The organism is Acuticoccus kandeliae, assembly GCF_003073115.1.
Genome location: NZ_QBBV01000003.1, coordinates 57672 through 115342, shown reverse-complemented (window position 1 = coordinate 115342; position 57671 = coordinate 57672). Strand labels below are relative to the sequence as shown.

Annotated in this window: 38 protein-coding genes and 1 pseudogene (2 of these 39 cut by a window edge); 10 read left to right on the top strand and 29 right to left on the bottom strand. The window is 67.0% G+C overall.

From position 1 onward, the window contains the following. From DBV35_RS19760 to DBV35_RS19725, 8 genes are all read right to left on the bottom strand, one after another. On the bottom strand, window positions 1-861 hold the 5' portion of the coding sequence (locus tag DBV35_RS19760; protein ID WP_108662107.1) for an amino acid ABC transporter substrate-binding protein. The gene continues 351 nt to the left of window position 1, outside the view; 861 of the gene's 1212 nt are visible here — the first part of the coding sequence; the start codon lies at window positions 859-861; its stop codon lies off the left edge, out of view. A gap of 71 nt (window positions 862-932) precedes the next feature. Next, on the bottom strand, window positions 933-1853 hold the full coding sequence (locus DBV35_RS19755) for a LysR family transcriptional regulator (protein ID WP_108662106.1): 921 nt from the start codon (window positions 1851-1853) through the stop codon (window positions 933-935). 77 nt (window positions 1854-1930) lie between these two features. Beyond that, window positions 1931-3409 carry a mannitol dehydrogenase family protein gene (locus tag DBV35_RS19750; protein WP_108662760.1) on the bottom strand — a complete coding sequence of 493 codons (1479 nt, stop codon included), beginning with the start codon at window positions 3407-3409 and terminating at the stop codon, window positions 1931-1933. Then, window positions 3406-4179 carry an L-iditol 2-dehydrogenase gene (locus DBV35_RS19745; protein WP_108662105.1) on the bottom strand — a complete coding sequence of 258 codons (774 nt, stop codon included), beginning with the start codon at window positions 4177-4179 and terminating at the stop codon, window positions 3406-3408. Before DBV35_RS19745 ends, DBV35_RS19750 begins: the two co-directional genes overlap by 4 nt. A 1-nt stretch (window position 4180) precedes the next feature. Next, window positions 4181-5179: an ABC transporter ATP-binding protein gene (locus tag DBV35_RS19740; RefSeq protein WP_108662104.1), complete on the bottom strand. Its 999-nt coding sequence runs from the start codon at window positions 5177-5179 to the stop codon at window positions 4181-4183. A gap of 6 nt (window positions 5180-5185) precedes the next feature. Continuing rightward, window positions 5186-6016, bottom strand: a complete 831-nt coding sequence (locus DBV35_RS19735; RefSeq protein ID WP_108662103.1) for a carbohydrate ABC transporter permease — start codon at window positions 6014-6016, stop codon at window positions 5186-5188. 3 nt (window positions 6017-6019) lie between these two features. Beyond that, window positions 6020-6892, bottom strand: a complete 873-nt coding sequence (locus DBV35_RS19730) for a carbohydrate ABC transporter permease (protein ID WP_108662102.1) — start codon at window positions 6890-6892, stop codon at window positions 6020-6022. 90 nt (window positions 6893-6982) lie between these two features. Continuing rightward, window positions 6983-8293, bottom strand: coding sequence for an ABC transporter substrate-binding protein (locus DBV35_RS19725; protein WP_108662101.1), 1311 nt, complete (start codon window positions 8291-8293; stop codon window positions 6983-6985). 384 nt (window positions 8294-8677) lie between these two features. On the opposite strand from DBV35_RS19725, the gene DBV35_RS19720 reads away from it, so the two are divergent. Beyond that, entirely contained in the window at window positions 8678-10033 is a 1356-nt protein-coding gene (locus DBV35_RS19720) for a nucleotide sugar dehydrogenase (protein WP_108662100.1), read from the top strand. 7 nt (window positions 10034-10040) lie between these two features. Here the strand turns inward: DBV35_RS19720 and DBV35_RS19715 are convergent, their stop codons facing one another. The 5 genes from DBV35_RS19715 to DBV35_RS19695 all read right to left on the bottom strand — a co-directional run bounded on the left by DBV35_RS19715 (window position 10041) and on the right by DBV35_RS19695 (window position 17235). Next, on the bottom strand, window positions 10041-10988 hold the full coding sequence (locus tag DBV35_RS19715; protein ID WP_108662099.1) for an ABC transporter permease: 948 nt from the start codon (window positions 10986-10988) through the stop codon (window positions 10041-10043). A 7-nt stretch (window positions 10989-10995) separates the two neighbouring features. After that, window positions 10996-12042, bottom strand: coding sequence for an ABC transporter permease (locus DBV35_RS19710; RefSeq protein WP_108662098.1), 1047 nt, complete (start codon window positions 12040-12042; stop codon window positions 10996-10998). Further along, on the bottom strand, window positions 12039-13604 hold the full coding sequence (locus DBV35_RS19705; RefSeq protein WP_108662097.1) for a sugar ABC transporter ATP-binding protein: 1566 nt from the start codon (window positions 13602-13604) through the stop codon (window positions 12039-12041). The genes DBV35_RS19710 and DBV35_RS19705 overlap by 4 nt, the downstream gene beginning before the upstream one ends. A gap of 96 nt (window positions 13605-13700) precedes the next feature. Next, window positions 13701-14822, bottom strand: coding sequence for a sugar ABC transporter substrate-binding protein (locus DBV35_RS19700; RefSeq protein WP_108662096.1), 1122 nt, complete (start codon window positions 14820-14822; stop codon window positions 13701-13703). Window positions 14823-15024: 202 nt separating this feature from the next. Next, window positions 15025-17235, bottom strand: a complete 2211-nt coding sequence (locus tag DBV35_RS19695; RefSeq protein ID WP_245944048.1) for a putative bifunctional diguanylate cyclase/phosphodiesterase — start codon at window positions 17233-17235, stop codon at window positions 15025-15027. A 393-nt stretch (window positions 17236-17628) separates the two neighbouring features. On the opposite strand from DBV35_RS19695, the gene DBV35_RS19690 reads away from it, so the two are divergent. The 6 genes from DBV35_RS19690 to DBV35_RS19665 all read left to right on the top strand — a co-directional run bounded on the left by DBV35_RS19690 (window position 17629) and on the right by DBV35_RS19665 (window position 23642). Beyond that, the gene (locus tag DBV35_RS19690; RefSeq protein WP_108662094.1) at window positions 17629-18918 is read left to right on the top strand and encodes a nickel pincer cofactor-dependent isomerase, group 22; all 1290 of its coding nucleotides are present in this window, start codon (window positions 17629-17631) and stop codon (window positions 18916-18918) included. Between the two features lie 31 nt (window positions 18919-18949). Then, the gene (larC, locus tag DBV35_RS19685; protein WP_108662093.1) at window positions 18950-20203 is read left to right on the top strand and encodes a nickel pincer cofactor biosynthesis protein LarC; all 1254 of its coding nucleotides are present in this window, start codon (window positions 18950-18952) and stop codon (window positions 20201-20203) included. Continuing rightward, on the top strand, window positions 20200-20994 hold the full coding sequence (larE, locus tag DBV35_RS19680) for an ATP-dependent sacrificial sulfur transferase LarE (protein WP_108662092.1): 795 nt from the start codon (window positions 20200-20202) through the stop codon (window positions 20992-20994). Before larC ends, larE begins: the two co-directional genes overlap by 4 nt. Beyond that, window positions 20991-21665 (top strand): nickel pincer cofactor biosynthesis protein LarB, encoded by a 675-nt coding sequence (larB, locus tag DBV35_RS19675; RefSeq protein ID WP_108662091.1) that lies wholly within the window; start codon window positions 20991-20993, stop codon window positions 21663-21665. Before larE ends, larB begins: the two co-directional genes overlap by 4 nt. Window positions 21666-22434: 769 nt before the next feature. Continuing rightward, window positions 22435-22884 carry a hypothetical protein gene (locus tag DBV35_RS19670; protein ID WP_108662090.1) on the top strand — a complete coding sequence of 150 codons (450 nt, stop codon included), beginning with the start codon at window positions 22435-22437 and terminating at the stop codon, window positions 22882-22884. A gap of 224 nt (window positions 22885-23108) precedes the next feature. Further along, window positions 23109-23642, top strand: coding sequence for a M10 family metallopeptidase C-terminal domain-containing protein (locus DBV35_RS19665; protein WP_108662089.1), 534 nt, complete (start codon window positions 23109-23111; stop codon window positions 23640-23642). 111 nt (window positions 23643-23753) lie between these two features. On the opposite strand, the gene DBV35_RS19660 is transcribed toward DBV35_RS19665, so the two are convergent. The 4 genes from DBV35_RS19660 to DBV35_RS19645 form a co-directional block, all read right to left on the bottom strand. Beyond that, entirely contained in the window at window positions 23754-26894 is a 3141-nt protein-coding gene (locus DBV35_RS19660; protein ID WP_108662088.1) for an efflux RND transporter permease subunit, read from the bottom strand. A 76-nt stretch (window positions 26895-26970) separates the two neighbouring features. Continuing rightward, window positions 26971-28377: an efflux RND transporter periplasmic adaptor subunit gene (locus DBV35_RS19655; protein ID WP_157961865.1), complete on the bottom strand. Its 1407-nt coding sequence runs from the start codon at window positions 28375-28377 to the stop codon at window positions 26971-26973. Between the two features lie 347 nt (window positions 28378-28724). Next, window positions 28725-30110 (bottom strand): cytochrome P450, encoded by a 1386-nt coding sequence (locus DBV35_RS19650; protein ID WP_205648773.1) that lies wholly within the window; start codon window positions 30108-30110, stop codon window positions 28725-28727. A 281-nt stretch (window positions 30111-30391) separates the two neighbouring features. Next, on the bottom strand, window positions 30392-32971 hold the full coding sequence (locus DBV35_RS19645) for a calcium-binding protein (protein WP_108662085.1): 2580 nt from the start codon (window positions 32969-32971) through the stop codon (window positions 30392-30394). A 542-nt stretch (window positions 32972-33513) separates the two neighbouring features. Between DBV35_RS19645 and DBV35_RS31570 the strand changes: the two are divergent. Together DBV35_RS31570 and DBV35_RS19640 are read left to right on the top strand one after the other, a co-directional pair. Then, window positions 33514-33612, top strand: a pseudogene (locus DBV35_RS31570) (sulfotransferase); the annotation flags it as partial. A 15-nt stretch (window positions 33613-33627) separates the two neighbouring features. Beyond that, window positions 33628-34584 (top strand): sulfotransferase, encoded by a 957-nt coding sequence (locus DBV35_RS19640; protein WP_483860588.1) that lies wholly within the window; start codon window positions 33628-33630, stop codon window positions 34582-34584. 9 nt (window positions 34585-34593) lie between these two features. Here the strand turns inward: DBV35_RS19640 and DBV35_RS19635 are convergent, their stop codons facing one another. From DBV35_RS19635 to DBV35_RS19580, 12 genes are all read right to left on the bottom strand, one after another. Then, window positions 34594-34986: a GFA family protein gene (locus DBV35_RS19635; protein ID WP_108662083.1), complete on the bottom strand. Its 393-nt coding sequence runs from the start codon at window positions 34984-34986 to the stop codon at window positions 34594-34596. A gap of 142 nt (window positions 34987-35128) precedes the next feature. After that, the gene (locus DBV35_RS19630; RefSeq protein WP_108662082.1) at window positions 35129-43879 is read right to left on the bottom strand and encodes a type I polyketide synthase; all 8751 of its coding nucleotides are present in this window, start codon (window positions 43877-43879) and stop codon (window positions 35129-35131) included. 959 nt (window positions 43880-44838) lie between these two features. Next, entirely contained in the window at window positions 44839-46503 is a 1665-nt protein-coding gene (locus tag DBV35_RS19625) for a thiamine pyrophosphate-binding protein (protein WP_108662081.1), read from the bottom strand. A 286-nt stretch (window positions 46504-46789) separates the two neighbouring features. After that, window positions 46790-47596: an SDR family NAD(P)-dependent oxidoreductase gene (locus DBV35_RS19620; RefSeq protein ID WP_108662080.1), complete on the bottom strand. Its 807-nt coding sequence runs from the start codon at window positions 47594-47596 to the stop codon at window positions 46790-46792. Between the two features lie 14 nt (window positions 47597-47610). Beyond that, a complete protein-coding gene (locus tag DBV35_RS19615; RefSeq protein WP_205648772.1) occupies window positions 47611-49389 on the bottom strand; it encodes an extracellular solute-binding protein in 1779 nt (592 codons plus the stop codon). Window position 49390: 1 nt separating this feature from the next. Beyond that, on the bottom strand, window positions 49391-50914 hold the full coding sequence (locus DBV35_RS19610; RefSeq protein WP_108662079.1) for a sugar ABC transporter ATP-binding protein: 1524 nt from the start codon (window positions 50912-50914) through the stop codon (window positions 49391-49393). Further along, window positions 50911-51882, bottom strand: a complete 972-nt coding sequence (locus DBV35_RS19605; protein WP_108662078.1) for an ABC transporter permease — start codon at window positions 51880-51882, stop codon at window positions 50911-50913. The genes DBV35_RS19610 and DBV35_RS19605 overlap by 4 nt, the downstream gene beginning before the upstream one ends. Before the next feature lie 10 nt (window positions 51883-51892). Continuing rightward, a complete protein-coding gene (locus DBV35_RS19600) occupies window positions 51893-52903 on the bottom strand; it encodes an ABC transporter permease (RefSeq protein ID WP_108662077.1) in 1011 nt (336 codons plus the stop codon). 75 nt (window positions 52904-52978) lie between these two features. Continuing rightward, on the bottom strand, window positions 52979-53686 hold the full coding sequence (locus DBV35_RS19595) for a ThuA domain-containing protein (protein WP_108662076.1): 708 nt from the start codon (window positions 53684-53686) through the stop codon (window positions 52979-52981). A 107-nt stretch (window positions 53687-53793) separates the two neighbouring features. Further along, complete coding sequence (locus DBV35_RS19590) at window positions 53794-54732, bottom strand: sugar ABC transporter substrate-binding protein (RefSeq protein WP_108662075.1); 939 nt, start codon at window positions 54730-54732, stop codon at window positions 53794-53796. A gap of 275 nt (window positions 54733-55007) precedes the next feature. Continuing rightward, window positions 55008-56132 (bottom strand): acyl-CoA dehydrogenase family protein, encoded by a 1125-nt coding sequence (locus tag DBV35_RS19585; protein WP_108662074.1) that lies wholly within the window; start codon window positions 56130-56132, stop codon window positions 55008-55010. A 9-nt stretch (window positions 56133-56141) separates the two neighbouring features. Next, entirely contained in the window at window positions 56142-57332 is a 1191-nt protein-coding gene (locus DBV35_RS19580; RefSeq protein WP_108662073.1) for an acyl-CoA dehydrogenase family protein, read from the bottom strand. A 194-nt stretch (window positions 57333-57526) separates the two neighbouring features. Between DBV35_RS19580 and DBV35_RS19575 the strand changes: the two genes are divergently transcribed. Then, on the top strand, window positions 57527-57671 hold the 5' portion of the coding sequence (locus DBV35_RS19575) for a methyl-accepting chemotaxis protein (protein WP_108662072.1). 1883 nt of this gene lie beyond the right edge of the window; only the first 145 of its 2028 coding nucleotides appear in the window; the start codon lies at window positions 57527-57529; its stop codon lies beyond the right edge, outside the window.

The following is a 57671-nucleotide window of genomic DNA, read 5'->3' as shown; positions in this document are numbered from 1 at the left end:
ATGCCACCAGGCCGCGCTGGAGATGTTCTCGGCGAGCGGGCCGCCAGCCTCGACGAACTCCTTGTAGGCCGGGCCCGCGATCATGGTGAGGACCTTCGGCTTGATGCCGAGCTCGCTCATCTGGCGGCGCATCAGGATGAGGTCGTTGATGTAGCCGGTGGCGAACACCCAGTCCGGCTGGCTCTGGCGCATCAGGGTGAGCGCCGAGGCGTGGTCGAGCGTGCCGATCGCGTACTCGTCGAAGGAGAGGACTTCGAGCCCATTCGCCTTCGCGGAGGCCTCCATCTCCTTCGCGATAGCGAGCGGGAAGAGGTCGTTGCGGGCGTAGATCGCGACGGTCTTGATGTCCTCGCCCGAGTTCACGACGATCTCGGTGAGCGGGGTCGTCAGCGTCGAGTTCGGCGTGAAGGTGCCGAAGAGATACTGGTAGCCCTGGTCATAGACCGCTTCGGACGATGCGGTCGCCGCGATGGTCGGGATGCCGTAGCGCTCCGACACGCTGCTCGCCGCCTTCGCCGCGCCCGAACCGAACGGCGAGAACAGGAAGTTCACCTTGTCCTCGGTGATCAGCCGCTCGGCCGACTGCACGGCGCGCGGCGTGTTCGATTCGTAGTCCACGTAGACGATCTCGACCGGCATCTTGGTGCCGCCGACATCGATCCCGCCGGCCGCGTTGGCCGTCTCGGCCCACAGATCGTAGCCGCGCTGCTGCTTGAGGCCTTCCGGCGAGAGCGGCCCGGTCAGCGGAAGCGGCGCGCCGATGCGGATCGTGTCCTGCGCGTCGGCCGGAACCGCGAGGGAGAGGCTGGCCGCGACGGCGACAGCCAGGGTCGAGATCGACAAGAGCGATGATTTCAGCATTCGGCGCCTCCAAGCGTGCCGGGATCAGTCCCGAAGCGTAACCGCGCCTTGAAGTGCTTAAAACAAGAGATTTAGGCACGCGGTGTTGCAAGTTGCGCAACACCCTCCGGCCCGACATGGTCGGCGACCACGCTGACGAAGCGATTGGCGACGGGGCTGAGCTCGACGCCGGTGCGCTTCACCACCTGCATCGTGGACTGCGACACCTCGCCTTCCTTCAGCGGCAGCGCGACGAGGCTGCCGGCCTGAAGCTCGCGCTCGATGCCGAAGCCCGGCAGCAGCGTCACCCCCATCCCGCGGATCGCGAACTGGCGCACCATGTCGATGGAGTTCGTCTCGAGCCGGATCTTCAACTCGATATTGTTCGCCTTCACGATGTGATCGACGAGGTGGCGGATGCCGAAGCTCGCGTTCGGCAGCCCCACCGGCTCCATCGCGATCTCGGCAAGCGACACGGAGGCCTGCCCGGCGAGCCGGTGGTCGGGCGCGACAACCGCGAAGAGCGGCGCGGGCATTCTGAGAAGCGGCGCGATCCCGGGGCGCGGATGGGGATAGAAGAGGATGCCGAGCTCGCACCGGTCGTCCTCCACCGCGCGGGCGACATCGTCCGTGCCGGCGACGACCACGTCGTAGGTGATCTCCGGATAGTCGGTGGAGAAGCGGGCGAGCGCGTTCTGGAGGAGCCCGCCGATCGTCCCCTCCACCGTGTAGATCGAGAGGTGGCCGACGCGGAGCCCCTTCAGCGCGTCGATCGCGGCCTGAAGGCGCTGCGTCTCGCGGCTGCGGGTGCGCACGAAGCGCGCCAGCACCTCGCCGGCCGGGGTGAGGCGCACCCCTTGCGTGTTGCGCACCAGGAGCTGGGTGTCGAAGGCGTGCTCCAGCTGGCGGATCTGCCGGCTGACGGACGAGGCCGACATGTGCATCGCGTCCGCCGCCTGCCGGATCGATCCGTGCTTCACGACCTCGGCGAAGGACCGGTAGTTGCTCTCCACGATGGTTCGACCCGCGCGCTGCCCCGTTCCGGCCAACCTACCAGAACCGAGGCGCCGCACACGCGCAGGGATGTCGCTCAGCCGAGCGCGCCGTCGAGATAGCGGCGCAGAGTCGCCTCGGTGCCGACCTCGGCAAGGCTCGCGAGCGCCTTGGCGAAGCCCGCGCGCATCGCCGGCGCGGTGCCGATCTCGCCATAGATGTCGCTCATGGCGAGCCAGGCCTCGGGGTTGGCGGCGGCGGCCTCGGCGACCGGCTTCAGCCGGTCCCAGTTCGGATCGTTCGGTGCGATCGTCTCGCCCGCCTCGGTCACGCCCCGGCAATAGCGGCACCAGAGCGCCGATTCGAGCGCGAGGCCGGTGATGCCCGCGCCGTCCGCGAGGCGGTCGGCGATCGAGGGGACGATGAATTTCGGCTGCCGGTTCGACCCGTCGAGGCAGAGGCGGCGCACCGTATCGCCGATCTTGGGGTTGGCGAAGCGCCGCTCGATCTCCTTGGCGTAGGTCGCAAGGTCGGTGTTCGGCACCGGCGGGACGATGGGGATGATCTCGTCCCGGTGGATCTTGCGCAGGAAGGCCGCGATCAGCGGGTGCTCCATCGCCTCGTGGACGAACTCGATCCCGAGGAGCCCGGCCGGATAGGCGATCACCGCGTGACCGCCATTCAGGATGCGGATCTTCATGGTCTCGTAGGGGGAGACGTCCTCCACGAACTCGACGCCGACCTCCTCGAGCGCCGGGCGGCCGGAGGGGAAGGTGTCCTCCAGCACCCACTGCATGAAGTCCTCGCAGAAGACCGGCCACGCATCCTCGATGCCGAAATCCTTCAGCGCCATCGCCCGCTCCCGCTCGCCCGTGGCGGGGGTGATGCGGTCGACCATGCCGTTCGGGAACACGACCTCGCCCTCGATCCAGTCCGCGAGGTCGCGGTCGCCGAGCGCCGCCGTGCCGACGACGGCGTTGCGCGTGACCTTCCCGTTGTGGGGGATGTTGTCGCACGACATGACCGTGAAGGGCTCGACCCCGGCCGCGCGGCGCCGCTTGAGGCCCGCGGCGATGAGGCCGAACACCGTCTTCGGCGCGGCGAGCGAGGCGCCGTCGGCGATGATCGCCGGATGGTTCGCGTCGAACCTGCCGGTGGAATCGATGAAATAGCCGCCCTCCGTCACCGTCAGCGAGACGATGCGGATCGCCGGATCGCCGAGCCGGTGGAGGATCGCCTCGGCGTCGGCGACCGGGGCGAAGTCGATCATCGCCCCCGTCACCCGCGCGCGGCTCACCTCGGCCGACTGGTCGACGACGGTCGTCAGCCAGTCCTGTCCGGAGAGGGCGTCGCGCATTGCCTGGTCGCCCTTCATGACGCCGGCCCCCATGATCGCGAAATCATGGTCGCGCCCGGTGTTGAAGAGGCGGTCGAGATAGACCGCCTGGTGCGCGCGGTGGAAATTGCCGACGCCGAAATGGACGATGCCCGGCGAAAGCTGCCGGCGCTGATAGGCCGGCACCGCGGCCGTGGCGGCGATCTCTTCGAGGTTCGCGAGCGAAAGGCGCGTCATCAGCTCATCCAGTTCCCGCCGTCGACATTGTAGGTCTGGGCGACGATGTAGTCCGCCTCCGATGTCGCGAGGAAGATCGCCATCCCGGTGAGATCCTCCGCCCGGCCCATCCGGCCGAACGGGACGGCGGCGCCCACCTGGCGCTTCTTCTCGCCGGGGGGAAGATTTTCGTGCCGGGCGAAGAGGGCGTCGACCCCGTCCCAATGCTCGCCGTCGACCACGCCGGGCGCGATCGCGTTCACGTTTATGCCGTGCTTGATGAGGTTCTGCCCGGCCGACTGGGTGAGGCTGATCACCGCCGCCTTGGTCGCGCAATAGACCGCGACGAGCGGCTCGCCCCGCCGCCCCGCCTGGCTCGCCATGTTGATGATCTTGCCCCCTTTGCCGTCGGCGATCATCCGCCGCGCCACCGCCTGCATGGTGAAGAGCACGCCCGCGACGTTGACGGAGAAGAGCCGGTCGTAGCTCTCGCGCGTGATCTCGGCGATGGGGGCGAGGTCGAAGAGGGCGGCGTTGTTGACGAGGATGTCGATCCGCCCGAGCGCGGCGGTGGTGGTCGCGACGGCGGCGTCGATGGAGATCTGGTCGGTCACGTCGAGGCGGACGGCGATGGCTGCGTCGCCGATGGAATCGGCCGCCTCCCGCGCGCGGTCGAGGTCGATGTCGCCGATCGCGACGCGGGCGCCCTCGCGCGCATAGGCCTCGGCGAAGGCGAAGCCGATGCCACGGGCCGCGCCGGTGATGAGAGCGCGCTTTCCGTCGAGCCGGCCCATCTCAGAGCGCGTTCCCACGCCCGTCGAAGCGGTGGATCTTGTCCTGCGCCGGGGTGAGGTAGACGCGGTCGCCGTGGTGGGCGCCGAACTCGCCGTCGGAGCGGGCGGTCAGGGTGCCGATCCCGTCGACATTGACGTGGAGGAAGGTGTCGGAGCCGAGATGCTCGGACACGCCGACGACGCCCTGCCAGTCGCCGGCATCGTTCGACAGGCGGATGTGCTCGGGCCGCACGCCGATCTTCGCCGCGTTGTGCGAGGCGGCGACGCTGCCGTCGATGAAGTTCATCCGGGGCGAGCCGATGAAGCCGGCGACGAAGGTGTTGCGCGGGGAGCGGTAGAGATCCAGCGGGCTGCCCACCTGCTCGATCTGGCCGGCGCTGAGGACGACGATCTTGTCGGCCATCGTCATCGCCTCGACCTGGTCGTGGGTCACGTAGATCATCGTCGTGCCGAGCTGGTTGTGCAGCTCGGAGATCTCGAGGCGCATATTCACGCGCAGCGCGGCGTCGAGGTTCGAGAGCGGCTCGTCGAACAGGAAGGCGGCCGGCTCGCGCACGATCGCGCGCCCGATCGCGACGCGCTGGCGCTGGCCGCCGGAGAGCTGGCCCGGACGCCGGTCGAGATAGTCGGTGAGGTTGAGCGTCGCGGCCGCGCCCTTCACCTTCTTGTCGATCTCCGACTTCGGGAGCCCGGCCATGCGCAGCGGGAAGGCGATGTTCTTCGCGACCGACATGTGCGGGTAGAGCGCGTAGGACTGGAACACCATCGCGAGGCGGCGCTTGGCGGGCGGGGTCAGGGTGGCGTCCTGCCCGTCGATGAGGATGGTGCCGGAGGTCACGTCCTCGAGGCCCGCGATGAGGCGCAGGAGGGTGGACTTCCCGCACCCTGACGGGCCGACGAAGACGACGAACTCGCCGTCCTCGATGTCGAGATTGAGAGGCTTGATGACATCGACGGAGCCGAAGCTCTTGGTCACGTCCTTGAGGATGATCTGGCCCATGGTGTCCTACTTCACCGCGCCGAAGGTGAGGCCGCGCACGAGCTGCTTCTGGGAGAACCAGCCGAGGATGAGGATGGGGGCGATCGCCATCGTCGATGCGGCGGAGAGCTTGGCGTAGAAGAGGCCTTCCGGGCTCGAATAGCTGGCGATGAAGGCCGTGAGCGGGGCGGACCGGGCAGCCGTGAGGTTCAGCGTCCAGAAGGCCTCGTTCCACGCGAGGATGATGTTGAGAAGAAGCGTCGAGGCGATGCCGGGCACCGCCATCGGGACGAGGACGTAGAGGATCTCCGAGCGCAGCGTCGCCCCGTCCATCCGCGCCGCCTCCAGGATGTCGCCCGGAATCTCGCGGAAATAGGTGAAGAGCATCCAGATGATGATCGGCAGGTTGATCAGCGTCAGGACGATGACGAGGCCGATCCGTGTGTCGAGGAGGCCGGTGTCGCGGAAGATCAGGTAGATCGGGATGAGGACGCCCACCGCCGGCAGCATCTTGGTGGAGAGCATCCACATCAGGACGTCCTTGGTGCGCTTGCCGGGCACGAAGGCCATCGACCACGCGGCGGGGATCGCGATAACGAGGCCCGCGAGCGTCGAGCCGAGGGAGATCACCACCGAGTTCATGAAGTGGCGGAAATAGTTCGAGCGCTCCTGCACGGTGACGTAATTCTCGAGCGTCCAGTCGAAGAACAGGAAGGAAGGCGGCGTCGCGACCGCCTCCGCCTCGGTCTTGAAGCTCGTCAGGATCGTCCAGAGGATCGGGAAGAAGATCAGGAAGCCGATGCCCCAGGCGATGAGCGAGACGACGATCTTCCGGCGGGTCGAGACGGCGCGGGCCATGGCTCAGACGTCCAGATTCTTGCCGATCATCCGCATCAGGAAGATCGCGACGATGTTGGCGAGGATGACGGCCACGATGCCGCCGGCGGACCCGCCGCCCACGTCGAACTGCAGGAGCGACTGGGCGTAGACGAGGAATGTGATGTTGGTCGTGGCGTAGCCCGGCCCGCCATTCGTCGTGACGAGGATCTCCGCGAAGACCGACAGGAGGAAGATCGTCTGGATGAGGATCACCACGGTGATCGCGCGGGCAAGGTGCGGCAGGACGATGTAGACGAAGCGCGAGAGCGGCGGCGCGCCGTCCATCTCGGCCGCCTCGAGCTGCTCCGAATCGAGGGATTGAAGCGCCGTCAGCAGGATCAGCGTCGCGAACGGCAGCCACTGCCAGGCGACGATGATGATGATCGAGAAGAGCGGCGCTTGGGCGAAGAAGTCGAGCGGCGGCAGGCCGAGTCCCTTCGCGATGAAGGCGAAGAGCCCGCTCACCGGGTTCATGAACATGTTCTTCCAGACGAGCGCCGACACGGTCGGCATCACGAAGAACGGGGCGATGACGAGGATGCGCACGATCCCGAGCCCGAACACCGGCTGGTCGAGGAGGAGCGCGAGGAGGACGCCGCCGATGATCGTGATGGCGAGCACCCCGCCGACGAGGATCAGCGTGTTGCTCAGCGCCGCGAAGAAGGCCGGGTCGGTGAGGAAGAATTCGTAGTTGAGGAAGCCGACCCACTCCTCCATCCCCGGCATCAACAGATTGTAGCGCAGGAACGAGAAGTAGAGCGTCATGGAGAGCGGCACGATCATCCAGATCAAAAGCAGGATGACGGCCGGTGAGATCATGAGCCTTGCGGCTACTTTTGAGTGCTGCGTGGCCACAAGCGAGTTCCCCGGGACAAGAAGCGGACGCCGGAGCGCCCGCTCAGTTGCGACGGGTGCCGCGTCGGCACCCGTCCAGCGGCGCCGCCTCTATTTTGGATAGCCTGCGCGCCGCATCTCACGGCTCGTCACCTGCTGCGCGGTGGCGAGCGCCTGATCTGCCGTGATGTTCCCGGCGAGCGCCGCCGAGAATTGCTGGCCGACGGCCGTGCCGATGCCCTGGAATTCGGGGATCGCCACGAACTGGACGCCGGTATAGGGCACCTCGTCGACGGTCGGCTGGTTGGGGTCGGCCGCCTTGATGGAGTTCAGCGTCATCTCCGCGAAGGGCGCCGCCTCCTGATATTTCGGGTTCTCATAGAGGGACGTGCGCGTGCCCGGCGGGACGTTCGCCCAGCCTTCCTTCTCCGCGACGAGATCCAGATAGGCCTTCGAGGTGGCCCAGCCGATGAACGCCTTCGCCGCGTCGACCTTCTCCGAACCGGCGGGGATCGCGAGCGACCAGGCCCACAGCCAGTTGCCGCGCTTGCCGAGCCCCTTGTCGGGCGCGAGGGCGAAGCCGACCTGGTCGGCGACCTTGCTCTCGGACGGGTTGGTCACGAACGAGGCGGCGACGGTGGCGTCGATCCACATGCCGCACTTGCCGGTCTGGAAGAGGGCGAGGTTCTCGTTGAAGCCGTTCGAGGACGCCCCCGGAGGGCCGGCATCCTTCATCAGGTCGAGATAGAAGTTCAGCGTGTCCTTCCAGGCCTGACTGTCGAATTGCGGGTTCCAGTCCATGTCGAACCAGCGCGCGCCGAACGAGTTCGACATCGCCGTCAGGAAGGCCATGTTCTCGCCCCAGCCCGCCTTGCCGCGCAGGCAGATGCCGTAGATTTCGTTGTCCTTGTCGGTGATCTTGCGGGCGGCGTCGGCGATGAAGTCCCAGGTCGGCGCGTCCGGCATCTCGAGACCGGCCTTCTCGAACAGGTCCTTGCGGTACATCACCATCGAGCTCTCGCCGTAGAAGGGCGCCGCATAGAGCGTCCCGTCCATCGAGAGACCGTCGCGGATCGCGGGCAGGAGATCGTCGACGTCGTAATCGTCGCCGAGATCGTCGAGCGGCACGAGCCAGTTCTGCTTCGCCCAGATCGGCACTTCGTAGGTGCCGATCGTCATCACGTCATACTGGCCGCCCTTGGTGGCGATGTCGGTCGTGACGCGCTGGCGCAGCACGTTCTCCTCGAGCGTCACCCATTCGAGCTGGATGTCCGGATGCTTCGAGGTGAAATCCTCGGTGAGGCCTTGCATTCGGATCATGTCGCCATTGTTCACGGTGGCGATCGTGATCGTCTCGGCCTGTGCTGCGAAGGCCAGCGCGACGGCCGTCATCGCGCCCATGATAATCGGCGTTCGCCTCATAACGTCCCTCCCTTGGCGCGGCTTTGCCGCTTATTTGATTTCCTTGAACTTTGACGATGCAGTGATCGCCTTGTCAATGCGCAAACCCTGAAGGATGACGTCGCCTTCGCGTGTCCCGATTATGTAGGCATACTTAACTAAAACGGGAATTTGATCCGATTGGAATCTATTGGAATATTTCTTCTGTTTGACGAAACATTCCCATCAACATGGGAACGGTACCACAAGCGGCCTCGGCAATTTACCGCGCCGCGGCGAAATCATGCTGCGGCGCAGCGCGCACCGTCCCGCCCGACGGCCGGTTGATTTTCATCGCCTTGAAAGCGCGCTAGGAGACCCGTTCGTACGAGGCGCCGCAGGGCGCCGGCGCCGACAGGAGCCACGGTGGACACCAACGCCAACGTCTCAGAGCCAGCGCGCTCTCTCCACGCGAGGATCGAGAACCGGACCGCCACCGTCGGCGTGATCGGCCTCGGCTATGTCGGCCTGCCCCTCGCGGCAAGTGCGGCGCGGGCCGGCTTCACCGTGATCGGCTTCGACATCGACCCCCGCAAGCCCGAGCGCCTCGCCGCCGGCCGGTCCTATATCGACGCCGTCTCCTCCGAGGAGGTCGCCGAGCATACGGCGAGCGGCCGCCTCCAGGCGACGACCGACTTCGCGCGCCTCGGCGAATGCGATGTCGTCACCATCTGCGTGCCGACCCCGCTCACCAAGAACCGCGACCCGGACCTCTCCTTCGTCGTCGCCACCGCCGAGGCCATCGCGAAGACGCTTCGGCCCGGCCAGCTCGTGGTCCTGGAATCGACCACCTTCCCCGGCACGACGGACGAAATCGTCCGCCCGATCCTCGAAAAGACGGGGCTGCGCTCGGGTCACGAGATCTTTCTCGGCTTCTCGCCCGAGCGCGAGGACCCCGGCAACGCCACCCACCGCACCGCCTCGATCCCCAAGGTGGTCGCGGGCGATGGGGCGGATGCGGCCGCCCTCGTCAGCGCCTTCTATGGCGCGGTGGTGGAGCGGATCGTCCCGGTCGGCTCGACCCGCACCGCCGAGGCAGTGAAGCTCACCGAGAACATCTTCCGTGCCGTCAACATCGCCCTCGTGAACGAGTTGAAGGTCGTCTACGCCGATATGGGCATCGACGTGTGGGAGGTGATCGACGCCGCGGCGACGAAGCCGTTCGGCTTCATGCCCTTTTATCCGGGGCCGGGCCTCGGCGGGCACTGCATCCCGATCGACCCGTTCTATCTCACCTGGAAGGCGCGCGAGTTCGGCCACGCGACCCGCTTCGTGGAGCTCGCGGGCGAGGTGAATGTCGCGATGCCGGATTATGTCATCGCCCGCCTCGCCGAGGGGCTCGACGAGACGCTCCAGAAGTCGCTGAGCGCGTCGAAGGTTCTGGTGGTGGGGCTCGCCTACAAGAAGAACGTGTCGGACGTGCGCGAGAGTCCCTCGCTCCGCCTCATCGACATATTGGAGGCGCGGCGCGTCGCCGTCTCCTATCACGACCCGCACGTGGAGGCGGTGCCGCCGACGCGCAAGCACGGCCCGCTGGAGGGCCGCGCCTCGGTCCCGCTCACCGCCGAGGCGCTCGCGGCGGTCGACGCGGTGCTGATCGCGACCGACCATGACGCGGTGGACTACGGCCTCATCGCCGCGCACGCGCCCCTCATCGTCGACACGCGCAACGCGATCCGGCGGCGCGGGCTCGTCCCGAAGGGCCGCCTCGTCCTCGCCTGACCGGCCCTCAGGCCGCGACCTTGCGGCCGCGGCTGTAGATCAGCAGCATCCCGATGATCACGGTGCCGTAGATCACCTGGCGGAACGCCTCCTCCATCTGCATCACCGAAAGGACGCTCTGGAGGAGGACGATGATCAGCGCGCCGATCACCGTGCCCGCATACCGCCCCTGGCCGCCGAGGATGTTCGTCCCGCCGAGCACGACGGCGGCGATGGAGGGCAGCAGGTAGGCGTCCCCCATCGCCTGGAAGGCGCGCGCGGAGTAGCCGCCGAGGGCGAGCCCCGCGATCACCGCGCACAGGCTGCACATCATGAAGGCCGCGACGATCACGAGCCGGGTGCGCACGCCCGACAGGTACGCCGCCGCCTCCTGGTTGCCGATCGCGTACATGTAGCGGCCGAGCGGGGTCCGGGTGAGGACGAAGACGAGGGCGAGCGAGACGAACGCCCACACCACCACCGAGTGCGGCACGCCGAAGGTGCGGTCCCGGCCGAGGAAGAGCATCAGGTCCGTCGCCGCGCTCTGCGGCGCGTGCCCGCCCGTCAGCATCACCATGAGGCCGAGGAGGACGGTGTTGACGCCGAGCGTGAAGATCATGGACGGGACGCGCAGATAGGCGACGCCGATCCCGTTCACGAGCCCCACCGCGAGTCCGACCCCGATGCAGGTGAGCGCGCCGAGCGGCCCCCCGATCGCGGTCGCGAGCATCGCCCCCGCCGCGAGCGTCCACGGCACCGACAGGTCGATATGGCCGAGGAGGATGACCATCATCATCCCCGCCGCGGTGATGCCGAGAAAGGCGCCCACATGGAGCTGCTGCAGAAGGTACGTCGGCGACAGGAAGACCGCCGTCCCCTGCGTCGCCATCGTGTAGGCGGTCCCCACCGCGAGGATGAGGACGATGAATCCGAGCCCGATGAGGATCGGCTTGTCGAGCTTGAAGACGTTCGTCATCGGCGCCTCACGTGAAGAGCGACAGGCGGTTGCGCACGCGGAAGGTCCGCGCGGCACCGAGGCTGACGGCGACGAGGAGAATGATCCCCTCGAAGAAGGGTTGAAGCAGCGGGCTCGCGACGAAGCCGAGCGCGGACGCTTCGGGCACGACGCGGAAGATGAACGAGATAGAGCGCAGCACGAGCGCACCGAAGATCGTCCCTATCACCCCGCCGCTGCCGCCATAGAGCGAGGTGCCGCCGATCACCACCGTCGCGATGGAGCGCAGCGTGTACTCGGCCGCCTGCGGCGCGTCGGCGTTGCCCGACCCGATCTGCATGGTGAGGTAGATGCCCGCGCACCCGGCGAAGAAGCCGCCGAGCGTGAAGGCGGTCAGCTTGCAGCGGTTGATCTTGACGCCCGACATGAAGGCCGCGCTCTCGGACGAGCCGATGGCGTAGCACCCGCGCCCCGTCGCCGTGCGGCGGAACGGGATCCAGACGAGGAGGATCAGCGCGATCAGGTAGAAGGGCTGGAGCGGCAGGAGGCCGAACCAGCCGAGATCCTCCCACCAGCCATAGGTGAGGCCGAGCTCGTTGATGTCGTTGGTGAAGGCCCAGGCGAAGTCGCCGTCGATCGCGCCGCCCGGCGTCGGCCGCAGGAAGAGCGCGGCGCCGAGATAGATCGCCCCGGTCGCGAGCGTCGCGATGATGGGCTGGATGCGGCCATAGACGATGACGCAGCCGTTCATGAACCCGCACGCCGCGCCGAGCGCCATGCAGGCGATGATGCCGAGGACGACGTTGCCCCCGGTCCCCGCCATGACGATCGAGCCGAAGCAGTTGACGAGGGTCATCAGCGGCCCGACCGAGAGGTCCAGTCCGCCGACGAGCACCGCCATCGTCTGCGCCATGCCGACGAGGATGAGGGCGAGCGCCTCGTTCCCGTTCTGCAGGATGACGTTCATCCCGTAATTCGGGTGCATCGAGACATAGAGCGCGTAGAGGACGACGAAGAGGCCGATCGCGAGGAGGAGACCCAGATTCTGCGAAAGGATCAGGCGCAGCGTCTTCATGCCTGGTGTCCTCCGGCGCGAACCTCTTCCGCCGGCAGGTTGAGCGCGCTGGCGATGATGTTGGTCTCGGTCAGCGTCTCGCCTTCGAGCTCGCGCACGACCTCTCCGTCATAGAGGATGAGGACGCGGTCGCAGCAGCCGATCAGCTCGTCATAGTCGGTCGAATAGAAGAGGATCGCCGTGTTCTGCGCGGCGAGGCGGCGCAGGAGCTGGTAGATCTCCTGCTTGGTGCCGACATCGATGCCGCGCGTCGGGTCGTTGAGGAGGATGATCCGCGCGCCCGTCAGGAGCCACTTCGCGATCACCACCTTCTGCTGGTTGCCGCCCGAGAGGGTGGCGACCGGGGCGTCGAGATCGGACACCTTGATCTGCATCTGCGCGACCATCTCGCGGATCTTCTCCGCCTCGGCCGAGCGGTCGACGACGAGGTTCTTCGTGAGCCAGGGCAGCGCCGCCATTGTGATGTTCTCGGCGACGCCCATCGGCAGCATCAGCCCCTCGGTCTTGCGGTCCTCGGGGATCAGCGCCATCCCGATCTCGCGCGATTTCGCCTCGGCGGGGCTGTTGATCTTCACGCGCTTGCCGTCGATCGAGACCGTCCCCGCGACGCCACGCAGGACCCCGAAGAGGGCGAGGAGAAGCTCGCGCTGGCCCTGCCCGTCGAGCCCGCCGACGCCGACGATCTCGCCGCGCCCAACGGTCAGCGAAATGTCGTTGAGAGTCGGCGGCCAGCTCAGATTCTTCACCTCCAGCACCGGCTCCGGCGGGGCGGTGCGGACGGGCTTGGGCGGAAATACGTTCGACCAGTCGCGCCCGATCATGAGCTGGACGATCTCGTCATCGGTGTGCGCGCCCTTCTTGAAGGTCTCGATGTGGCGGCCGTTGCGGAACACCGAGCAGGTGTCGGCGAGCGCCTCGATCTCGTGCATGCGGTGGGAGATGTAGAGGAGGGACAGGCCCTCGGCGCGGAGCTGGTGGAGGATCGCGTAGACCTTCTCGACGTCCGAGCCCGTCAGCGCGGAGGTCGCCTCGTCGAGGATGAGAAGCTGCGGCTTGCGGCCGAGCGCCTTCGCGATCTCGACCATCTGGCGGCGCGAGAGCGGCAGGTTGCGCACCCGTTCGCGCGGGTCGATGTCCTCGCAGCCGACGCGGGCGAGGAGCTCCTCGGTGAGCCGCCGCTGCGCCCGGCCGTCGATGAGGCCGATGCGGTTGCGCGGCGGGTCGGTGATCGCGATGTTGTCGGCGACCGAGAGGTCCGGCATCAGCGACAGTTCTTGGAAGATGCAGACGATCCCCGTCGCGTTCGCCTCCAGCGGTGAGGCGAACTCGATCGGCCTGCCGTCGAGGCTCATCGACCCCTTGTCCGGCTGGACGACGCCGGAAATGATCTTGATGAGGGTCGACTTGCCTGCCCCGTTCTCGCCGAGGACGGCATGGATGGAGCCCTTGCGGCAGGAAAAGTCGATGTCGGTCAGCGCGTGGACGCCGCCATAGGATTTCGAGATGCCGCGCATCACGAGATAGGCGGCATCGTCGCGCGACGCCGCAGCGCTGTCGTCCATGGGCGAAGCTCCGGATTGACGGCTGAACGGACGGGATGGGGCCCCGGAAGAGGCCGGACCCGGATGGGCCCGGCCGCACTCCGGATGGACCGCGCCTCAGTTGTTGGCTTCGGTCTCGGCCATGATTTCCGGCGCGGTGATGTTCACCCCGCACGGCGGGAAATCATTCGGCGTGAAGAAGTCGTCCGGCAGGTTGGACCAGTAGTTCACGCCGTCTTCCACCGTCGTGTTGTCGACCACGGGGATCGGCACCGAGATGAGCTGCGGCATGACGTTGCCCTGCAACGCGGAGAGCGCCGCCTTGATCGAGATCGCGACGAGGCCCGGCGACTGGCCATAGGAGAGGCCGAGGAGGCCTTCGTCCGAATGGTCGGCGATCTGCTTGCGGAAGCCGTTCTCGGCCTCGCCCGCCATCGGCACGAACGCATGGCCGGCATCGATCAGCGCCTGCACGGTGCCGTTGGTGCCGCCCTGGCTGAAGATGCCGTCAAACTTGCCGTGCACGGCGAGCGCGTCGGCGGTGACCTTCTGCGAGTCGCCCGGCGCCCAGTTGCCGACCACTTCGACGATCTCGAAATTGTTGCCGTCGCCTTCCATCACGGAGCGGAAGCCCTCGTGGCGGTCGCGATCGACCGAGTTGCCGGGCAGGCCGCGCACCTCGAGGATCTTGCCGGACTTGCCGACGTGCTGGATCAGCCAGTTGGCCGACATCACGCCCATCTCATACTGGTCCTCGTTGACCTGCATGACGTCGTCGGTGTCGAGCACGTTGTCGAACGGGACGAGCACCACGTTGTTGCGGTTGGCGAGGCGGATCACGCGGTCGAAGCCGGTCGGGCTGACGGCGATGGTGACGATCGCGTCATAGCCCTGGTTGATGAAGTCCTCGATCGCGCCGAGCTGCGCGGCGGCGTCGGTCCCGGTCGACACGACCTTGAAGTCGGAGATGAGCGGCGCGATGTCGTCCTTCTCGACGAAGGCCTTCGCGGTCTTGATCATCTGAATGCGCCAGATGTTGCCCACGAAGCCGTTGACCACGGCGACCTTGAACGGCCCCTGACGCGGCTCCCACTGGAAGTAGGCCGTTTCCTCGTTCCAAGGCACGAAACAACTCGGCTCGTAGCCCGGACCGTCCACCGTCTTCGGTCCGGCGAGAGCGGCTCCAGCGGCGAGCGTGGTCGCGGCCGCCAGCACGGCCGCCTTCATGGCGTGCTTCATTCAGTCCTCCCCTGGCGGCGGTCCGCGCAAGCAGCCGCCGCGTATTTGATTTTCATTTGGGCCAGTTGTCGGCCATCGCTGACTTACGCAGCGTGCACACAGTAGGACATTTGTTCGCAGAACGCCAATATTCGTACGCCGGAACCGCGCGGTCCGGCGCGAATATTTTCGCGAATGCCCTACCCCCCGCCTCCGGACGCCCTCACTCGGCGGGGGCGAGCATCGCGGTGACCCCCTGGGCGGGGACGGGGCGGCTGAAGAGGTAGCCCTGGAAGCGGATGCAGCCGAGCGCCTTCAGGATCTCGAATTGCGCCTCCGTCTCGACCCCCTCGGCGATGACGCACAGGTCCATGTGGCTCGCCATGTCGATGATGGCGCGCACCACCGCGAGCGCGCCTTCATGGTCGGGGGCGGTGAGGTCGCGCACGAAGGACTGGTCGATCTTGAGGAAGCTGATCGGCAGGTCCGCGAGGAGGCGGAGCGAGGTGTAGCCCGTGCCGAAATCGTCGATCGCGAAGCGGACGCCGAGATTGTTGATCCCGCGGATCGTCTGCAGCATCCCGCCGACGCTGCGCATGGCGAAGCTCTCGGTCAGCTCGATCACCACGGAACGGCCGGAGACGCGCCGCCGCATCAGGATCTCGGCGATGCGCTCCACCGTGCCCGGCGCCTCCAGCGTGCGCGCGGACATGTTGACGAGCACCGTGTCGAGCGTGATCCCCTCGCCCGACCATGCGCCGAACTGCGCGACCGCCTTGTCGAGCACCTCGAAGTCGATCCGCTGGATGAGGCTCGTGTCCTCCGCGAGGCTGATGAATGTGGACGGCGGAATGTCCTCGCCGGTGCGCCGGTTGCGCCAGCGCGCCAGCGTCTCAACCCCGATCGCGCGCTTGCGGTCGAGCCCGTAGACCGGCTGGAAGACGATGCGGAAGTCGTGATTCTCAAGCGCATCGACGAGGTCGACCTCCATGAGGCGGCGGTCGTTCGTGGAGGAGAGGATCGTGCGGTCGAACGCCATCGCGTCGCCGCCGCCGGACCGCTTCACCTGATAGAGGGCGAGGTCGGCATAATGAAGGAGGGTCTCCTCCTCCGTCGCGTCGCGCGGCCACACGCTGACGCCCGCGCTCGCCCCGACCACGATGTCATGCTGTGCGATGCGCACCGGGCTCTCCACGCGCGCCACCGCCCGCCGCGCGAAGGCGAGCACGTCGAAATCCGCCGCCTCGCGCGAGAGGATGACGAACTCGTCCCCGCCGAGGCGGTAGATCGCCATCCTCGGCGTCAGCAGCGCCTGGAGCCGGGCGACGAGGCTCGTGAGGAGGCGGTCGCCGACGCTGTGGCCATAGGCGTCGTTCACCGGCTTGAAGCGGTCGAGATCGAGGGTGACGATCGACACCGGGTGGCACGTGTCCGCCTCCGCCACCGCGGCGCGCAGGTCCTGGACGAAGGCGACGCGGTTGCCCGCCCCGGTCAGCGGGTCGTGATGGGCGAGGAAGCGGATCTTCGCCTCCGCCTTCACCCGCTCGCTGAGGTCGACGAAGATGAGGATGTTCTCGCCCGCCCGCCGCTCCGGCGGCAGCATCCTGTCGAGCGAGGCCTTCATCTCGACGAAGGCGGTCTTCACCAGGAACTCGCGCGCCTCCGATTCCAGGCAAAGCTGCAATTCGCCCTGCGGCGGGGTCGCGAGGAGCACGCGGACGAGCTCGCGAAAGCCAGCGATCGGCTGCTTGCCGAGGGTGAAGGCGTGCGCGCCCCCGGCGAGGTCGTCGAGGTCCGCCGCGCCCAGCATCCCGAGGAGCGCGTCGTTGACGAAAAGGATTTTGCCCGCCTCGTCGACCTGGCAGATGCCGACCGGCGCGCCCTCTGCGAGGGCCGTGAAGCGGCGCGCCTCCCGCTCCAGCCGCTCGCGCAGCTCATAAAGCTCGGTCACGTCGATCGCGACGCCGACATTCGAACCTTGCGGCGTGCGCGTCTTCGTCACCCTGAGCCAGGCGTGGCCGGGATAGAGCCGGTCGGACGGCCGCCCGTCGGCCACCGACTGGAGCGCGAGGCGGCGTTCGAACTCCTTCTCGATCTCCGGCTCCGGCATCGTCTTCGGCAGGGAGAGGCGCAGGAGCTCGCCATAGTGGACGCCGGGGACGAATGCATCGTCCGGCACGCCGAGCGCCTCGCGGTAGCGCCGGTTGGCGAGGACGAGCCGGTCGTCCTTGTCGTAGACGACGATGGCGGACTGCGTGGCGTCGAGCGCATCCTGCACGAGCATCGAGCGGTGGCGGAGCGTCTTCAAGGCAAAGAGGGCGACGAGGCCGCTCCCGACCGGGACGGCGTGGAGCCATAAAGCGAGCGGGCCGGCATCGGCCTCACTGACGAGCACGACCACGGACGGCACGAGCGTGCCGACGAGCGCGACCATCGCGATCACGGCAATCTGATCGGTGCTCAGAAGCCGCAGCCGCGCCAGAAGCCGGCGCCACACAGGCGCTGCGCGTCCGCCAGGGTTCACACTGCCGTGCATCGTGAGACCGACCTATCCGTGCCGTTGTGATCCCGCCTCGCGCCAGCAGCCTATAGGTTGCCTGCACATGCGAACGAATTTCACTCTATGGTTTAATTAAATGCGCATCCGCCACTTGACATTATGCCTGCTCACCCTGGATTGCGCAAAGCTTCTCGCCGGGCTCGCCAACCCAACCGAAAAGCGTGTTAAGCTTGGAGAAAGATGCGATCGACCAGATCGCGAACGAGAGACATAAGACCGGCACGCCAAGGCCGGCGGTCTGACGTTGACACAAAGGGCGGAGCTAACATGGACGTCATCCGGAGCCTGATCGACCACGTCGAACTGCCGCGCATGGTCCCCGCGCGCCAGATCTTCGACGATACGGCCCTGCCCGACGTCGAGGCTGCGCTGCGCCAGAGCTTCAAGGATTCCGGCGTCGCCGGGCGCATCGAGAAGGGCGCGCGGATCGCCGTCGGCGTCGGCAGCCGCGGCCTTGCCGATCTCCCCCTCCTCGTCCGCGTCACGGTCGACGAGTTGAAGAAGCTCGGCGCCGAGCCCTTCGTCGTGCCCGCGATGGGCAGCCACGGCGGGGCGAGCGCGCTCGGCCAGGAGCGCCTCCTCGCCGGCCTCGGCGTCACGGAAGAAAGCGTCGGCGCCCCGGTCCGCTCCTCGATGGACACGGTCGAGCTCGACCGCCTCGCGAACGGCCTCCCCGTCCTCATCGACCGCCTCGCCATGGAGGCGGACGGGATCTGCGTGATCAACCGCGTGAAGGCCCACACGAGCTTCACCGCGCCGATCGAGAGCGGTCTCGCCAAGATGATCACGATCGGCCTCGGCAAGCAGAAGGGCGCCGATTCCTGCCACGCGCACGGCTTCGGCAAGATGGCCGAGCACGTCGTCGAGATGGCGAAGATCAAGCTCGACAAGGCGAAGATCCTGTTCGGCGTCGCCTCCGTCGAGAACGCCTACGACAAGATCGCCGTCGCCGAGGTCGTCCTCGCCGAGAACATCCTCCGGCGCGAGGAGGAGCTTCTCAAGATCTCCAAGGCGAACATGCCCCGTGTCCTCTTCAACCCGATCGACGTCCTGATCGTCGACCGGATGGGCAAGGAATATTCCGGCACGGGCGCCGACCCGAACATCACCGGCCGCGCGCCGACCCCGTTCATCAAGACGCGCCAGGAGGCGACCCGCCTCGTGATCCTCGATCTCAGCCTGAAGAGCGGCGGCAACGCCACCGGGATGGGCCTTGCCGACATCATCACCCGGCGCCTCTTCAACAAGATCGACTTCAACGCGACCTACGCCAACCACATCACCTCCACGGTGATGCTCGGCGCGAAGATTCCGATGATTATGGACAGCGACGAGCTGGCGCTGAAGTGCGCGATCAAGACGTGCAACAGCCCGGACCCGTCGAACATCAAGATGGTCCGCATCTCCGACACGCTGCACCTCGAGACCATCTGGATCTCCGAGGCGCTGATGGCCGATGCGCAGAGCAATCCGGACGTGGAGATCCTCGGCGAGCCCCGCCCCTGGGCGTTCGATCCCGACGGGACCATCACCTCCGACATGGCCGCGGCCGCCTGAGGGCCCGCAGCCGACGACCGAGAGAGGCACAATGACCCTCAAGGGTCACATTCACCTCGACGCCGTGGGCGGCGCGGCGGGCGACATGTTCGTGGCCGCGCTCATCGCCGCGCGGCCCGACCTCGAGGATCGCGTCTTCGCCGACTGCGCCGCGGTCCTGCCCGCGGGCTACCGCCCTGTCCTCGAGACGGGGGTGAGCGGCGGCCTCGCCGTCCACCGCTTCCGGCTGGACGAGCCGGCGCACGCGCACGGCCACCATCATCACCATGAGGGTGTGCACGGGCACGACCACGGGACGGCCGCGAACGGGCACCATCATCACGACCACGGCACCTCCTACGCCGCGCTAGCCGCGCGGATCGAGGCCGCCCCGCTCTCCGACGGGACAGCGCGGGAGGCGAAGGCCATCCTCCACCGCATCGCGGAAGCGGAGGCGAAGGTCCACGACGTGCCGATCGAGACCGTGCATTTCCACGAGCTCGCGGACTGGGATTCGCTGATGGACGTGGTCGCGGCCGGCAGCATCGCCGCCGCCCTCGCCGGCTTCCGCTGGAGCGTGTCGACGCTCCCGACCGGCAGCGGCTTCGTGCGGACCGCGCACGGGCGCCTCCCCGTCCCCGCTCCGGCGACCGCCGAGATCCTGAAGGGCTTCACCATGGTGGACGACGGCGTTCCCGGCGAACGGGTGACGCCGACGGGGGCCGCGATCCTCGCCCACCTCGCCGGCGAGGGCCACGCGCGCCCGGCGGGCAAGCTCACCGGCACCGGGCTCGGCGCGGGCACGCGCGAACTTCCGGGCATGGCGAACGTGCTGCGCGTCCTCATCTACGAGACCGAGCAGAAGAGCATCGACACCGACGAGGTCGGCATCATCATGTTCGACATCGACGATATGAGCGGCGAGGAGCTCGCCGTCGCCGCCGATCATCTGCGCGCCGCCGACGGTGTGCTCGACGTCTCCTTCGGGATGCGGATCGGCAAGAAGGGCCGCCCGATGCAGGAGGTCCGCCTCCTGACGCGGGCCGACCGGGTCGAGCCCATCGCCCGTCTCTGCCTCAACGAGACGACGACGATCGGCCTCCGCTGGCGGATCGAGCAGCGCTTCCACCTGCCGCGCTGGACGGGCCTGTCCGGCGAGGGACAGACGGCGGTGCGCACCAAGCATGTGGTCCGCCCCGACGGGCGTGAGACGGTGAAGGTCGAGAGCGACGATGTCGCCGCCATCCCCGGCCTTTCGGCCCGGCGGGCGGCGCGTGCTGTGAAGAAGCCGGTGGGTGAAGCTTGAGCGTTGCGACCGAACTCGACCGTCTCCGGGCGGCCATCACGCGCCATCCGACCCTCGCCATCGCGGTGAGCGGCGGCGTCGATTCCATGGTGCTGACCCACGTCGCCCACGGCAGCGGCGCCTCCGTCACGGCGATCCACGCCGTCTCCCCCGCGGTCCCCGTGTCCGCAACCGAGCGCGTGAAACGCCACGCCGCGCGCCACAACTGGACGCTCCGCCTCCTCGACGCGGGCGAGATGAACGACCCGGACTATCTCGCGAACCCCGTCAATCGCTGCTTCTTCTGCAAGACGAACCTCTATTCGCGCATCCGCTCCGTGACCGAGGCGCCGATCGCCTCCGGCACCAACGCCGACGATCTCGGCGACTATCGGCCCGGCCTCCAGGCGGCCGAGGCGCACGGGGTCGTGCATCCGTTCGTGGAGGCGGGGATCGGCAAGGACGGGATCTACGCACTCGCCGCCGCCCTCGGCCTCTCCGACCTCGAGCGGCTGCCGGCGCAGCCATGCCTCGCGAGCCGGATCGAGACGGGCATCCCGGTCGACGCCGACATGCTGATCTTCATCGACAAGGCGGAGAACGCGCTGCGCGAGATCCTGCCGGACGCCGAGGCGCTCCGCTGCCGCGTGACGGCGGGCGGGATCGTCGCCGAGATCAGCCCGCTGCCGGACGCCGACCGGGCCGACCGCGTCGCCCGCCTCGCCGACACCTTGTGCCATGATGCCGGACGCCCGTTCGCGGGGATCCGGCCCTACCGCCGCGGATCGGCGTTCCTCCACCCGAAGCCATGAGCGACTTTACCATCGACTGGGACCGCGAGGCCCGCACCGGCGTCGCCGAAGCGGTGCTTTGCGACGGGAAGACCCCGGCGCAGATCGCCGCGATCCTCGCCTCCGCCGGCCCGCGCCGCCTCTTCCTCACCCGCCTCTCCGAAGATGCGCACGGCCGCCTGCCCGAGACGGCGCGCGCGCGGCTCGACTACGACCCCCTCTCGCGCACCGCCGTCCATGGCGAGCCGGTCGCGCCGACGATGCCGGGCGTCGGCGTCGTGTGCGCCGGCACGTCCGACCTGCCGGTCGCCCGTGAGGCGGCGCGCGCGCTCGCCTTTGCCGGGTTCGACGCGCCGGTGATCGCCGATGTCGGCGTCGCCGGTCTGTGGCGGCTGATGAACCGCCTGCCGGAGATCCGCGAGCAGCGCGTGGTGATCGCGGTGGCCGGGATGGAGGGGGCGCTCTTCAGCGTCCTCGCGGGACTCGTCGCCGCGCCGGTCGTCGCCGTGCCGACATCGGTCGGTTACGGCGTCGCCGAGGGCGGCAAGGCGGCCTTGTCGAGCGCCCTTGCCTCGTGCGCCGCCGGGCTCGTCACCGTGAACATCGACAACGGGTTCGGGGCCGCGAGCGCGGCGATCCGGATCTTTCGGGCAATGTCGCGAGACATGAGCGAGAAACAGAACTCCGCCTGAGGCGGCCGTTTCGGCTCGGCATCATTCTCCCCGCCTTCCTTCACATCGCGGCTGATCCCGACCGGTTTGGGAACGAGTCGGCCCGCTCGGATGTTTGCGCAATTGCAACAGTGTTTGTCCGAGTGCGTCTTGGCCTTGATTGCGGCCATCAACCGAGATACCTGCCCACATTGACGTGTTATCCACGCTGAGCAGACGATCAACAGTAATGAACAACTGTCAGTTTGGATCGAAGAGATTTTATTCCAGGTCGTGCGGGGCAGGGTTTTGGTAAATTATTCCTGTACGCAAGCCGTGGTTACCGGCTCTGAGAGGATGTCGCCGGTGCGCGTCGCGGGCTCGACCGATCGAACTTCACCCCGAAGACTCTGCCACATTTTAGGCATCTTCAAACACCCCCGATATCCTGGATTTTCGTCCTATCCGTTCAGAATCCCGCCGTCTGTTTCCACTTTTTTTACCCAATCGACTGCGATCTCGCCACCTATGGGGAGATTTTATGCTTTTTCCGGCCGGTAACTCATGGTATTGCCGTTGTGTCTGTGTGTAGCGTCCCTGTTTATCCGTGTTGCATCGAATCTGAGGGAGAGTGTCGGACGCGCAATTGCGTCGACTGAGAAGCATTGAATTCGCTTGGACAGATCTTAAATCCGACATTAAGGTTCAAGGTTTTCGCCATGTATAGCGGAAGCCCAAGGGCTATTTTGATGTCGGAAATGTCAATCGATCTACGTCTGAAGTGAATCGCTGATCAACCGAGAGGCCGTTCATGGTTGTTTTCTTAAGCCCCTCAGATATCGATGTGGCGACCGGCGCTGAACTTGGCAAATCGGTCCCCCAATACGCGTACGCGGACACCTTTCGGGGTCTCGATACCGAAAGCACGCCTGACTTGAACTCCGACGAAGCAACGATTGCCTTCGACGGGGGTCATGACTCCGACGTCACTTGCGCTATTGAGCAGTGTAACGCCGCAAGCTCGCGGTCACTCCCCGCGATCGACTTGATCACCGGTCACCACGATTTCCACTTCAGCCTTCCCCGAGTGAGGGGGAGCGAAGAGATCGTGTTGCCTGGACGTGACGAAATCGTGGCACAGGCCGGCTGCGAAGCCGGAATGCGCTTCGTCGCGCCCGGCATTCGAAGAGGACTCGTCGCGTCTGAATTCTCTTTGTTTCGCTCGATTTCGGTCGAGACGGATTTCGTGCAGGAGGCCTGACCATCTGCACGATCTCGGTTCCTACTGCGCCTCCGACTCCGCTGGGGCTCCGGCCCGTCGAGCAAGGGGAACGTGCCGGCGATCCGAGACAACCGGCCAACGCCGCGCCAGCCGCCAAGAGCAACAAAAGCGGCGTTGCTAAACTTCAATTTGCACGTGTCTTCTCTCGTGCAACCAACCGGCTGAACCCGTACGGTCAGCTCTAAACTCGTGGGAGACTAACCATGGCTCTGTTACCTGTTCGCTTCGGCACCCAAGGCCCCGACTACATCGACGTTCTCTGGGGCGGCACCACCTTTGCTCGCGCCGGCAACGACACCATCGACGGTGGTATCGTTGGCGACGTGATCTTCGGCGGCGGCGGCAATGACCTCATCGTCGGCAACACCGGTGACGACATCCTGACCGGCTGGGCTGGCGCTGACACGTTCCGCTTCAACGTCCTGAACCCGTTCGAGGGCGACGACGTCATCACCGACTTCAGCATCCTGTTCTGGGGTCCGGACAAGATCGACTTCCCGGCTGACCAGGTCACCGCGACCCTGTTCTTCCAGCAGAGCCTTCTGCTCGATGGTCTCCAGGTTGCCGACCTCGACGCCGCGTCGAACTACTCCGTCACGACCGTCGGCCTCGACGTCGTGATCGACACCCCGTTCGGCAACTCGATCGTGCTCGACAACTACTACATCACCAACGGCCCGGCGATCGTGGACTCCTTCGTGGACCTCGCCGCCAACGGCTCGTTCGTGTTCTCGTAAGCCACTGCGGAACGGATCTCCCCGGAGATCCAATCCTTGTGACGAAAAAGGCGCCCATTTGGGCGCCTTTTTTATTGTGCCGGTTCCGCCGCAGGGCCGATGGCCGCCGCGCTACTCGGCCGGCGTATGGTCCGGAACGCGCCGCCCCATCTTGAAGAGGCCCGTGACGTCGGAGCCGATCGCGAAGAGGACCGGGATCAGCAGCGTCACGATCACCGTCGCGACCGCGAGGCCGAAGATGAACGTCACCGCCAGCGGGATCAGGAACTGCGCCTGCCGGCTCGTCTCGAAGAGGAGCGGCAGCAGGCCGAAGATCGTCGTGATGGACGTCAGCAGGATCGCGCGCAGGCGGTCCTGGCTCGCCCGGATCGCCGCCTCCCGCACGGTCTCCCCCATCGCGAGGCGCTGCGCCACACGGTCGATCAGGATGATCGAGTCGTTCACGAGAACGCCCGTGAGGCCGAGGAAGCCGACCAGGCTGACGACCGTGAGATCCATCCCGAGCATGAGATGGCCGAGGAGCGCGCCCATCCCGCCGAACGGGATCATGATCATGACGAAGAAGGGGCGGATGTAGCTCTCGAAGATGAGGGCAAGGATCACGTAGATGAACACGCCCGCGAGGAGGAGGCCGAACATGAAGTCCGAGAAGGACTGCGCCCGCTCGCTCTCCTGCCCCTCGATCTGGAAGGTGACGCCGTATTGCTCCGCGATGGCGGGGAGCGCGGTCAGCCTCAGGTCCGAGAGCACGTTGGTCGCGGAGGTGATCCGGTTGTCGACGTCGGCGCTCACTTTCACCGTGCGCTGCCCGTCGGCGTGGAGGATGATCGCGAAGCTGTCCACCTCGTTGAGGTGCAGGACCTCGCCGAGCGGCACCCACCGCCCTTGCGGGCTCTGCACCATCAGATTGTCGAGGTCCGGCCGGCCGGCGCGGTTGTCGCGCATGACCTTGACGGTCACCTCCTCGTCGTTGCGGGCGAAGCGGTCGGCGACCGCGCCCTCCACGAGGTTGCGGACCTGTCGGCCGACGCCCTCCATGGTGAAGCCGAGCGCCCGCCCCTCGTCGGTGATCTCCATGACAAGCTCCTGCTTGCCGTAGGGGAGGTTGTCGAGGATGCCGTTCACGCCCTCATAGCCGCGCAGCGCCTTGGCGACATCCTCGGCCGCGTTCTTCAGCTCCGCGATCGGCGCGCCCTTCAGCTGGATCTCGATCGCCCGGTCCGGCAGGCCCTGCTCGACGGGGCTGACGGCGATATCGAGGACGCCCGGTATCGGCGGGATCTTCTCGGTCCACAGGTCCACGATGGTGTTCGTCGGCACGGTGCGCGACTCGCTCGCCGTCACCTCCACCTCGATCTGCGCGACGTTCTGCAGACGGATCCGCTCGAACACCTCATAGGCGCCGATGGTCGTGAATGTGGCGTTGATGAGCTTGTCCTCGCTGGTGCCCTGGAGAAGCTCCCGCTCGCTGTCGCGCAGCGCCTCCTCGATCCTCGACAGCGCCGCGCGCTGCTCCGGCACCGGGATGCCCGGCGCGAAGACGACGCTCGCCCGCACGAACTCCGCCTCCGGGGCGAGGAAGAAGTGGAAGCGGATGCGGTCGCCCGCGATCAGCCCGGCGAGCACGATAAGGAGCGCCGCGAGGCCCGCGACGAAGGTATAGCGCCAGTCGACCGTCCAGTTGAGGAGGCGGTGGAAGGGGCCGTCGCGCAGCGCGATGAAGTTCCGGTCGAACACGCGACGCACGATGTTCGGCCGCTTCCCCGCCCGGCTCTTCGACTTGTTGAGGTGCGCCGGCAGCACCATGAAGCACTCGAAGGTCGAGGCGAGGAGCACCGCAAGCACCACCATCGGGATCACGTGCATGACCTGGCCGATCGGGCCGGTCACCGCGAAGATCGGCACGAAGGCGGCCATCGTCGTCAGCGTCGCCGCCATCACCGGCTTCAGCATCATGGACGCGCCGCCGATCGAGGCGGCGATCGGGGGATGCCCCTCCTCCTCCATCGTCGCCGTGTGCTCGCCGACGACGATCGCGTCGTCGACGATGATGCCGATCATCATGATGAGCGAGAAGATCGACACCATGTTGAGCGACTGACCGGTCAGCCACATCAGCCCCAGCGTGCCGAAGATCGATACGGGAATGCCGGCGGCGACCCAGAAGGCGATGCGCGCGTCGAGGAAGAGGGAGAGCGCGACGAGCACGAGGAGCAAGCCGGTGATGCCGTTCTCGACCAGGATCGACAGGCGCTGCAGCACGAAGCGGCCGGTCGTGTCGTACTGGTAGATCTCCAGCGTCGGGGGCATCTCGGAGCGGATCTTGGCGATGTACTCGTCGACGATCTCGGTCGTCTTCAGCGTGTCGGCGCTGACGGCGCGCTTCACGCGCAGCTCGATCGCGGGTTGGCCGCGGATCTGTCCGATGGGCGCCTCGCGGTCGAAGCGCGTCTCGATGTCGGCGATGTCGCGGATCTCGATCTTCTCGCCATTGGCGAGGGCGCGGACCTCGATCTCGCCGATCTCCTCGGGCGTCTGGCGTGGCTTCATCGAGCGGAGCTGGATCTCGCGCTCACCCTCGACCGTGCCGGCGGGGATGTTCTGGACGCCCTGCTTCACGCGCTCGGCGATGTCGGCGACGGAGAGGTTCAGCTCGCGCTGCACCGATTCGGGGACGAGGACGGAGATCTCCTCCTCGCGCACGCCGACGAGCTCGACCTGGTCGATGCCCGCGTCGAGGAGACCGTCGCGGATCTGCCGCGCATAGTGCTTCAGCACCTCCTCGCTGAACGGGCCGGTGATGGCGATCTTCGACACCGGCTCGTAGAACTGGACGCGGCGCACCTGTGGCGGCTCGGAATCGATGGGAAGGATCGTCACGCTCGCGATCGCCTGCTCGGCGTCAGCGAGCGCCTTCTGCATGTCCGCCTCGGCGTCGAACTCCAGCGTGACGAGGGCCGAGCCCTCGCGCGCCATGCCCGTCGTCTTCGACACGCCGTCGAGGAAGCGCAGCTCCGGCTCCAGCGCGTCGAGGATGCGGCTCTCCACGTCCGCCGCGCTCGCGCCCGGCCAGGCGACCTCCACGAGGATGACCGGCACCTGGATCGTCGGGAAGAACTGCACGTTGAGCTTCAGCGCGCCGATCAGCCCCATCGCGACCATCGCGATCATCAGGAGGTTCGCCGCCGTCGGATGGCGCACGAACAGGCTGATGAACCCGACGCGGGGGAAATTGTGGGACGGCTCGCTCATGCTCGCACTCGTTTTCGGGTGGCGCCCCTGTGGCGCCGCCCCATGGACCTCTGTCCCCGCGCCGCGGCGCGGAATGCTATTGGGCGCGGACCTTCAGGCCCTCGCCGACGCCCGGCAGGCGCATCGTCAGGATCTTCTGGCCGGCGTCGAACTCGCCGGTAACGAAGAGCTGGTCCACATTGCGGCCGACGACCGTGACGGGACGCTCCTCGAGCCGCTCGTCCGCGCCGACGACGAAGACGCGCCTGGAATCGTAGACCGCCGCCTCGGGCAGCCGGACCACATTCTCGTACGGCCGGTCGGGCACGAAGACCTCGACGAAGGCGCCGCTGCGCAGAAGCGTCGTGTGGTCGATCCCCTCGATCCGCGCGAACACCTCGATGCCGCCGGTCTCGGCGTCGATCTCCGCGCCGATCCGCTCGATGCGGGCGCGGAACTCCATCGGGTCCGAGCCCACATTCCAGCGCACGGTCACGGCGCGGCCGATGATTGTGCCTTCCGTCGCCACGACGCGGGCGAACTGGCTGTTGCTCATGACGAAGCGCACTTCGAGCCAGTCGGCGTCGTAGAGGACCGCGATCTGCTCGTTCGCGGTCACGAAGCGGCCGACCTCCGCCGTCACCCCGCCGACGAAGCCGTCATAGGGGGCGACGACGCGGGTGTCGTCGAGATCGCGCTCGGCGAGCGCCACGGCCTGGCGCAGGCGCTCGATCACGGCCTCCTGCTGGGCAAGGTGCGTCTCGTTCAGCTTGACCTTGTTCTCGCTGTTCACCACGGCGAGCTGCTGCTCGACGGCGCGGATCTCGCGATCGTCGGCCGTGCGCTCGGCGACGGACTGGCTGCTGATGAGGCTCCGCGCGCGCTCAAGGTCCTTCGAGGCGATCTGGAACTGCCGCTTGGCGAGCTCCAGCCGCTCCGACTCGCCCTCTGCCGTCAGCTTCAGCTCCGACAGCCGCGCCTCGGCCTCGGCCAGCGACTGGCGCGCCTCGCCGAGCGCGACCTGATAGCGGAAGCGGTCGACCTCGAAGAGCAATTCGCCGCCCTGGACGAAGCCGCCATCGCGCAGACTCTGCGAGGTGGACGAGATCTTGCCGCCGACCAGCGCCCGCACTTCGAGCTTCTGGCCGGGGATCACCTCGCCATAGAGGCGCATCTCGGGCTGGAAGGTGCCGATGACCGCCTCGTGCGTCGTGATGGGGATCACCGTCTCGAGATCGCCGCGGCGCGGCACCTCGGGGCGCGAGGCCTTGAGGCCGGAGAAGGCGAGTACGGCGAGATAGAGGAGGAAGATCGGAACGGCGGCCTTGAAGAGAAGGCGCAGCATCCGCCCGACCAGCCGGCGGAAACGGGAGAAGCCGCCGCCGCCCTCTTCGGTCCGTCGCGCCTTGCGTCCGCGCCGGCCGGCACGCTTGACCTCCTGGACGTCGGCGACATTCGCCTCGTCTTCCGGTCCCGGTGGCTCAATTAACGCAACGCGTGTCACGATTCGCCCGCTCCAAATCGAATGCCGTTAAATTTGCGCAGAATATGCTCGACCCGTTACCATTCGCACCACCTCGAGGCGAGTGGCGTTCACACGGTCGTCCGCGCCATGTCCCGAACCCGGCACGTGTTTCGGGGACCGCGGTCGGGGACACTCGCCCGACCCGTCGCGGTCCGCCGTCTCGTCCGACGGCACCGGCCGTCCCGCACGCCAAGCGAAGCCGCCCCGCGACGTCGCGCCGGTCCTGTCATCCGTTCGCATGGCATGGATCAATTGTGGCGACAAGCCATGTTTCCGGTGGCCGCCGCCTGGGGCCGACGCCGCGCACGGCGCCGGCATGCGCGCACTCAATGGTGCGTCATCTCCGCTTCCGGCTCCGCCTCGACCGCCGGCGCCGCATTCTCGTTGACGTGGACCGTCATCGGCAGTGTGTCGCCCGGCCGCAGCGTGAGGCGCGTGGTCGGGTAAACGCGCGCACCCGCGTCGAGCCGCAGGTCGAACGCCTGGCGCAGGACCGCGAGGCAGGTGATCGCCTCGGCGAGCGCGAACGCCATGCCGGGGCACACGCGCGGACCGATCGCGAACGGCACATACTGGTATTTGTTGGGCCGCTTCGGACCGAGGAAGCGCTCGGGCACGAAATCGTCCGGCCGGTCCCACAGGTTCGGGTTGCGGTGGAGGAGCCACGGGGCGACGAGCACGATCGAGCCCTTCGCCACATCCTCGCCGTCCATCTTGCCCGGGCACATCGCCTCGCGGCCGAGGAGCGGCACGGGCGGATAGAGGCGCAGCGTCTCCTCGATCACGGCCTTGGTGTAGACGAGCTTGTCGAGGTCGTCATAGTCCGGGATGCGGCCGCCGAGCACGCGGCGGTGCTCCTCGTCGAGCTTCTCGCGCGCCCAGTCGGCCTGCGACAGGAGATAGAAGCACCAGGCGAGCGTGTTCGCCGTCGTCTCGTGCCCGGCCATGAAGAGCACGATCGATTCGTTGCGCACCGCCTCGCGGCTGAGGGCGGGCTTGCCGTCCTTCTGCGCGTCGAAGAGCTGCGAGATCATGGCGCGGCGCGGGCACTTCGCCTCGCCATCGTCCGCCTTCGTTTCCGGCGCCGCCTCGCGCTCGCGGATCACCTCGTCCATGATCTGGTCGATCACGGCGTGGATGTTCGCGGCGGACTTGGCGACCTCGGGCCGCTGATAGCGCGGCACCCAGCTCGGCAGCTCCAGCATGTCGGCGATCGCGGTCTGGCCGACATATTTCTGGTAGATCGCGAAGTTGGAGACGATGTCGTTCGTGTATTTCCGGCCGACGCGCTGCCCGAACACGGAGCGCGCGATGATCTCGGCCGTGAGGAGGCCCATCTCGTTCAGGATGTCGATCGGCCCCTGGTCGACCGACTTGCCCCAATGCTCGCGCCATTCGAGCGCGGCCTCGAGCATGATCGGGAAGAAGGAGCGCATGTGGCGGGTGTGGACGATCGGCGCGACGGCGAGGCGCCGCTCCTTCCACGTCTCGCTGTCGCTGACGAAGAGACCGTCGCCCAGAAGCGGGATGAGGGCCGCCCGCATCTGCGGGGTCTTGCGCTGGAAGGCCTCGTGCTGGGTGACGAACGCGTCGCGCACGAGTTCCGGCGAGTTCGCCACATAGACGTCGCGCGTCAGGATGCGGCGATGCGTCATCGGGCGTTTGAAGGCTTCGGCCTCGAACGGGCGGAGGATGTCCTGCGTGAACATCATGATGGCGCGGGGGGCGGAAACCCGACGCGGGGGACGGGGCCAATAAGGCGGCGCAAAGGCCGGCACATCTGCGTAAAGCGACGTCACACTACTCTCCGCTTTGGGCACGCACGGGGACCGAGGCAGCATAGTCGCTTCGGCCGACCGATCAATAAAAACCGACCCACTCGTACACGGTGTTTGCACTGCAGAAAAGGAAACGGCGCCAACGATTTGCTCGTCGGCGCCGCTTTTGATTTAGAGCAATGAGAGCGACGAAGCGCCGCTCCCAATCCCGTCGATTAGAAGAAGAACCCGCCGTTCAGCGACGCGTTGCTGATCTGCGAGTCGAACTTGAAGTCGCTCTCCAGAACGTCTTCGAAGAGAAGACCCTCGACGACGATCGTGCCGGCGCCGGTCACGTCGTCGATGTTGCTGTCGATCAGCGACAGGTCAATGACGAGCCAGCCTTCCGCGGACGCGCTGAAGGCCACGTCGTGCAGATCGGTCAAATAGTCGAACGCCTCCTGCCCCTGACCATTCGGGGTGAGGTCCACGAACAGCGACAGGTCGATGACGTCCTGGCCCTGCACGAAGTTCCGGATGATGTCGTTGCCAGTGTCGATGACATCGGACTCGTTGTCGCCCTTCACCACGAAGCGGTCGTTGCCGAGGCCGCCGAACATCACGTCGTCGCCGAGGCCGGTCACGAACGTGTCGTTGCCGCGGCCGCCGATCATGAAGTCGTTGCCCTCGTCGCCGAAGATGATGTCGTTGCCGGCGCCGCCGACCACGCGATCATTGCCTTCGTTGCCGTACATGATGTCGTTGCCGGCACCACCGAACATGCGGTCGAGACCACGCCCGCCGATCATGATGTCGTTGCCGTCCTGGCCGAACATCGTGTCGTTGAGCTGACCGATCGACTCGAGAAGGTCGGCGGTCGCACCCGTGATCTCCGCGAGGATCGCGGCAATGTCCGGCGCGTTCGGGTCCGGCTCCTCTTCGCCGCCGAGGAGGCCGCCGAGGAGGCCTTCGAGCAGCGGCGAGATCACGTCGCCGACCGTGCCGTCGGTGACGAAGTCGCCGAGCATGATGTCGATGCCGTCGCCGCCGAACATCCGGTCACGCCCAGCACCGCCGATGAGGAAGTCTTCGCCCTCGTCGCCGTTGATGATGTCGTTGCCGGAGTTGCCGAACACAACGTCGGTGCCTTCACCGCCGTTGACAGTGTCGCGGCCGCCGCCGATGCCGAGGCCCCAGAAGTCGCCGACGATGAAGTCATCCTCGTCGCCGCCATTGATGAGGTCGCCGCGCAGGCCGCCGAGGATGAGGTCCTCGAGCTCCGTGCCGTTCAGCTCGTCCGCCTGGAAGGGCGTGCCGCTGACGGTGTCGCCATTGCGGTTGATGATGAGCTCGAGCAGCGACTCGGTCATCGCGTTGTACGGGTCCGCCGCACCGATGATCAGCGCGTTCGGGGTCGACTGATCCTCCGTCGCGACCCAAAGCTGCTTCTCTTCATCCCACTCGACCGACACGCCGACGAGCTTGCGCACGCCGTAGGCGGAGTCGCCGAAGCTGAGATTGTTGTCGAGCTCGTCGGTGACGACCTTGAGGGTCCAGGCCGTGTCGTCGGTCGGATCTTCCGGTGTCCCCTTGTTGTCGGTCTCGTGCGTCAGCTCGATGAGCTTGCCGGGGCCGCTGAAGTCACCGATGAAGAGCGAGTCGCCGATGACGTAGGTCTGCCAAACGTACGTCGCGTCTGCGACGCCCGGACCGTCATAGTCGTCCGGAAGCTCGGTCTCGAAGCCGTCGTCGGTGATGGTTTCCCAAGTGCCAGGATTGTCGAGGTCCATCCGGTAGAGGGTGGCGCCGCCCTGGAAGTAGTTGACACTGCCGACATAAAGGTAGCCATCGAACTCGATGAGCTGCATGACACCGTCGCCGGTCGGCGGGCCCGGAGGTGTGACTTCCGTGATTACGCCAGCGGAGTCGATCTTGAAGATGCCGTACGGGAACCAGGTGCCGATGTAGGTTTCGTAGCCGTCAATCTCATTGCCGACAACGAGAGTTTCCGACACGGCCGCTGCATACGGAAGACCGGAGGTGCCGTCGAACGAGGCGACCTGATGCCAGTTGCCTTCCTCATCGTAGTACCAGAGCTGTGCACCTTCCGTGACATTCTCGGTACCGACCAGAAGCGCCTTGCCCGTACCGTCAGGATCGTTGATCACGGTGAGCGCGCGGATCGAGGCAGTGCCTTCGACGTCAAGCGGGCCGCCGGTCAGCTCGTCCCAATTCTCGCCGTCCGACGAGTAGACGATCTTCGCTTCGTTGTTGCCGGCTTCGAGGAGCGAGAAGATCAGCGAGGTGGAGGTGCTGAAATAGACCGAACCATTGAAGCTGACGCCGTCGCGGAAGCCGAGGTCCTCGTCGTCGACGAGAGAGCCGGGGCCCGTGTCGTAGGCCTGGCTCCACTCGCCGGTATCGAAGTCGTACTTCCAGATCTCGGGGCCGTCTGAGGAGATCGTATTCGGGAAGTCCCCACCGAGGAATTCGCGAAGGCCCTCCGAGTCGCCGCCGAAGAGGAGGCTGAACACGCTGTCGCCGCCGGTGTTGGCGACGGCGTTGAACACGACGCTGGCGCCGATGCCGCCGACATAGCTCGTCTGGCCGTTCAGCGTGCCAACATAGAGGTCGGGTCCCTCCGGCCCTTCTTCACCGTCGGGATCGAAGAGAGTGGCGGACCATGTGTATTTGTTCTTAGGATCGCCGAAGCCCGGGCCGATTTCCTCGGTCAGTTCGACGAAATGCGCCGGCTCCTCTCCGTTCGCCGGAACATACAGGAAAACCTGTGTTCCGAGATCGCCCAACTCCAACATTTCACACCCTCCGGTTGTGTCCCGTGGCCACTTTTAGGCCTAACTTGTGCCTGTTAGCAGACTTTTTGTCACGCGAGAAGCATCCGAGTGCTTAATTTGCCTAACACATCGTTCATGTTGCACGCGCGGAACGCTTTGTCCGATCAATACTTACGCAATCTAGACCCCCGCGAGTTCCTTTTTCTCGAGCAATGCGCGGCACCAATACGCAACTGATCCGATTGCATGCTATACAAGTCGGCGCAAACGCCACATTTCAGCTCGCGGAAAAAGTCATACGACTCTTGAGGCCGAAACATTTGTCGTTTTACAGCACGCCTGAACGTGCCAACATCCGCGCATTTCCAACTGCAGATGGCATTTCGGAACAATGCTCGATTGAGATGAAAGCCACGCCTTGAGGCAAATCGTCAGGAATATACATTTCCCTGCCCTCTTCGGCTTCCCTCTGCAAAATTCGAATATTATATTGAGCCACTGCCTCACACAGCGTTACACGCGGTGATGACGCTGCGGTTGCGTGCAAGTTTGGAGACCCCGGAATGACCGGTGCGTTTGTTTTGTCCGTCGGTCGATCCGGCTCGACTCTTCTATCCAGATTACTTGAGCAACATCCAGACATATTGTCCCTTTCGGAATATTGGACGTGCTTCTGGATGCGCTCGATCGGCGACCCGGTTCGTTCCGGGCGGAACTATTGGGAACTTCTGTCTGACCCGCCCTACTGGTTTGGGAACCTGGTCCAGAAGGCGAAGGCCGCCGACGAGCTCCCCGTCGAGTTCATCTACGACGAGGCGCGCGGGCGCTACCCGCTGGAGAAGTGCCCGCCGATCCTCACCATGACGCTCCCGGCGATGACCGACGACCCGGACAGCCTCTATGACGAGCTGAGCGGCATCGTCCCCTCCTGGGAGAGCGCCCCGATCTCGGACCAGTCGCGCAGGCTCTTCGAGATGCTCGCCACCAAATATCAGCGCCCGCTCTGGATCGAGCGCTCGGGCCTCAGCTACTGGTACGCGCCCGACATCCTGAAGGGCTTTCCCGACTCGAAGTATGTCCACCTGACGCGCGACGGGCGGGACGTCGTCCTCTCCATGATGAACATGCGGCTCTTCGATCCGGTGATCCGGTTCGGCTGGATGATCTCCAATCTCGGCCGGCGCGGCCACCTGCAGACGGCGCTCTATTTCCACATGCGCCCGTTCGCCCGGCGCAGCCTCCTTGCCCTCACAGACCTGGAGCGTTCGCTGACCGGCCAGCACGGGCGCGACCGTCCCTACAGCCTGCCGGACTCGCTCTCCGAAAAGCAGCGCGTCCTCGCCTATGCGGAGTTCTGGGCGCGGTCGACGACGCTCGGCAACCGGGCGATCCAGTCCGTCTCCCCGAAAAATCTCCTCACCGTGCGCTACGAGGATCTCGTCGCCTCTCCGCGCGACACGCTCGGCGCGATCATCGAATTCCTGCGCCCCGGCAGCGACCATTGCGCCTGGCTGAACGCCGTCGTTGACGAGCCGAAGGCCCGACCGAGCCGGTGGTCGACGCTCGATCCGGAGATCGCGGCCGCGGCGGAGGAGATCATCGCCCCGGTGAACGCCACCCTCGGCTATCGCTGAGGGGCTCCGTCAGGCCGCGGACCCGCCCTCGTCCTCCGCGTCGCGCGCGAAAAGGCGCATGTGGGGGAAGGGCGGGAGCCAGGATTCGCGGCGGATCACCCAGAGCTCGTAGGTCGGCGTGAGTTGGTCGGGCGCGTCAAGCGTCCCGAGATGAACCTCGATCTCGCCGCCGCCCCGCCCGAAGACCGACGAGCCGCAATTGGGGCAGAAGCTGCGCCCCGCATATTCGCGCGTCTCGCCCTCGATCGTCACCGCCGCTTCCGGATACATCGCCGCCGCGTAGAACAGCGCTCCGTGGTGCTTGCGGCAGTCGAGGCAGTGGCAAATGCCGACCCGGTCCGGCTGCCCCGTCGCCACCAGACGAACCCGGCCGCACAGGCAACCCCCCTCATAGCGTTCCATTCCGCCCTCCCCCTTCGCGCGCTCTCGCCCGGAAGATAGGGCACGCGCGGCGGCCGCGCGCGGGGCAAACGAAAAACGGCGACCCGTGGGCCGCCGTTTCCGTGTCTCAAAGGCGCGCCGCCGGTGGCGGCGCGAGGCCGTGTCAGTTCACGAGGACCGGCTTCTGGTCCGTCAGCTCGGACTGGAACCAGCGGACCATCGCCGCGAGGCTTTCGCGACCATAGACCTGCTGCTCCGGCTCCGAGCTCGGCAGGATCGGCTCGTCGAGCTGCGTGCCGAGCATGTTGTTCGCCGCGCCGCTCATGAAGAAGGCCGGGAGCCAGAGCGCCGGGTGACCCGGGTTCGCCTCGAAGAACTCGATCGCCCGCGTGATGAACTCGTCGATCGGCAGGAGGTCGACCATGTAGCCGTTCTCGTCACTGATCGACTTGATGTCGCGGATGGAGAGCGACGGCCAGTCGGTGATGTGACGGGTGGCGAACTGCTCACCCGGCGTGTCGATGAACGCCACGATCCGCTGGGCCGCGATGTCCACCGGGATGACCGGCAGGGCCACGTCGACGTCCGGCAGGAACCGGGTGTCGAGCGCGAACTTCGCAAGCGCCGAACCGAGGTCGCTGACGCTGGAGAAGCCGTCGGTCGTCCGGCCGATCACGAAGGACGGGCGGTAGATGCCGATCGGCATGCCCTTCTCGCGCGCGGCCGTCGCGTACATGTCGGCCGACCACTTGGTCTGGACGTAGCCGCCTTCCTCTTCCGGCGGCAGCCACGGATCGACACCTTCGTTGATCCGCGCCCCTTCGATCTGGTCGAGGCGGGCGTAAACGCGGAGCGTCGACACGAAGTGGACCGCCTTGTCGCCCTTCTTGGCCGCGAGGTCGATCAGCCGCTTGACGCTGAGGACGTTGCCCTCACGCATCTCCTGGTAGCCCTTCACGAAGCTCACGTCGGCGCCGTTGTGGATGATGACATCCACCTCGTCTTCCAGGATCTTCCACTGCTCCGGCGTCATCTCGAAGTCGGCGGCGTTGAAGTCACCGGACCAGACTTCGATCTTCTTGCCGACCTCGTTCGCGACGTCGTCCAGCTTGGCGCGACGCAGGACCGCGATGAGGCGCTCCTCGGCGTGCTTCTGGCTGCGGCCACGGTTCAGCGCGATGATGCGCTTCGTGCCCTTCTTCAGCAGCTCATCGAGGATGAAGCTGCCGAGGAAGCCCGTGCCACCGGTGAAGAACACCGCGTTGCGCTCGGCGAGCGGAACCTGCGCGACTTCGCCTTTGTAGGAGAAGTCTTCCGGCAGGGTCGCGTCCGCCTTCATGAGCTCGGACACGCTGACCGACGGAGCCGACGCCGGCGCCGAGGACACCGCCACCTCGACATTGAGGCGGCCGAGCATGACGAAGGCGAGGTCGCGGATGGAGCGATCGGCCGTCAGCTCGGAACGCGGGATCGACACGCCGAGACGTTGCTCGATCGCCATGCCGAACTCGACCGCCATCAGCGAGTCGAGACCGGTCGCGGTGAGCGACTTCTCCGGATCGATCCGGCTTTCCTTCGCACCCATGATCTTCGCGATCGTCTCGATGAGGACGTGCTCCATCAAGGCGGCGCGCTCTTCCGGCGGGACCGACGTGAAGTCGATCTTGTCGGCGTCCGACAGGCTGTGATCGTCGCCGCCGCCGAGGACACCCGACACGCGGGCCGTCTTCAGGATCGGCGCCTTCATCAGCTTGCCGTGCGGGTTGAGCACGGTCGCGACCGCGGGCTCGCCGGAGACGAGCAGGCTGTCGAGCGTCGCGAGGATGTCGGCCACGGTGATCGTGCTGCCGAGCGACTGGTTGAGGTTCGCCTCGTCACGCTGAAGGATGCCCGCATCCTCCACCGCGCCCAGTGCGAGCGCCAGCGCGGGAAGCCCTTCGGCGCGGCGCGCCTCGGACAGCTTCTCGAGATAGGCGTTCGCCGCGACATAGTTCGCCTGGCCGGGGTTACCGAGCAGGGTCGCCAGCGAGGAGAAGGAGACGAAATAGTCGAGCGGCTGACCGCGGGTCAGACGGTCGAGGTGGTACGCACCGTCGACCTTCGGGCTCGCGGCTTTGACGAACTTCTCTTCCGTCATGTTGCTCATCAGGCCGTCCTCGAGGACGAGCACGGCGTGCATGATGCCACGGATCGAACCGTGGTCGCGCACCAGCTCCTCGACGAGCGACTTGACCCGATCGCCGTCCGCGACGTCGGCCTGCGCCACCACAACCTTGGCACCGGCCGCTTCGATCCCTTCGATCGCCGCGGTCTGCTCCTCGGTCGTGACGCCCTTGCGGCCCACGAGTGCGATCGTCTTCGCCCCGCGCTCGGCCATCCAATGGGCGAGCTTGAGGCCGATGCCGCCGAGGCCGCCGGTGATGAGGTGCACGCCTTCCGAAGCGAAACTCACAGAGGGCTTCGGAAGCGGCAGCGGACGCGCGTCGAGCTGCTCGAGGTCGATGACCAGCTTGCCGAAGTGGCGGCCGGCCTGCATCAGGCGGAACGCCTCCTTGATGCCCGCGACCGTGTAGGTGCGGAAGGGCAGCGGCCGGATCGCACCGGACTCGCAGGCCTCCAGCAGGAGCTGCCAGGTCTCGACGAAGAGATCCGGGCGGTAGCGCGGCAGGTAGGTGAGGTCGACCGCGAAGTACGAGATGTTCTTCTCGAGCGCCTTGAGGTTCAGGCGGTTGTTCGCCTCGAAGTCGCGCTTGCCGATTTCGACGAAGCGGCCGAACGGCTTCAGGAGATCGAGCGTCGTGAGCATCGCGTCGCCTGCGAGCGAGTTGAGCACCACGTCCACGCCTTCGCCGTTGGTGAAGGCCCGCACGTCCTCGTCGAACTTCAGCGTGCGCGAGTCGGAGATGCAGTCGACGCCGAGCGCCTTCAGCAGGTCACGCTTCTCGGGCGAGCCCGCGGTCGCGATGACCTTGGCGCCGAGCGACTTCGCGTACTGGATGGCGAGGAGGCCGATGCCGCCCGCGCCGCCATGGACCAGGAAGGTCTCCCCGGCGCGCAGCCGCGCGACGGTCGACAGCGCGTAAACCACCGTGAGGCCGACGACCGGGAGCGTCGCCGCTTCCGGATAGGACCAGCCGCTCGGGAGCTTCTGGACCGCCTGGGCCGGCACCGTCAGGTGCGAGGCGAAGCAGCCCTCCGCCATCACCATCACATGGTCGCCCACCGTCACGTTGGTGACGCCCTCGCCGACGCGGACCACCTCACCGGCGCCTTCGAGACCCATGAGCGGGCCGACGGGGCTGTCCTTGAGGAGCTCCGGCGGGAGCATGCCGAGCGCGAGGATGATGTCCTTGAAGTTGAGACCCGCGGACTTGATCGCGATCTCGACCGAGCCCGGCTCGATCGACGCGGTCGGCGGGACCTCCTTCAGGAGGAGGTTGTCGATGGAGCCCTGCGCGTTCAGCGTGACGGCGAACTGCTTCGCCGGCGCACCGCTCGCCGCGGCCTCCATCTCAGCGTCTTCCACCACCTCGATGTAGGAGGCGAGGACGCCCTCGGACGTGATGCGCAGCTCGTCGATGGTCTCGCCGACGGACGGATCACCCGTGCCGGCCGCGAGCAGCCACTCGAGGAGGTGCGCACGCGCCTCGTCCTCGCGGGCCGTGTCGATACGGCGGGACTTCCACTGCGGCTGCTCGTTCACGATCGTGCGGCCGATGCCCCAGAAGGCGGCGCCCGCCAGGTTCACGGCCTTTTCGCCCTCGACGCCCTCGGTCACGAGGGTGAAGCGCGGCGTGCAGCTCCAGTCGGCCAGGATCGACGCCTTCACGAAGGCGACGAGCGACCAGCCGGCGTTCGCGTGCGGCGCGGCCGGGAGCGTCGAGTCGGGCGCGAACACCACGATCTCGTCGACCGACTTGCCCTTCAGCTCGTTGCAGAACTTCGCCCAGGCGGCTTCGTCCCCACCGGCGATGGTGAGCGAGGCCCCTTCCGGCGCACCCGACTCGTCGGACACGGCGACGTCGTGGACGATGTCGCCCGCGGCGCGGATCCGCTCCACGAGCTTCGGCGCCACGGAGCCGCCGGTCGCGTAGGAGAGGACCACCCAGTTCTTCGGAGCCGGCGCTTCGGGCGCGGCCTCGGCCGCTTCGCCCTCGGGCACCTCGACCGGCTTCGTGTAGACCTCCGACTCACCCTCGCGAACATTCTTGCGGGCGAGCAGGACCGAGACGTTGGACGGGGTCGTCGCCGTCTCGTCGGTCTTGAGGCCGATCGAGTCGAAGCCCTCTTCACCGAGGATCTCGACCCACTTCGCACCCGCCATCAGCGCGTGCTCGGGACGGTCGTCGACGTCGTTGAACGCCCAGACGCCCGGCAGGAGGCCGAAGAAGAAGTCGAAGTAGGAGACGCGCTCGAGCTCGATGAGCCCGATCATGCCGTTGTCGCGCAGGAGGCCGCGCGCATTGCGCAGGCTGTCACGGATGCTGGCCGTGGCGTGGATCACGTTCGCCCCGATGACGAGGTCGAACGGACCGCCGAGATCGGCCGGGTCCTTCGGCGAGCTGACGTCGAACACCGCGGTGTCGAAGCCGGGAACGTCGTTGAAGCGACGCTCGACGCGCATCAGGAAGTCCGGGGAGACGTCCGTGAAGATGTACTTGAAGCGGCCCTTCGGGAGCGCCTTCAGGATGTGCGCCGTCGTGCCGCCGGTGCCGCCGCCGACCTCGAGGATCCGCACGGGGCGGGTCGTCGGCATCTGGAGCACGAACTCGCGCACCGCGTGGGCGAGGGCCGTGTTGGCGCCGATCGAGGAGAAGCCCTGCTCGTAGATCTGCTCCATCACCGGGCTGCCCGAGCGCGGGAAGAGAATCTCGAGGACCTCGACCTCACCCGACAGGAGCGGGATGTGCTGCAGGTAGATGCGGGCGGTCAGGAACCACTCGGCCGCGTACTGCGGATAGAGCGGCTGATGCTCGCGCCACATCACCATCGGATCCGGCGAGGAGACGACGCGGTAGGTGCCGTCGCCCTCTTCGGCGATGAAGCCTTCCTTGACGGAGTCGCGCACGATGGTCCGCGCATACTTGGCGTGGCGCTCCGCGACCTTGCCCTCGGCGACGAGGGACTCGATCGTGAACGGCGCGCCGCCCGTCAGCGTCTGCATCGTGTCGGCCGTGAAGGCCCCGCAGACGAGTGCGCTGGTGCGGTTGTACTCGTCGATGATCGCGTCGCGACGGGCGACGGCCTCGGTCACGGGCGCGTTGGCGAGGAGCGCCACCGGGTCGACGGAGACGAGCGCCGGGTCGAACGCCATCAGCGGCTTCTGGACCTGCTCGACGGTGACCGCGTCGTTGCCGTGGCCGGTGCCGACCGAGCGGACCTGCACGCCGATGAGCTCGGCGAGGACATCGCCCTCGGGCGAGACGATCGTCACGTCGGCGCTCAGATAGAAGCGGTTCGCACCGCGGGCGACGACGTGGGCGTAGACCGTCGGGAACTCACGCGTGGAGGCGTGATAGACGAGGCGGTCGATCTGGACCGGGACGAACAGGCGGCGGTCGTTGCCGGTGTCGATCAGGCCGATCATCGCCTGCAGCGCGCCGTCGACCTGGGTCGGGTCGAGGTTGAAGGTGCCGCCGACATCGTCCTTGCGCACGAGCGTAGCGAGCACTTCGCGGTCGCCGAGCTCCACGCGGTCCACGGTCTGGAAGGCCGGGCCGTAATGGAGGCCGCGCGAGGCGGTCAGGTGGTAGTGCTCGGTCGCTTCGCGGAAGCCGTTGCGCATGCGCGCCTTGATCGGCTCCAGGTCGAGCTTCGGCGTGGTCTTCGGACGGAATTCGAGGACCGCGCGCAGGTGATCGGTGAACGGATCGGGCTCGGCGTCCGCCTCGGCGTTGATGACGCGCGAACGGATCGACAGGCTGTGGTCCACCTTGTCGATGAAGGTCTGGAGGAGGACCTCGCGCTCGTCATCGAGCGGCAACGCCTTCTCGATGAGGCCGGCGCGCAGCTCGACCGTGGTCTCCGGCGCGGCCTCGGTGAGGCCCGCGGCGATCGCGGTCTCGAAGAAGCCGGCAGCCGGGAAGAGGACCGTGTCGCGGATCACGTGATCGCCGACGAACGGCACGCGCGACAGCGCCATTTCCTGCGACCAGACATCCTCGGCGAGGCCGATCTGGTAGCCGAGGAAAACGTGGTCGGCCATCTTCGTCGGCAGCGGCGCGCGCGGCGCCGGCCGGTTGAAGAAGCGCTCGTGCTGCCAGGGATAGGTCGGCAGGTCGAGGGCGCGGACCGGCTGCGGGAACATCGTCGAGAAGTCGAACGAGGCGCCGGCGACGGCGGCGGCCGCGACGGCCTTGCGGCGGGCGCGGACCTCGTCCTCGCCACGGCGCAGCGTCTCGATCGTGCGGACCGACTTGCCGGCCGCCTTGCCGACGGCCTTCACGTAGCCGATGAGGTTCGGGTGCGGGCCGACTTCGACGAAGAGGCCGAAACCGTCAGCGCACATTTCCTCGATCGCGGGGCGGAAGAGCACCGGATCGCGGAGGTTCTTCCACCAATAATTCTCGTCCATCTCGCGCCCGTCCTGCGGCAGGCCGCTGACGGTGGAGTAGAACGGGACGTCGCCCTCGACACCACGGACGCCGCGCACTTCGGCGCGGAAGCCCTCTTCGATGGGGTCCATCATCGGCGAGTGGAAGGCGTAGTTCAGACGGAGCTTGCGCGCGAAGACGCCGCTTTCGTCGAGCTTCTTCACGATCGTGTCGATCGCGGCGACCGGGCCGGCGATCGTCGTCGCGTCCGGGCCGTTGTCACCGGTGATGACGAGGCTCTTGTCGTGCGCGATCGCCTCGGCGGTCTTCTCCATGCCGAGGCCGACAGCGGCCATCGCGCCGGTGCCGGCGGTCTTGCCCTGCTGGTTGCTTCGGGCCGACACGATCTTGACGATCGTCTCGAGCGAGAAGAGGCCGGCGCAGTAGGCGGCGGCGAGCTCGCCGGCAGAGTGGCCGACCGTCGCGCCCGGATAGATGCCGTCCTCGGCGAGGCAGCGGACGATGCCGACCTGGATGGCGAAGAGCGCCGGCTGGGCGATCTCCGTCATCGCCATGCGGCTGTCGGATTCCTCGCAATTCATCATCTCTTCGATGAGATTGAGGTCCGACACCTCACGGAAGGCGGCGTCGATCTCGTTGATCGTGTCGCGGAACGTCTCCGACCCGGCATAGAGCTCGCGGCCCATGCCCCACCATTGCGGGCCGTTGCCGGTGAAGACGAAGACCGGGCGCTGCGTGGCGAGAGCCGAACCGACCTGGGCGCTCGGCGCCTCCTTGTCGGCGGCGATCGCGTCGAGATTGACGCGCAATTCCTCGATCGAGTCCGCCCAGATCGCGGCGCGCTGCGAGTGCCAGGTGCGGCGGGTGAGGAGGTTGCCGGCAAGCTCGAAGACGGACGGGGTGGTCGCCCGCTCGTCGAGATATTTGGACAGGTTGCCCGCCGCGGCGCGCAGCGCCTCGGGCGAACGGCCGGAGACCATGAACCACGGCCGGTCGAGATCGTGCTCGACCTGCGGGCCGGGGACCGGCGGCTCGGCGATCACGACGTGCGCGTTGGCGCCGCCGAAGCCGAACGAGTTGATCGCGACAAGCGCCGGACCGGAGGTCTGCGGCAGCGGCATCATCTCCGTCACGACCTTGATGCGCAGGGCATCGAAGTCGATCGCCGGGTTCGGCGTGTCGAAGTGGAGCTGCGGCGGGATCTGGCGCTTGTTGAGGCAGAGGATCGCCTTGGCGAGGCCGGCGAGACCGGACGCCGGCTCCAGGTGGCCGACATTGGTCTTGATCGAGCCGATCGGCGTGACCGAGTCGCCGCTGCGGGCCTGGGCGATGCCGCGCGCGATGGCGCCAGCCTCGATCGGGTCGCCGGCGGCGGTGCCGGTGCCGTGGGCCTCGACATAGACGACGTCGTCGTAGCGGATGCCGTGGCTGTGGAACACGCGCTCGATCAGCTCGGCCTGGGCGTCGCCGTTCGGGAGCGAGAGGCCGCCGGTGCGGCCGTCATTGTTGGCGTCGGTGCCGCGCACGACCGCGAGGATCGGGTCGTTGTCGGCGCGCGCCTTGTCGAGCGGCTTCAGCACGAAGGCGACCGCGCCCTCGGCACGCACGAAGCCCGCGCCGTCGGCGTCGAACGCGCGGCACTGGGCGACCGGGGAGAGCATCTTCGCGCCGCAGAAGCCGGCGAAGGGCTCGGCCTTGAAGAGCGCGTTCGCCGCACCGACGATCGCCATCTCACACGCACCCTGGCGGATGGAGCGGACGGCGTAGTCAAACGCGGTGAGGCCCGACGAGCAGGCCGTGTCGATCGCCATCGACGGGCCGCGCAGGTCGAAGACGTAGGAGATGCGGTTCGCGGCGATGGAGAAGGCGCCGCCGGTGTTGGTGTAGGCGTTGCCGCGGCGGGGCTCTTCGTTCTGATACTGGATGTAGTCGTTCGAGGAGATGCCGACGAAGACGCCCGTGCGGGTCTTCGCGATCTTCTCCAGCGGAACGCCTGCATTCTCGAGCGCCTCGTAGGAGGTCTCGATCAGGATGCGCTGCTGCGGATCGATCTGGGCGGCTTCACGCGGCGAAATGCTGAGGAAGCTCGTGTCGATGAGGTCCAGACCGTCAATGAACCCCGCGCGACGCACGTACGTGCGGCCGTGACGGGGCTTGGGGTCGTAGAGATCATGGATCCAGCGGCCTTCCGGCAGGTCGCGGATCGCATCGCCGCGCCCTTTCAGGAAGTCCCACAGCGCCTCGAGGTCATTCACACCTCCGGGCAGCCGCATCCCGCAACCGATGATCGCCACATCACCAACAGCGGATAGTTGCGAGGAATCAGCAGCCGACCGCTGATGTGCAGACACGATATTCATAGGTTAGCCACCTTCACACATTCACCACTACTTCAGGCGGGCCCGCACACTGAAGCAAATCGCCAACCCCTCGCTCATTTCTTGTTCGTTTCTTGAGCCGATCTTCAAACGTTCGCGCGAGTTTGTCTACGTTACAAGTCAGAAACAAAACGGAACTTCATCACCCCGCATCTCTGCGAGGCCCCCGATTCCTCTCAGCTTTGTTGTCCGATCCTGCAATTTATGGAACTGGCGAATCTACTAGCGTTTAGCCTCCAGCGTGTCAACGAGCCGCAGCCGCCCACAGGCATATCGTCCTGTGGCCGAAAAGCAGGCATTCTTGCCGCTGGGCGTCGCCTTATGGGCGAGATTGTCATCGAAAACGCCTTTGCAATCATAGCATTACCGGTAATCGTCACTCTGTTGAGCACCACAACCCGATAGCCGCTAACTGCATCTTTGACGTCACCACCACACCCGCAACGAGCAATATATACCCATCACGTCCAAACGGTGACGGGTGCACAGCGGGGAAAGACGCGCACCGCTCGTCTCGCCCGCAGGCCAAGTGCCCGATTTTTACACGCTCCGCAACCCAGTCTTGAACGGCAGAAGCAGGCTGAAACAACCTTGCCTCATCAATTCCGCAATGCCGGTAGTACAAGAAGCGTGCCTACATGCCGGTTCGCCACAATTATGGCGACGGTCCGTTTCTGGACCGTTAGCGTGTCAACTCCAGGAAAACTCACGCTTTTCGGTGTTTGACACCCGGCTTGAAGAGCTTCGCGCAAGTTCAAACAGAATTGCCTGCGCGTCGATCATGTGAATTTTTCGAAAGGGTCGCTTTTCTCGAATTTATTCCTCGACCCGCGCCCCACGCAATGCGCCCCGCCAAAGGGGCGGTGCGGCCCCGGAAATCGCCGGCGCCGCACCCACAGGCTGTGCCCTTTAACGCGTGTATTATTACACTTTCGGTAAGATCAAAGCGTCATCCGCGGAGACAGAGCCCGCGGATCGACCTTGAGATCCAGAATAGATGGCATCCCGCTCGCGCGCGCACGGGCCAGCGCATCGGCGAAGGAGGCGTTGTCGGTCACCGTCTCGCCGAAGGCGCCGTACGAGCGCGCCCAGGCCGCGAAGTCCGGATTGCGCATCTTGGTGCCCGAGACGCGGCCCGGATATTCGCGCTCCTGATGCATGCGGATCGTGCCGTACATGCCGTTGTTCGAGATGAGCACGATGATGTTCGCGCCATACTCGCAGGCCGTGCCGAATTCCTGGCACGTCATCTGGAAGCAGCCGTCACCGGCAAGGCACACGACGTCCCGCTCCGGCGCGGCGAGCTTCGCCGCCACCGCCGCCGGCAGGCCGTACCCCATCGAGCCGGAGGTCGGCGCGAGCTGGGTGCGGAACGAGCGGTAGCGATAATAGCGGTGGAGCCAGGCCGAATAGTTGCCCGCCCCATTGGTCAGGATCGCGTCGTCCCCCAGCGCCTCGTTGAGGTGCTGGATCACATATTCCATCTGGAGCGCGCCGGGGGTCGCCTGCGGCATCTGCCACCCTTCGTACACGGCGCGCGCCGCCTCGCGCCACGCGCCCCAGGCGACCTGCGGCGCCTTGCGCGCGGCGAGCGCCTCGAGGACCGGCTCCGATCCCGCCGCGACCGCCACCGCCGGGCGATAGACGCGGCCGAGCTCGGCCGTGTCCGGGTGGACGTGGATCAGCGTCTGCTTCGGCTCCGGCACGTTGAGGAGCGTGTAGCCGCTCGTCGTCATCTCGCCGAGACGCGCGCCGATCGTGAGGATGAGGTCCGCCTCGCGGATCTTCTCCGCGAGCTTCGGGTTCACGCCGACGCCCGCGTCGCCGACATATTGCGGCAGGCGGTTGTCGAGATAGTCCTGGCAGCGGAAGGACGCGGCGACCGGCAGGTCCCACGCCGACGCGAACCGCGCCAGCGCGTCCGAGGTCGCGGCGGACCAGCCACCGCCACCTACGATTGCGAGCGGCCGCTTCGCTTTCGCCAGCGCGTCGACGATGGCGTCGATCGACTGCTCGCTCGCGTCGTTGCGAACCATGGTCGCAGGCGGCACGATCGGCGCGTGCGCCTCGGCGGACAGCATGTCCTCCGGAAGGGCCAGCACAACCGGCCCGGGCCGCCCGGATTGGGCGACGTGGAAGGCATGGCTCACATATTCAGGAATGCGCTCGGTGAGCTCGATCTCCGCCACCCACTTGGCGAGCGGACCGAACATGGCGCGATAGTCCACCTCCTGGAACGCCTCGCGATCCCGCTGGTCCCGCGCCACCTGGCCGACGAAGAGGACCATAGGCGTCGAATCCTGGAACGCGACGTGGACGCCCGCCGAGGCGTTGGTCGCGCCGGGGCCGCGCGTCACGAACGCGACGCCCGGACGGCCGGTCAACTTTCCGTGAGCCTCGGCCATCATCGCCGCGCCGCCTTCCTGGCGGCACACCACGAGCTCGATGCCGGCGCCGACCATCCCGTCGAGCGCCGCGAGATAGCTTTCGCCCGGAATGCAGTAGGCCCGCTCGACGCCCTCGGCGGCGAGCTGGTCGATCAGGAGCTGGCCGCCATGATGCGGGCGCGCGGTTTCCGCGCGGGACAGCGTCGCAACCTCAGACATCGGAGCTCTCCCGTCCGGCAACAGGCAGGGCGAGAACGGGGCGGGTGTGCAGGACGACCCGCACGTTCGAGTGGTTCATGGCGACGGACTCCGCAAAAAGGACGTTCCTGGGCGCTCTTCCGACGAACGCCTCTATCGTTTTTCATCGTAGTCCGCACTACTAAGCCAGCCACGCCGTCCGCGACAGCCCGTCATCGGCCTCGCTTTGCCCAAAACTTCGGCAGCCGCTCAACCTCTCATCGCGGGTGCGCCATGGCGTCGCACGCGGCGGCTGTGAGGGATGGGATCACTGCATCACCATCCCGCCGTCGATCATCAGGAGCTGGCCGGTCATGTAGTCCGACTCCGGGCTCGCGAGGAAGGCGGCGGTGCCGATGACGTCCTCCGGGTAGGAGTAGCGCTTCATCAGGATCATGTTCGCGGCGAGCGAATCCATCGACTCGCCCGGCTTGTCGAACTTGCCGATCGCGACGAGGTCCTTGTCGAGCTGCTCCCACAATTCGGTCCGCACCACGCCCGGCCCGTACCCGTTCACCGTGATGTTGTGCTCGACGAGGGCGCGCGCCCCGCCGGTGATCATCGCGAGCACCGCGTGCTTCGAGCAGCAATAGGGAACGACGTCGTCGAACGTCGTGCGCGAGGCGATCGAGCCGACATTGATGATCTTGTAGGGCCCGTTCTCCTTGCCCTGCTTGATCATCTGCCGCGCCGCCTCCTGCATCCCGAGAAGAACGCCCTTCGCGTTGACGTTCATGATGAGGTCCCAATTGTCCTCGTCGATGTCCATGAAGAAGCGCGGCTTGTTGAGACCGGCATTCATCAGCGCGACATTGATCGAGCCGAACGCGTCGACGGTGGCGGCGACGGCCGCCGCGTTGTCCTCGCGCTTCGTCACGTCGAGCTTCACGGCGATCGCCTCGCCGTTGCCGGCCGCGTTGATCCGGTCCGCCACCGCCTTCACCCCTTCGAGGTTGATGTCGCCGAGGCAGACATTGGCGCCCTGGGCGGCGTAGTGCTCGGCGATCGCGGCGCCCATGCCCTGGGCCGCGCCGGTGATCATGACGTTCTTGTCCTTCAGGCGGTTCGCATCCATCGGTCGTTTCCTTCTCATTCGTTCTTCGTCAGCACGAGCGCCTCGGTCGCGCGCTGGACCGTGGCGAGGGCGTCGCTCGGGGCGATGAGGCCGCGCAGCATGTCGTGGAAGATCTCGCCGCAGATCTGGATGATCCCGGAGATCTGCGGCGCGGGCGGCCGGGGCCAGAATTGGAGGAGGCCGCTGCGCGCCATCGCCCCCATCGAGGCGATCGCGGGCGAGAGGGCCTGCACCTCCGGGTCGGCGGTGACCGAGAAGCGCGGGCAGGCGCGGCTGCCGGAGGTGATGTAGAGCTTGCTCACTTCGGCCGAGGTGAGGAGCGCCAGCGCCCGCCCCACCGCCGCCCGCCGCTCCGGCGCGAGGTTCGCCGGAATGCCGAGCACGTAGCCGCCGACCGGGGCGATCTGGTGCCCGTGCGGCCCCGCCGGGTGCGGCACGAAGCCGGTCCGCCCGTGCGCCGGCCGCGTCGGGTCGCTCTCGAAATAGGGGGCGAGCAGCGTATAGGTGTAGGCCATGGCGACCTCGCCATCGCCATAGGCGACGACGCGCTCGTACCAGGACATCGACAGGATGTTGCGCGGCGAGACCTCGAGGAGGCGCATCAGGAAGTCCGCCGTCTCCGCCGCCTCCGGCGTGTCGAACATCGGCCGCAGCCGGTCGCCGGTGAGGTCGGACGCGTCGAACCCCTCGTCGAGGCGGGGGAGGTTCAGGACCGGCTGGCCGAACGCCCCCATCAGCATGAGGAAGGTGTGACCGAGGGGCGTGCCCTTCGCCGCGTTCCAGGCGATGCCGCGCATCCCGCGCTCCGGCCGGTGGAGCGCCCGCGCGGCGGCGAGCAGCGCGTCGGTCGTCTCGGGTGGGGCGAGGCCCTCGGCCTCGAAAAGGTCGGTGCGGTAGGCGAGAAGCTCCGGCGTCGTCTGGATCGGGACGCCATAGAGCGCGCCGCGATAGACCGCGCCATTCCATCCGGCGGGGTGGAAGTCGGACCGGTTGATCCCCTCCGAGGCCACCACCGCGTCGAGCGGGGCGAGCACACCGCGCTCGGCGAATTCGCCAACCCAGGGCAGGTCCACCGCCATGATGTCGTAGGCCGAGGCGGGCGCGGCCGCGTTCTCCAGCATTTCAAGGCGGAGGCGGTCGATCGACAGCGCACGCGAGCGGATCGAGGCGCCGAGCACGTTCTCGAGCTGCCGCTTCAGGCTGTCCATCGCCATGAAGGTCGGATCGGCGTGGACGAGGAAGCGCAGCGGCGCCGCGATCTTCAGCGGCTCGGTGTGGACCCCCGGCAGCGGGATGATCCGCGCCTTGAGATAGGAGCCGCCGAAATAATAGTCCGCCTCCTCCCCCTGCTCGCTGAGCCCGATCGTGCGTCCGACCACCAGCTTGATGCGGTGCGCGTAGCGCTGCCAGGCCTCGATCAGGCCGGGCGAGGGATGGAGCGAGAAGCTCTTCCCGGACTTCGTGCGCGGGCGCTGGTGGATCAACCCCTCGTCCTGCATCTCGCGGATGCGCCGGACCGCCGTCGCGTAGGGCACGCGCGCCGCCATCGCGAGGGAGGAGATCGTCGTCAGCTTCCCCTCGATGTGGTTGCGCATCAGGTGGATGGTGATGTGGAGGTAGGAGTCGGGCGTGCTCAGCGGCAGGACGTGCGCGCCCTCGTCCTCCATCTCGTCGATGAATTCGAGGAAGCGCAGCATCTCGTGGCGCGTGAGGGTGCGGCCGGCCGCGGGCGTCGGCTGCCGGGCGGAGGCGCGGAGCGCCTCGGGGGCGAGGGCCGTGTCGGCGGGCCGCATCTCAGAGCCCCGAGATCGCCTGGACGAGGCGGTCCTCGGTCAGGCCGTCCGCGTCGAACTCCCCCGCGATCCGCCCGTGATAGAGCGCGAGCACGCGGTCCGACACGCCCATGATCTCCGGCATCTCGGAGGAGATGACGAGGACGGCGAGCCCGCTCGCGGCGAGACGCCGGATGAGGTCGTGGATCTCCGACTTGGAGCCGACATCGATCCCGCGCGTCGGCTCGTCGAGGATCAGGATCTCGGGATGGGTGGAGAGCCACTTGCCGATCACCACCTTCTGCTGGTTCCCGCCCGACAGGTTGACGACGAGCGTCTGCGGGCCGGGTGAGCGCAGGTCGAGCCGCTTGGCATATTCGTCGTAGATCGCCTGCTCGGCCTTCGGCTTCAGCCAGCCGAGCCCGGTCGACACCGTGTCGAGCTGCGCCATCGACATGTTGTCCCGGCAGCTCATGCCAAGGACGAGCCCCTGCTCCTTGCGGCTCTCCGGCACGAGGGCGAGGCCCCGCGCGATCGCGTCGGGCGGCGCGTCGATCTCCACCGCCTCGCCGTCGATGCGGATCTCGCCCGAATCCGGCGTGCGCAGGCCAAAGAGCGTCTCGGCGATCTCCGTCCGCCCCGCCCCGATGAGGCCGTACATGCCGACGACCTCGCCCTTGCGGATCTCGAACGAGATGTCGCTGTAGAGCGAGCCGCAGGTGAGGCCCGAGACGGAGAGCGCGACCGGGCCGGGGGCGCCGCCCGAATGCTTCGTCCGCCCCTCCAGCGAGCGGCCGATCATGAGGCGGGTGATCTCGTCCTCGTTGGTGTCGGCGGTCGTCAGCGTGCCGCGCACCTTGCCGTCGCGCAGGACGGTGAGGCGGTGGGAGAGGGTGAAGATCTCGTCCATCCGGTGCGAGATGTAGACGACGCCGACGCCCTTGCGCGTGAGGCCGCGGATGATCTCGAAGAGCACGACCTTCTCGGCGTCGGTCAGCGAGGCGGTCGGCTCGTCGAACACCACCACCTTCGGCGTCACCGCGAGGGCGCGGGCGATCTCCACCATCTGGCGGTTGGCGATCGACAGCTTCTCGACCTTGGTGCGCGAGGAGAAGCGGCAGCCGAGCGTCTTGAGGATCTCGTCCGCCACCGCGTGGAGGACGCGCCACTTCACCGTGCCGAACAGCCCCTTCGGCAGCGAGCCGAGAAAGATGTTCTCGGCCACCGTCATGTCCGGCACCAGCGACAGCTCCTGGTGGATGAGGACGATCCCGGCGCGCTTGGCCTGCATCGGGTTGTCGAAATGAACCGGCTCGCCTTCGAGGTGGATCACGCCGCGATTGGCGGTGTGGTTGCCGGCGAGGATCTTCATGAGGGTCGACTTGCCGGCCCCGTTCTCGCCGAGGAGGGCGTGGACCTCGCCCGCATGCACATCGAGGCTCACATCGTCGAGGGCGACGACGCCGGGGAAGGTCTTGGTGATCCCGTCGAGGAGGAGGAGGGGCGCGGCGCCGTCGCGGGCCGCGCCGTGATCGTGCGCGCTCATATCTCGATCTCCTCGGCGCCCGCCCGGTTCACCTGCCGGTCGATGAAGAGGACGGCGATCAGGATCGCGCCCAGGATGACGAGCACGTAGAAGGCCGGCACCTGCATCAGGTTCATGCCGTTGCGCAGGATGCCGATCGCCAGCACCCCGCCGAGCGTGCCGATGATCGTGCCGGAGCCGCCGGTCAGCTTCGTGCCGCCGAGGACGACGGCGGTGATCGTCCAGAGCTCGTATTCGCGGCCGAGATTGGGCGTCGACGCGCCCATCTGGGTCGACAGGGTGATCCCGGCGAGGGCGGCGAAGAAGCCGACGATCATGAAGTTCACGACCATGTGCCAGCCGACCCGGATGCCGGCATTCAGCGCCGCTTCCCGGTTGCCGCCGACCGCGTAGGCGTTGCGGCCGTGGACGGTCGAGGTCATCACCCAGTGCATCAGGAGGGTGAAGCCGAGGAAGACCCAGGCGAGCGTCGGCAGCCCCGCGAAGGAGGACATGCCGAAGTCCGAATAGGCGAAGTCCATCGCGAAGAAGGACTGCTCCTGCGTGTAGAGGAAGACGAGGCCGCGCACGCCGATCATGGCGCCCAGCGTGACGATGAAGGCGTCCACCCCGGTCTTCCAGACGATCATGCCGTTGACGAAGCCGAGCCCGATCCCGGCGGCAAGGCCGACGAACACCGCCGGCAGCGTGCCGATCTCGGGCTGGAGCCCCACCGCGAGCGAGGCGGCGAGGGCCACGACGGCCCCGACCGACAGGTCGATATTGCCGTTGATCATCACCACCGTCATGCCGAGCGCGATGAGGCCGATGGTGGAGGTCTGCTGCAGGATGTTCTGCAGGTTGCCGATGTCGGCGAAATTGTCCGTCATCAGCGAGAAGAAGAGTGCGCAGAGCGCGGTGAAGATCCAGATCGGGGGCACCACCGTGAAGCGGCGGATCCCCTGGAGCGCGGCGAGGGCGTGGGTCATCCGATCCTCCTCACGTCGTCGTGGTGAAGAGGCGGCCGCGCTGCGAGGCGACGTCGAGCCACACGGCGAGGATGATGACGACCCAGGTGACGAGCCACTGGGCGTAATATTGGTAGCCCATCAGGAGGAGCCCGTTCTGGATGAAGCCCAGGATGAGGACACCGATGACGGTCTTGATGATCGAGCCCGACCCGCCGAGCAGCGACGTGCCGCCGAGGATCACCCCGGCGAGGACGAGAAGCTCGTACCCCTGGCCGACATTGTTCTGGCTGCCCATCACGCGGCTGCCGAGGATCAGCGCCGCGCAATAGACGGTGAAGGCGGACACCACGTAGGTGGAGAAGACGACGCGGGCGCGGCGGATGCCGGAGAAGGTGGCCGCCACCTTGTTGCCGCCGACGGCGAAGACGCGCCGCCCGTAGGTCGTGCGCGTCAGGACGATGTGGAAGAGGACCGCGAGGCCGAGGAAGATCCACGTCGGCACCGCGATGCCGAGCACGAAATCACGTCCGAAGAAGGCAAACCACGTCGCCTCCTGGTCGGTGATGTCGACATTCTGGCCACCCGAATAGATGAGCGTCAGCCCCTGGATCGCCGACAGCATCCCGAGCGTGACGATCAGCGAGTTGAGCCGCAGGAAGCCGACGAGGAAGCCGTTCACGCAGCCGATGGCGAGCGTCGCGACGAGGGTGATCGCCATCGCCGGCGCCGGGCCGATCTTGTCGTGGAGGTCGACCACCATGACCGTCGCGAAGGAGAGCATCGAGCCGACCGACAGGTCGAGATTGCCGCCGATGACCACGATCGTGACGCCGAGCGCCATCGTCCCGACGATCGAGACCTGGCGGAACACGGTGGAGGCGTTCTCCCAGCTCGCGAACCGCTCGGACACGAGCGAGAACAGGATGATGAAGACGATGAAGGCGAGGAGGATGCCCTGCCGCTGCGCGAGCCGCCCGACCTCTCCCCATCCGGGGAGGAGGCTCGGCCGCGATGGCGCGCTCCTGGTGTCGGTCGTCATGATGCCTTTCCTCTCCCTTCGACGGCCGGTCTGTCGCCGGCTCGTCGCATTGGCGGCCCGCGCCGCCGGTCGCGCTCAGACGGCGCCGGACGCCGCCCACCGCGCGCCGCGGCGGATGATCTCCGTCACTTCCGGAACCTTGAGATCGTCGAGCGTGTGGCCGATCGAGCAGTAGAAGACGCGGCCCTTGTCCCATCGCCGCGTCCACACGACCGGGATCACCGTTCCCTCGATCCACCACAGGTGCTCACCGGAGAAGGTCGTCGTCGCGAGCACCTCGTTTGAGGGGTCGACGAGCATGTAATATTGCTCCGACTTCAGGCGGAAACTGCGGATTCCGTCCATGATCGGGTGGTGCGGGCGCGTGACCGTCACGTCGTAGTCGATGAAATCGTCGGACGGGACGGGATTGTCCGGCCACCCCGGCGGGTGGGCGACGAACTGGCCGCCGATCAGGAAATGGTAGGTCGGACGGTCGCGGAAGGCGTCGCCCATGTGGCCGTGCCAGCCGGCAAGGCCCGCCCCGCGCGCGACGGCCGCGAGGAGACCGTCCTCCTCCGCCTTCGTCATGTTGCCGAACTCGGGCCGGTGCGCCGAGCGCGCGGAGGACCAGATGGGAACGATGAGGTCGACGTCCGCCATCGCCTCGGCATCGGCGAGCGGGGCGAGCGAATCGTAGCTCTCCACCGCGAACCCTTCGCGGCCGAGGAGGTCGTCCGCCCACGCCCGGAACCGCTCCGGGTCGTGCCCCTCCCAGCCGCCACTGAACAAGATGGCCTTCATGTCCGAACCCCAGGGCGGCGCCGGGCCGCCTTTGGCGGGCGCCGACAACGCCGGCGCCGCGCGAGACGAGGACGGGGCGGCAGGCGCCCCGCGCGCTTTGGGTCCCGTCAGAAGACGGGCTTCTCGAACTCGCCCATGTTGTCCTTGGTGATCTTCGGCGTGTCGAAATAGTTGAGGAACGGAACCTCTTCGCCGCTCGCCACCGCCTTGGCGGTCGCGAGCGCGTTCTTCGCGTCCTCGACCGGGGACTGGTAGACCGAGCCCCAATATTCGCCGCGCTCCATCGCCTCGTAGCCGACCGCGAAATTGGTCGCGCCGATGAAGACCATGCCGTCGGCCCGGTTCGCCGCCTTCGCCGCGTTCAGCGCGCCGACGCCCATGTTGTCGTCGCCGGAATAGACGCCGTCGATCTCGTCATATTTCGTGAGGAAGTTCTCCATCACGCGCTGTGACTTCTCGCGGTTCCAGTCGCCGGGCTGCGTCTCGAGGATCTTCACGCCGGGGCAGCTCTTGGCGAGCTCGTCCTCGAAACCCTTCTGCCGCTCGATCGCGGTGGTGTAGCCGGGCTGGCCGGAGATCTGCACGATCTGGCCGTCGCCGCCGAGCGCCTCGCACATCATCTGCGCCGAATATTCACCCTGGATGATGTTGTTGGGGCCGGAGAAGGACTTCACGAAGTCGAACCCCGCCTCGGCGATCTGGCTGTTGGTGATGACGACGGGAATGCCCGCGCGGTCGGCCTGGCGCACGGCCGGCACGACGGCCTGGCCGTTCGTCGGCCAGATGATGATCGCGTCGACCTTCTGCTGGATGAGATCCTGGATTTGTCCAATCTGGCGGGCGACGTCACCGCCCGCATCGAGCACGACCACGTCGACGGCGGGGTCGGAGTCCGCGGCCTCGATGAAGGCGCGCTCGTAGGTCGTCTGATAGCTGTCCACGCCGACATTGTTCTGCGTGATGCCGATGGTCATGGTCTCGGCGATCGCGGGAGCACTCATCAGGGCGAGGGTGCTGACGGCCGCAAGTGTCGCTGTGAGCTTCATTGTTTCCTCTCCGTGCTTTTGTATGGCGCAGCGCGTGAGACGGTCTCGTCCGACGGTGCGGGCGCGCAATTTATTGGCCGAGGGACCATCGCCACTTCAGCGATCGTTTGCAGCACTCAATATGTCCATTATGGATATTCTGACCGTGAACACCACGGGTTGCGCCGAAATCGGGACTCAGAAATCCTCAATCCGGGCAAACGCCTAGCGCACGGGCGGCCGTCCCCGGCCATCACCCGACATTTTTCCGCACGGGTCAGGGGCGAGGGACGGGCTCAGCCGCCCCGCTTCAGCGCGACATAGCGCTCGAGGTGGAAGTCCGTGTCGCCGAGCTGATGGTCGATCATCACGAGGCGCTTGGCATAGTGGCCGAGCGGATACTCCCACGTCATCCCGATCGCCCCGTGGAGCTGGATCGCCTCCTCGGCCACCATCCGGCCGACCCGGCCCACGAGATTCTTCGCCCCCGAGAGGGCGAGTTCGCGCGGAAGCCGCGCCGCCCCGTCGACGGCGCTCGCGGCGCGAATGACCGCCGAACGGACCGTCTCGATCTCGATCGTCATGTCCACCATGCGGTGCTGCAGCGCCTGGAAGGCCCCGATCGGCCGGCCGAACTGGTGGCGCTCGGCGAGGTAGCGCAGCGTCATCGCCTTCACCGCCTCCATCGCCCCCAGCGCCTCCGCCGAAAGGGCGAGAACGCCGAGCCCCAGCACCTCCTCGATCAGCGGATAGGCGTCCCCCGGCGCGCCGATCACCGCATCGGCTCCGACCAAGACCTCGCTGAGCACGAGATCCGCCGCCCCGCCGCCATCGACCGTCGGATAGGCGATCCGCGTGAGGCCCGGCGCGTCGGCGGGAATCGCGAAGAGGGCGAGCCCATCCTCGTCCCCCGCCTCTCCCGCGACGCGCGCGCTCACGAACAGCGTATCCGCCTGGTCGGCACCGAGGGCGACGGCCTTCCGCCCATCGATCCGCCAGCCGTCACCCGCCGCGACGGCCCGGGTCTCGATCTCGGCCATGTCGTACCGGCTCTGCGGCTCGTGGTGGGCGAAGGCGAGGCGCGCTTCCCCGGCGATGGCCGCCTCGACGAGGTCGCCCCGCCCGCCCGCCGCCGCGAGGCGCGCGCCGAGCACCCCCGTCGCGAGCGCCGGCTCGAGGACAAGCGCGTGGCCGAGCGCCTCGAACACGGTGGCGATGTCGAACCCGCCCCCGGCGAAGCCGCCCGCCTCCTCCGGCACGAGCGCGCCGATCGCGCCGAGATCGCAAAGCGCGCGCCAGAAGGCGGGGTCGTGGCCGGTCTCCAGCCGCGCCGCCATCGCCTCCGGCCCGTGACGGTCGGCGAGGAAGCGGGCGAGGCTGTCGGCGAGCAGGCGGCGCTCTTCGGTCGGCTCGAAATTCATGGAGCCTCCTCAGAGCCCGAGCATGTGCTTGGCGATGATGTTCTTCTGGATCTCGTTCGATCCGCCATAGATCGAGATCTTGCGGTTGTTGAAGTAGGCCTCCGCCCGCCGGCCGAGCGCCTCCGGGCGGACCTCCAGATTGTCGCCCGCGTCGAGATCCATCAGCACCGGGGCGGCATATGGCCCGAGCGCGCGGCGGGCGAGGTCGTTGATCGCCTGGCGCAGGACCGTGCCCTTCACCTTCAGCATCGAACTCTCTGCGGCCGGCGCGCCACCGGCCTCCACCGCGGCGAGGATGCGCAGATTGGTGAGCTTCACCGCCTCGAGATCGATCTCGATCTCGGCGATGCGCGCCGCGAAGACCGGATCCTCGATGAGCGGCCGCCCGCGCCGCACCATGGTGCGCGCCGCGTCCTTCACCTGTTCGAGCCCGAGCGCGGCGAAGCCGAGCCCCGCGATGTTCGTCCGCTCGTGGGTGAGGAGATATTTCGCGCAGTCCCAGCCGCGATTCTCCTCGCCGACGAGATTGGCGACCGGCACGCGCACATTGTCGAAGAAGACCTCGTTGATCTCGCGGCTCCCGTCGAGGAGGCGGATCGGGCGGACATCGATGCCGGGCGTCGCCATGTCGATGAGGAGGAAGGAGATGCCCGCCTGCTTCTTGCCCTCGGTGGCGGTGCGCACGAGGCAGAAGATCCAGTTCGCGTGCTGGGCGTAGGTCGTCCAGGTCTTCTGCCCGTTCACGACATAATGGTCCCCGTCGCGCACGGCGCGGGTCGAGAGCGCGGCAAGGTCGGAACCGGCGCCGGGCTCCGAATAGCCCTGGCACCACCAGTCCGTCCCGTCGAGGATGCGCGGCAGATAGTGGGCCTTCTGGGCGGCCGTGCCGAACTTGATCAGCACCGGGCCGAGCATCTTGAGACCGAACGGGACGATGCGCGGCGCCCCGGCGAGGCAGCACTCCTCCTCGAAGATGTGCTTCTCGACCGCGCTCCACCCCGTCCCGCCATACTCGGTGGGCCAGTTGGTCGCGAGCCAGCCGCGCCGGTTCAGGATCGCGTGCCAGCCCTCCATGTCGGCCTTCGTGAGGGAGGCGTCGGAGAGCACCTTGCGCGAGAGCGCCTCGGGCAGCTCGGCCTGCAAGAACGCGCGCACCTCCGCCTCGAAGGCTTTCTCGGCCGGCGTGTAGCTGAGATCCATCGCTTCTCCCCCGCCGCGCCTCTTGAAGGGCGCCCCGTCCGGCATCGAGCTTAGACCGGATCGCACGGCCCCGGACAAGGCTTGCCCGGCCGAGGCCAGCGCCCGGCGCCGCCAGTCGAGCCTCGCGCCATCCTCGCCCCCTATCAGTCACACGCCCGGCGAGGGGTGCGGCAAGAACGGGGGCGGCGTAGGCGATGCGACTGAGCGCAAAGATCATGATCCTGGCGGCGATATCCGTGCTCGGCGTCGTCGCCATCACGGCGAACGGCCTCGTCCAGGACTACCAGCGGTGGCGGCAGGCCGAGGAGGCCGAGATCCGCATCGCCCGCACCCCGCTCT

What these genes read in the sequence shown, in the direction of transcription:
- DBV35_RS19740 (WP_108662104.1), bottom strand. Translation starts at nt 5,179, where the DNA reads ATGGGCCAGATCATCCTCAAGGACGTGACCAAGAGCTTCGGCTCCGTC.
- DBV35_RS19605 (WP_108662078.1), bottom strand. Translation starts at nt 51,882, where the DNA reads ATGACCCACGCCCTCGCCGCGCTCCAGGGGATCCGCCGCTTCACGGTG.
- DBV35_RS19710 (WP_108662098.1), bottom strand. Translation starts at nt 12,042, where the DNA reads ATGAAGACGCTGCGCCTGATCCTTTCGCAGAATCTGGGTCTCCTCCTC.
- DBV35_RS19690 (WP_108662094.1), top strand. Translation starts at nt 17,629, where the DNA reads ATGGACGTCATCCGGAGCCTGATCGACCACGTCGAACTGCCGCGCATG.
- DBV35_RS19725 (WP_108662101.1), bottom strand. Translation starts at nt 8,293, where the DNA reads ATGAGGCGAACGCCGATTATCATGGGCGCGATGACGGCCGTCGCGCTG.
- larB (WP_108662091.1), top strand. Translation starts at nt 20,991, where the DNA reads ATGAGCGACTTTACCATCGACTGGGACCGCGAGGCCCGCACCGGCGTC.
- DBV35_RS19745 (WP_108662105.1), bottom strand. Translation starts at nt 4,179, where the DNA reads ATGGGCCGGCTCGACGGAAAGCGCGCTCTCATCACCGGCGCGGCCCGT.
- DBV35_RS19620 (WP_108662080.1), bottom strand. Translation starts at nt 47,596, where the DNA reads ATGGATGCGAACCGCCTGAAGGACAAGAACGTCATGATCACCGGCGCG.
- DBV35_RS19660 (WP_108662088.1), bottom strand. Translation starts at nt 26,894, where the DNA reads ATGAGCGAGCCGTCCCACAATTTCCCCCGCGTCGGGTTCATCAGCCTG.
- DBV35_RS19595 (WP_108662076.1), bottom strand. Translation starts at nt 53,686, where the DNA reads ATGAAGGCCATCTTGTTCAGTGGCGGCTGGGAGGGGCACGACCCGGAG.
- DBV35_RS19735 (WP_108662103.1), bottom strand. Translation starts at nt 6,016, where the DNA reads ATGGCCCGCGCCGTCTCGACCCGCCGGAAGATCGTCGTCTCGCTCATC.
- DBV35_RS19580 (WP_108662073.1), bottom strand. Translation starts at nt 57,332, where the DNA reads ATGGATCTCAGCTACACGCCGGCCGAGAAAGCCTTCGAGGCGGAGGTG.
- DBV35_RS19610 (WP_108662079.1), bottom strand. Translation starts at nt 50,914, where the DNA reads ATGAGCGCGCACGATCACGGCGCGGCCCGCGACGGCGCCGCGCCCCTC.
- DBV35_RS19715 (WP_108662099.1), bottom strand. Translation starts at nt 10,988, where the DNA reads ATGACGAACGTCTTCAAGCTCGACAAGCCGATCCTCATCGGGCTCGGA.
- DBV35_RS19635 (WP_108662083.1), bottom strand. Translation starts at nt 34,986, where the DNA reads ATGGAACGCTATGAGGGGGGTTGCCTGTGCGGCCGGGTTCGTCTGGTG.
- DBV35_RS19670 (WP_108662090.1), top strand. Translation starts at nt 22,435, where the DNA reads ATGGTTGTTTTCTTAAGCCCCTCAGATATCGATGTGGCGACCGGCGCT.
- DBV35_RS19615 (WP_205648772.1), bottom strand. Translation starts at nt 49,389, where the DNA reads ATGCGGCCCGCCGACACGGCCCTCGCCCCCGAGGCGCTCCGCGCCTCC.
- DBV35_RS19650 (WP_205648773.1), bottom strand. Translation starts at nt 30,110, where the DNA reads ATGATGTTCACGCAGGACATCCTCCGCCCGTTCGAGGCCGAAGCCTTC.
- DBV35_RS19625 (WP_108662081.1), bottom strand. Translation starts at nt 46,503, where the DNA reads ATGTCTGAGGTTGCGACGCTGTCCCGCGCGGAAACCGCGCGCCCGCAT.
- DBV35_RS19645 (WP_108662085.1), bottom strand. Translation starts at nt 32,971, where the DNA reads ATGTTGGAGTTGGGCGATCTCGGAACACAGGTTTTCCTGTATGTTCCG.
- DBV35_RS19640 (WP_483860588.1), top strand. Translation starts at nt 33,628, where the DNA reads ATGCGCTCGATCGGCGACCCGGTTCGTTCCGGGCGGAACTATTGGGAA.
- larC (WP_108662093.1), top strand. Translation starts at nt 18,950, where the DNA reads ATGACCCTCAAGGGTCACATTCACCTCGACGCCGTGGGCGGCGCGGCG.
- DBV35_RS19590 (WP_108662075.1), bottom strand. Translation starts at nt 54,732, where the DNA reads ATGAAGCTCACAGCGACACTTGCGGCCGTCAGCACCCTCGCCCTGATG.
- DBV35_RS19600 (WP_108662077.1), bottom strand. Translation starts at nt 52,903, where the DNA reads ATGACGACCGACACCAGGAGCGCGCCATCGCGGCCGAGCCTCCTCCCC.
- DBV35_RS19700 (WP_108662096.1), bottom strand. Translation starts at nt 14,822, where the DNA reads ATGAAGCACGCCATGAAGGCGGCCGTGCTGGCGGCCGCGACCACGCTC.
- DBV35_RS19695 (WP_245944048.1), bottom strand. Translation starts at nt 17,235, where the DNA reads ATGGTCGCGCTCGTCGGCACGCTCGTGCCGTCCGTGGTCGTGCTCGTC.
- DBV35_RS19665 (WP_108662089.1), top strand. Translation starts at nt 23,109, where the DNA reads ATGGCTCTGTTACCTGTTCGCTTCGGCACCCAAGGCCCCGACTACATC.
- DBV35_RS19585 (WP_108662074.1), bottom strand. Translation starts at nt 56,132, where the DNA reads ATGAATTTCGAGCCGACCGAAGAGCGCCGCCTGCTCGCCGACAGCCTC.
- DBV35_RS19630 (WP_108662082.1), bottom strand. Translation starts at nt 43,879, where the DNA reads ATGAATATCGTGTCTGCACATCAGCGGTCGGCTGCTGATTCCTCGCAA.
- DBV35_RS19705 (WP_108662097.1), bottom strand. Translation starts at nt 13,604, where the DNA reads ATGGACGACAGCGCTGCGGCGTCGCGCGACGATGCCGCCTATCTCGTG.